Consider the following 55759-nt stretch of genomic DNA (forward strand, 5'->3'; position numbering starts at 1 on the left):
CCTCGTTCATCATGTGGAACATGTAGGTCAGGCCGCGGTGCTCCTCGCCGACGAGGTAGCCGACCGCGCCGGTGCCGCCGGTGACCGGATGGGTGCCGTCGCCGAAGTTCAGCAGCGTGTTGCTGGTGCCGCGGTTGCCCATCTTGTGGTTGAGGCCGACGAGGGCGACGTCGTTGCGGGTCCCGTCGGGCAGGAGTTTCGGCACGATGAACAGCGAGATTCCCTTGACACCGGGACCGCCGCCGGGAGTCTTCGCGAGGACGAGGTGGACGATGTTGTCGGTGAGTTCGTGCTCGCCGCCGGAGATCCACATCTTGGTGCCGCTGATCCGGTAGGTGCCGTCGCCGACGGGCAGCGCCTTGGTGGTGATGTCGGCCAGCGAGGAACCGGCTTGTGGCTCAGACAGGCACATCGTGCCGGAGAAGTCCCCGCGCAGCATGGGGCGGACCCAGGTGTCGATTTGCTCCGGCGATCCGTGCGCGGCGAGCAGGTTGGCATTGGCGGTGGTGAGTAAGGCGTACGACGAGGTGCCCGGGTTCGCGGCCTGGAACCATGCCATCGATGCGCGGCTGATCGTCGTCGGCAGGTCGAGACCACCGAGGCTCTCGGGGAATGCGGCCGCGATGAGGTCGGCCGCCGCGTAGGCGTCGAGCGCGGTCTTGACGTCGTCGATCAGTTCGACGCGGCCGTCGTCGCCAAGGCGGGGCGGGCTTTGGTCGCCGGCCTTGTTGTGCGGCGCGAAGAGCTTGCCGGCCATCTCCGAAGATAGGTCGAGGACGCCGTCGAATGTGTCGCGGGAGTGTGCGGAGAACCTGTCACGGTCGGTCAGCGACGTGATGTCGAGCCACTCGTAGAGCAGGAAGTCAAGGTCCCGACGGGACAGCAGATGTGCCACCCAATCACTCTAACGCCGTGCTCGGCCGCAGTCCGCAGTCGCGTAGTTCGACGGCCGCCAGCGAACGGATTACCGGTGTATTGCGGTCGCGCCAATCGCCGGCTGGGTCGTCGGAGATGGCGCTGAGGACGTTGAGCGGCTGCGTCGCGATGGCCCGCAGGGCGAGCAGGTCGATGCCCGCCTCGGTGTTCCGCAGGCGCACGTGCGTGCTGGCCCGGCGCAGGAAACGCAGGCGCAGCGGAAGGTACATCGACCCCATCATGACGATCGGAACGATCGCCACCGCGACCGCCAACCACCACGCGAAGGTATGCACCGCCTCGGCCTGCGAACGCCCGGCGTCGGCGATCGCGTCGGCGGCGCCGCCGGCACCGCCGAACGGCTTGGCGAGCTTGTCGCCGATCATCGGCACGTTATCGGCGCTCGTGCCGGCATCGCGCAGCTTCTCGCCCATGGTCGTGGCCGCGCTCTCGATCTTGTGCCCTGGCACCGCGAGCGCCATGGTCACGTCATAGACCTTGGTGGCCAACCAGATTGAGAAGGCCGTCCAGGCCAACAGCCACAGGTCGCCGAGGACCTGGCGTGAGCGGCGGATCGGGGTGTCCGCGTAGAGCTTCATGCGGTCATGATGCCCCGCCCTGCCGGGCGGCGGCGATGAAGTCGTGGATCGCCCGGTGGTCTTTGACGCCGGGGGCGGATTCGACGCCCGAAGAGACGTCCACGCCCCACGGGTGGGCGGCGTTGATCGCATCGGCGACGTTGTCGGGGGTCAGCCCGCCAGCCAGAATCCATCGCCCGCCGGGGCGCGTCGCCAACTCGGCGGTGTCCCACCGCTGACCCGATCCCGGGCGGGCGGCGTCCAGAAGCAGCGCCTCCTCGCCGTAGGCGCCCACCGTCAACTCCGGGTCGTCGGCGAGCGAGGTGGCGCGCCACAGTCGGGCGATCCGCGACTGTGCGGCGGTGAAGTCGTCAGCGGTGTAGCGGCCGTGGAGTTGCAGCACGTCGACGCCGAGGTCGGCGGCGAGGTCGGCGGCTGCCTTCGCCGGCTTGTCGTTGACGACGAGCACGGTGTCCGCCCCGCCGTCGACGGCAGCGAGGATCGCCCGGGCGACACGCATATCGATGGCTCGTGGAGAGGTGCGATTCATCACGATGCCGATCGCGTCGGTGCCGGCGGTGACCGCGACGAGCGCCGCCTCGACTGTCGTCAACCCGCAAACCTTCACATACACGAGACATAAGCGTAATCGTGTTGCCCTGACACAAGGATCGGACGCAGGCGATAATCGGCGAATGGCAGATCGTGGATCGCGCGGTGATGGCTCGCGCACCGGCCGCGAGCGTTTGCGCAAGCTCACCCAGGCGGCGTTGAACGCGGACGAGACCGTCGACCAGGTCGAGGGGATCCTCGGCGACATGGGAGAGGTGCTGGTCGGCCTCGGTGGAACGATCGGGACGCTGGAGGGAACCTTCACCACCTTCGACGCATCACTGGTCAACCTGTCGACCACGATGACTCGGGTCGACGGCATGGCCGACCAGGTCGAGGACTTGATGTCTCGCCTGGAGGCCATCGTGGCGCGGGTCGAGCGCATCGTCGGGATCGTGGACACTGCGCTGGCGCCGGTGAGCGCTGTCGAATCGGTCGGCCGCGGTGTCGCCAGCATGCTCGGGCTCGGCCGTCGCGCGTGAGGCGGATGCGGGTAGCGCTGGCCGTCGGATGCTCGGCGCTGGCCGTCGCCGGCTGTGGCGGCGAGCCGGTCGGCTCCGCCACGTCACACGCCTCGCCCGGCTCGTCGAGCCTGCTGCCGTGCGCGCCGCGCGTTGTTGCCCTCGACCCCGGTCACAACCCGGTCCGGATCGGGTCGTTCGACGCGACGACCGGCGTCGCCCAGATCGACTACCCCAACGGCGCCGAGGACGGCAACGTGTTCGCCGTCGCGCAGCAGGTGGCCGCGACGCTGCGCGGACGCGGCTACCGGGTCGTACTGCTCAAGCGCTCCCCGCGGGAAAGCGTCAGCTACCGCGAGCGGGTCAGCCGCGCCGAGCAGGCCGGTGCGGCGATCGCCGTCAGCATCCACACCAGCCCGGGGGTCAACGCGGTCTTCCCGCAGCGGGTCGGCCTGTATCGCACCGGAATGGGCGCCGACGGCCAGCCGCGCCGGGTGGTATTCACCAATCCGGCGACGGCCGCGTCGAGTCAGCGCTACGCGGCGGCCATGGCGCAGGCGCGTTCGAAGGCTGAGGGCCATCGCGTGGTGGTGCGCGACAACGACTTCGGGGGCCGCGCCCCGCTGTGGGCGGGCAACATCCCCGTCGTCTCGCTGCTCGCGGTGAACACGCCGTGGGTGTACAACGAATTCGGCCCCGCCGGCGGATCCGGCGGTTCGACCCCGGTGCCGGCCGCAGCCCTCAGCGCGTACGCGCGGGGGATCAGCGACGGCGTCGCCACGGCGTTGCCGCGCAACTGCTCGTAACTGCGGGTCCGGGCAGGTCAGGGGCAATTGTGCCCGCCCCGCCTCACGCGTGCAGAACCTTTGTGAATCGGACAGCCCCGGTTTGTGTGCCGTTCACCTCCAGTCCCCGGATCGTCCATCCCCGACCCATAGCGTCCGATCTCGACGAGCCCCAACAGTGGGCCGCCCAAGACCGGAGGACGATTCGTGAATATCCAGCGCAAGGGTGTCCGCGCGAGCGCGGCAGTGGCAGGAGTGGCAGCCGTCATGGCGGTGTCGGCATGCGGTGGTTCGGGTTCGACCACCATCACCGGCGAGGGATCGACCGCACAGCAGAAGGCGATGGAGCACTTCAGCAAGGTCCTCACCGACAAGGGGGGTGCGGTCCTGGACTACACCGGCAGCGGGTCGGGCGACGGGATCAAGAAGTTCCTCGCCGGCGACGTTGACTTCGCCGGATCGGATTCGCCACTCAAGGACGAAGAGGTCACCAAGGCCAAGGCGCGCTGTGGTGGCAACGACGCCTGGCACCTGCCGCTGGTCGCCGGGCCGGTCGCGCTCGCCTACAACCTCGAGGGCGTCGACGACCTGAAGTTGTCGCCCACGGTCATCGCGAAGATCTTCGATTCGAAGATCACCATGTGGAACGACAAGGACATTGCCGCACTGAACCCCGGAGCCAAGCTCCCCGCGGCGAAGATCGTCCCGGTGCACCGCAGCGACAGCTCCGGTACCACCGACAACTTCCAGAAGTTCCTGCAGAACGCGGCGCCGCAGGCGTGGCCCCACCAGCACTCCAAGGAGTTCAAGGGCGCCGGCGGTTCGGCCGCGTCGAAGTCGACCGGTGTCGGTGACACGGTGAAGAAGACTGCTGGCGCGGTCACCTACGTCGAGTGGGGCTTCGCCACCGAGAACAACCTCGGCGTTGCCGCCGTCGACTTCGGCGCCGGTGCGGTCAAGCTGACCGCCGATTCGGCTGCCAAAGCCCTCGACGGCATCGAGTTCAAGACCCCGGGCTCCAAGGACCTCGTCGTCGACGCCGACGCGCTGTTCAAGTCGAAGGCGCCCGGCGCCTACCCGCTGATCCTCACGCCGTACTCGGTCGTGTGTAGCGCCGGCTACTCCAGCGCGAAGACCGCGCCGGCGATGCGTGAGGCATTCACGACCATCCTCAACGACGGTCAGACCGGCCTCGGCGAGCTGGGCTACGTGCCGCTGCCCGCCGGATACCAGGCCAAGATCAAGCCGACGATCGACGCGCTGAAGTAGCGACGTGACTTCGCAACAAGACATGGCGACCTCCTCACCAGGGCGGCCGGCCGTAACCGATGACGCCGACGGGACTCCGTCGGCGTCATCGGGCGGGCAGCCCCCCTCGAAGCTCACCGGATCGGCGGTCAGCCGCCTGGGCGATGTGGTCTTCCGGCGACTCGCAACCGGGTCCGGAATCCTCGTCACGCTGGTCATCGCGCTGATCGCGGCGTTCCTGATCATTCAGGCCGCGCCGTCACTCATCGACAACAAGGCAAATTTCTTCACCTATCAGGGCCGCTGGATCGTCGACGGCGGTGACCTGCAGTTCGGCATTCCGAAGCTCATCTATGCGACGCTGTTCGTCTCGGTCATCGCCCTCGTGATCGCCATGCCCATCGCGCTGGGCATCTCGATCTTCCTAACCGAGTACGCACCCAAGCGCGTCGTCAGCCCGGTCACCTACCTGGTCGACCTACTGGCCGCGGTGCCCTCGATCGTCTACGGTCTCTGGGGCATTCTGATCCTCGGACCGGCAATGGTGCCGGTGAATAACTGGCTGGTCAACAACCTGGGCTTTCTGCCGTTCTTCCAGGAACCGAAGAGCAACGTGACCAACATGTCGACCGGTGGCACCCTGCTCACCGCCGGCATCGTGCTCGCCGTCATGATCCTGCCGATCATCACCGCGGTGACCCGCGAGGTGTTCACGCAGACGCCGGTCGCGCACCGCGAGGCAGCACTCGCCCTTGGTGCCACCAAGTGGGAGGTCGTGCGAACCGCGGTCATGCCGTTCGGGTTCTCCGGCTACATCAGCGGCTCGATGCTCGGGCTGGGCCGGGCCCTCGGCGAGACGATGGCGCTGTACCTGATCATCTCGAACACCGGCCCGATCGATTTCAACCTGATGGAAAGCGGCGAGACCTTCGCGACGAAGATCGCGAACAATGCCGCCGAGTTCGACACCCCCGCGAAGACCGGCGCGTTCATCTCTGCCGGTCTGGCGCTGTTCGTGCTCACGTTCCTCGTCAACGCGTCGGCGCGAGCCATCGTCGGAAGAAGGCAGGCCTGACATGACGACAGTCGAAACCACCGAGCTCGGCGACTCGGTCAAACCTCCCGGGTCCAGCTTCAAGCCGCTCAGCGGTCGCCGCAAGGTTGTGAACTCGACGGCCGAGGTTGCCGTGGTGGTGGCGGTGGTCATCGCCCTCATCCCGTTGGTGTGGCTGCTGGTCACCCTGGTCGCCAAGGGCATCGGCCCGATCCTCGACCCGGACTGGTGGGTACAGTCGGCGCGCTACGGCGGCGCGGCAAACGCGATCGTAGGCACCGTGGTGCAGACGCTGCTGGCGACGGTGATCTCGGTGCCGCTGGGCATCATGGTCGCGATCTACCTCGTCGAGTACAGCGACGGCACCTCGTTCCTGGCACGGGCCACGACCTTCATGGTCGACATCCTCTCCGGGGTGCCGTCGATCGTCGCCGCGCTCTTCGTGTACGCGGTGTGGCGCACGACGCTGGGACTGCCGCGAATGGGCTTCCTCGTCGCCGTCGCACTGGTGCTGCTGATGATGCCGCTCGTGGTCCGCGCGACCGAGGAGATGCTGAAGATCGTGCCGCAGGACCTGCGCGAGGCGTCGTATGCGCTGGGTGTGCCGAAATGGAAGACGATCGTGCGGATCGTGCTTCCGACCGCACTCTCGGGCATCGTCACCGGCGTGATGCTGGCTATCGCGCGCGTCATGGGAGAGTCCGCGCCGGTGCTGATCCTCGTCGGATCGACGAGGGCGATGAACTGGAATCCGTTTGCCGGCAACCAGGAATCGCTGCCGTTGATGATGGTGCAGCAATACGGCCAGGGACCGAGTGCCTTCGACAAGGTGTGGGGCGCCGCGCTCACGCTGGTGATCCTGGTGGCGATCGCCTATGTCGGCGCCAAGGTTGTGTCCAAGGCTTTCGCGCCGAAGAAATCCTGATCCCCGAACTTCCCTTTTCTCTAAGGACTGAAACACCATGGCCAAGCGCCTCGATATCTCCGATCTGAACGTCTACTACGGCAAGTTTCTGGCTGTGAAGGATGTTGCGCTCAAGGTTCCGCCGCGCAGCGTCACCGCCTTCATCGGCCCCTCGGGCTGCGGCAAGTCAACGGTGCTGCGCACCCTCAACCGCATGCACGAGGTGACCCCCGGCGCGTACGCGACCGGGCATGTCCTGCTCGACGGCGAGGACATCTACGGCAAGGCCATCGACCCGGTGGCCGTCCGCTCGACCATCGGCATGGTTTTCCAGCGGCCCAACCCGTTCCCGACGATGTCGATCCGCGACAACGTCGTCGCCGGCCTCAAGCTCCAGGGTGAGCGCAGCGGCAAGAAGCTCGACGAGATCGCCGAGCGCAGCCTGCGCGGGGCGAACCTCTGGGAAGAGGTCAAGGACCGTCTCGACAAGCCCGGTGGCGGCTTGTCGGGTGGTCAGCAGCAACGCCTGTGCATCGCCCGTGCGATCGCGGTGGAGCCCGACGTGCTGCTGATGGACGAGCCTTGCTCGGCCCTCGACCCGATCTCCACCCTGGCTATCGAGGATCTGATTGGTGAGCTGAAAAAGGAATTCACCATCGTTATCGTCACGCACAACATGCAGCAGGCCGCTCGCGTGAGTGACAAGACCGCCTTCTTCAACCTGGAGGGCGTCGGCCAGCCGGGACAGCTGGTGGAGTTCAACGACACCGAGGCCGTGTTCTCCAATCCGGACAAGAAGGAAACCGAGGACTACATCTCGGGCCGGTTCGGTTAGTCGCTTCCACCCACCACACCCACTTCAGGAAAGCAGGACTTATCCGATGCGTACCGTTTACCACGAGCAATTGGCCGATTTGAACAGGACTCTCGGCGACATGTGCGAGCTGACCGGCGCCACGATGGAGCACGCCACCCAGGCGTTGCTGCAGGCCGACCTCGGCGTCGCCGAGCAGTTGCTCGCCGACCGTGAGCGCATGTCGGTGTTTGCCGCCGAGGCCGAGGACAAGGCCTTCAAGCTGCTGGCGCTGCAGGCGCCGGTGGCCGGCGAGCTCCGTGAGGTCGTCAGCGGTTTCCAGATCGCCGCCGACATCGACCGCATGTACGAGCTCGCTCTGCACGTCGCGAAAGTCGCGCGCCTGCGCCACCCCGAGCCGGCACTGCCGGAAGAGGTTCGCGGCTACTTCGCGGAGATGGGCCGGCTTGCGGTGCGGCTGGCGCACGGCGCCCACGGCGTCCTCGACACGCTTGACGCTGAGGCGGCGCTCGCTCTGGGCGCCGACGACGACGCCATGGACGACTTGCACCGCCACCTGTTCAGCGTGTTGATGGACCGTGAGTGGCCGCACGGTGTCGCCGCCGCCGTCGATGTCACGCTGCTGGGCCGCTACTACGAGCGCTTCGCCGACCACGCGGTGGCCGTCGGTCGGCGCGTGGTGTTCCAGGCGACGGGCAAGACACCCGAGCAGCTCCTGCAGGCAGCGGACTAGCTGCCGCTCCACACACCGCCGTTTCGTCAGTGCCGCACCGATCGGTGCAGCACTGACGAAACGGCGCTGTGTGGGTTCGAGTGGGTGGGTGGTCGAGCTCAGGTGATCGAGTCGGCGACGACGATTCCGCCGCGGCCGGGGATCATTGTGACGTTGCGATGCAGGGGTTTCTCCGGCGGTGCGCTGGTGGTGCGCAACTCGACGCGGCGCAGGATCGCGCCGACGACGGTCCGCAGCTCGGCCATCGCCAGCGGTGCGCCCAGACAGCGCCGGATCCCGCCGCCGAACGGCATCAACTCATAGGGGTTGATGCGGACGCCGAGGAACCTTGTCGGCTCGAACGCGAACGGCTGTGGGTAGAGGTCGTCGCGGTGGTGCAGCAGCAGGATGCTTATCAGAGCCACGACGTCCGGCCCGACGCGCGTGTCGCCCAGGTCGAACGGGGCCTTGAGTTCACGGGCGACGATGGGCACCACCGGTCGTGAGCGCATCGATTCGTTGATGAGCGCCTCAAGGTAGTCCTCGTCGTCGTGCCGGGCAGCGCGGCGGGCCAGGCGGTAGACACCCGGTGCGCGGGTCAGGCGCTCGAAGGTCCACGCAACGGCGTTGGCCGTCGTTTCATGGCCGGCGAGGAGCAGGGTTATCAATTCATCCCGGATCTCGGTGTCCGACAACGGTTTTCCGTCGGTGTCGCGGGCGGTGAGGAGTAGCGACATGATGTCGTCACGGGTGTCGGCATCACCGTCGGTGCGCCGCTGCGCCAACACCCGGTACACAGTGCGGTCGACGGCGGTCATCACGAGTTTGAGAAGGCCGATGGGTTCGGTGCGGCGCGCGTTGGCCAGCTGTGACACGGTCGCTATCGGCGTCGTCGACAACCGGAGGAATCGAAGGATCGCGGTCCGCATGTCCCGCTCGGCTGCGGTGGTGTCGTGTGGATCGGGGAGACCGAAGATGGCCGACATGATGACGTCGAGGGTGATCCGCTGCGCGACTTCGGCCAGCGCAACGGGCTTCCCGACGGGCCATGCCGCCAGGCCGGCGTCGGTGGCCCGATCGATGCTGTCCTGATACCGTGCGACCGCCTTCCCGTGAAACCGGGGGAGCAGGAGCGCCCGCTGTTGGCGGTGGCGGTCACCAACAGAGGTGAGGACTGATTCGCTTCCCACGATGGGCGCCAGTGGCGACTGGCGGGTCGCCGACGGGGCGATGGACTCGTCGGCGGTCATGATCGTCTTGATGTGGGCCGGGTCGAACACCACGACGACCGGCCCGGGACCGCCGGCGACGCGGTAGTGCAGGACGCCGCCGCCCGGCCGGCCGGCCGCGCGGGCGGCGTCGCGCAGCAGTAGATCGCCTTGACGGGTCACCAACTCCACCGATGTCGAGTACCCGCGCAGGGGGTGGAATCGCTTGGGGGCGACAAGGGCGACCGGGGCCGCGGTATCGGCGGGTGCGCCGATACCCGACCGAGCTCCTGGCGGTGCGAGATACCAGTGGCTGGTACCGATGGTGGGCGATGCGTTGATCGTGCTGGTCATGGGAGCCTCCCGTGGATTCGACACTATTACGCGGCGCGCTGCTGCGGTGCCGCATCGAGGGCGGGCCGGCGCCCGAGCGTTCTGCTAGAACGCTCGATAGTCCCGGACCGACATGCGCGGACCCCGTCGGGGCGGTCGGGTCCCGTGGCGCTCGCACAGCCGGACGACGCGGCCACGCTGGCCCGCGAATGGGGCAAGCAGTTCGAGCATGCCAGCGTCGTCGACGGCTTCGCCGATCAACGTGTGGCCTACGACCGCCGACAGGTGGTAGTCGCCGACGGGTACCGCATCGGGGTCGCCGAGGGCACGTCGGCGAACCTCCGCCGCGGTCCACGGGCCGATGCCGCGCAGCGTCTGTAGGTGATCGGCGCCCCGCTCGACGTCCATCTTCGACGCGCGCACGATGGTGCGCATGCGGACCGCTTCGGCGCCGCTGCGGTGCCACTCCCAGTCGGGGATGGTGGCCCAGTCGCGTCGTGGTGGCGGTACGCGCAGGGCATCGGCCGGCCCCGGGGCGGGTTCGCCGTACTGGCGCAACAGGTAGCGCCACGCGCGCCACGCTTCGGTCCCCACGACCTTTTGCTCCAGTACGGCCGGCACGAGGGCTTCCCACACGCGCTCGGATCTGCCGATGCGCAACCCGGTGGCCTGCTGCTGCAGGCGGGTGACCGCTGGGTGGTCGGTGGTCAGGGCCTCAGGCTGGTCTGCGGCGCCCAGGTAGTCGGGGAACTGGTCGAGCAACCAGGCGGCCCCCGGGCCCCACGCGCGCGCCTCGATACTGCCTGAGTCGGCCCGAAGGCGCAGCGTGCCGGGTCCGTCGGGGGTGTGCGTTGCGCGCCAGACTGTGCCGTCAGCGCCGATGCGCAGTGCCGGATCCCCGCTGCCGCGGCGGTGGACGGCGACGGTCGCGATGAGATCGAGGGTGAACGGTGGCGTCCAGGTTCGGGTGAGCATCACTCAACGAAGTTGTGGTGCGGCTTCTTCGGCGAAGAGGTCGAGGTGATCGAGGTCGGCGAGGTCGAGCACCTGCAGGTAGACCCGGGTCGCGCCGGTGTCGCGATACTTCGCGATGGCGGCCACAGTCTCGCTCACGGTGCCCGCGGCACCGTTGGCCCGCAACTCATCGGCGTCGCGACCGATGGCGGCGGCCCGGCGGCGGAACTCGTTGTCGTCGCGGCCGCAGCACAGCACCAGGCCGACGGATCGGGTGATGCTCGCCGGATCGCGGTCGATCTCCAGGCAGGCTCGATCGACGCGGCCGTATTGTCGTTTGACGACGTCGCGCGGTTGGAAGGCGACGTTGAACTCGGTGGCGAACCGCGCCGCAAGGGCCGGCGTGCGGGTCTTTCCCTGCCCGCCGATGATGATCGGTGGCGGTGACTGGACTGGTTTGGGCAGTCCAGGGGAATTGCTCAGGCGGTAGTGGTCGCCGTCGAAGGAGAATGTCTTCCCGGTGGGAGTCGTCCAGATCCCGGTGATGATCGCGAGTTGTTCCTCGAGACGGTCGAACCGCTCGCCGACGGATGGGAAGGGAATGCCGTAGGCGAGGTGTTCGGCGTCGAACCATCCGGCGCCTAAGCCGAGTTCGACTCGCCCACCGCTCATGTGGTCGACCTGGGCCACCGAGATCGCTAGTGGTCCGGGCAGCCGGAAGGTGGCCGACGTGACGAGAGTGCCGAGCCTTACCCGAGAGGTGTCGCGGGCGAGTGCGGCAAGGGTGAGCCAGGCGTCTGTCGGGCCGGGCAATCCGGTGGCATCGCCCATCTTCAGGTAGTGGTCGGAGCGGAAGAAGCCGTCGAAGCCGAGTCGCTCGGTCCGTTGTGCGACGGCCAGGAGGTCGTCGTAGCTGGCGCCTTGCTGGGGTTCGGTGAAGATGCGGAAGTCCACGTCGTCCACGGTAGCCATTTCAGGGCGGCGGTGCGTGTGGGTTATGCCGCGCGGTACATGGGCCAGATGGCCGGGCCGTTCAGGGGCAGGACGACCTCGTCGACGATGGTGAATCCGTAGCGTTCGTAGAGGGGGATGTTGGTCCGGTTCGAGCTCTCCAGGTAGGCGGCGCCGCTGATCTGAGACAGCCGGTGCTCGAGCAGGGCGCTGCCGATTCCGCGGCCCTGTTCGATTGCGCCGATCGTGGAGAGATACCAGTGCGGTTCCTTGGGGCGCAGTTTGGGAAACAACTCTTCGACGATGGCTCCGCGCCGGATTCGGGTGCGGAAGATGGAGAGCGCTTTCGTGGTGTCTTTCCACCTGTTGACCGTGGGCCGGTAGCCCGGCGGATCCCACATGGCGGCGCCGAGCGGCCGCCCGGCCTCGTCGACGTAGAAGTCCGAACTCGTTGGCGCGCGGTGGTAGTTGCCCACGAATCGAAATAGCGCGTCGTCACGCCGGCGATTCTCGCCCATGAGCCAGCGGATCATCGGGTCATCACGAAACGCGTGTGACAACAACTGGCAGGCGGCGTCGTGATTGGCGTCATCGACGGGCACGATCGGCATGCCCCCACGCTAGTTGGCGTTGCCGTCCCCGCGCGGGGACTACCAGGTGGTCACCGTTGGATTGGGTTATTTGGGTCACGTAGGTCATTGCCTCATCACAGCCTGACCACACCGCGCAAGGTGTCGACCGTCATCGACGGCCGGCCCCGATTGGCGTCGGCAACGGAATGCCGATAGATGTGGGATATGAGCGATTCCGCAAAATCCTCGTCGAAGCCAACTGGGTCGAAGCCAACTGGGTCGAAGTCAACTGGGTCGAAGTCAACTGGGTCGAAGTCAGCTGGGCCGAGACCGGATGGGTGGACACCGGATGGCCAGACGTCGCGCAAGCGGCTCATCGTCATTGTGCTGGTCGTGGTTGCAGTGTTCGCCGCGTTGGTGCTTGTCGCACAGATGACGTCGAGGCGCGCGCCGGAAGGCTCGACTTCGGCGCCGACGAACGCGACTGCGCAGGCGTCGGCGGCGCCACTGGGCCCGCGGCCCGACGAACTGCAGATGGTACGCCGCGACCCGAAGGATCCGATGGCGATGGGTGACATCAACGCCCCGGTCGTGTTGGTGCAGTGGACCGACCTTCGGTGCCCGTTCTGTGCGGTCTTCAATCGTGAACTGCTGCCGGTGATCGACAAGGAGTACATCCAGACCGGGAAGGTGCGATTGGAGGTCACCGACATTGCATTCTTCGGGGCGCAGTCGGAGAAGGCAGGTGCGGCCGCCCTGGCCGCCGCCCAGCAGGGCAAGTACTTCGAGTTCATCAAAGTCGTGTATGCCGCCGCGCCGGAGAAGGGGCACCCCGATCTGCCGCGCGAAAAGCTGATCGACTTCGCCAGAAAGGCCGGGGTGCCCGATATTGCGCGCTTCGAGAGGGCCCTCGACGATGACGCCCTGGTCACGTCGGTGCAGGCCGCCACCGCGACGGCGCAGCAGTTGACGGTGTCGAGCGTGCCGTTCTTCGTCGCCGGGCGGTCGGCGCTGGCCGGTGCACAGCCGATCGAGACCTTCCGCAAGTATCTCGACGACGCAGTCAAGCAGGCCGGCTGACGGTGGAACTCGGCCTTCTCGGTGCCTTCCTCGGCGGCATCCTCACCTTGCTCAGTCCGTGCTCGGTCATGCTGCTCCCGGCGTTCTTCTCCTATGCCTTCACCAGTCCGGGCGCACTTCTCGCGCGAACTGGAGTCTTCTACCTCGGCCTCATCACGACGCTGGTCCCGCTCGGCATCCTCGCCGGCACGCTGGGATCGTTCGTGAACGAGCACCGCGCGACGTTCGTCGCCGTTGCCGCGTGGGCCGTTATCGCACTCGGCGTCGTGATGCTCGCCGGTATTGCCATCCCGATGCCCACGACGACTATCCCCTCCGCCGGCACGGCGACGGCAGCGGTCTATGCCCTCGGCACGGTGTACGGACTGGCCGGCGTCTGCGCCGGCCCGCTGCTCGGCGCGGCGCTGACCTACGCGGCACTCGGCGGCAATGCGGCTCTCGGCGGCATCACCCTGTTGGTCTTCGCCGCGGGCATGGTGGTGCCGCTGCTCATCCTGGCCTTCGCGTGGGACCGGTTCCCGCTGGTGCGGCGGCTCGTACGCCCGCGCGAGGTAGCGATCGGACGCTGGCGCAACACGTGGACGATGATCGTTGGCGGGGTGCTGACCATTGCCGTCGGCGTCGTGCTGTTGCTCACCGACGGCACCGCCTCGCTCGGTGGAATCGTCGGCGCGACCGACCAGTTCCGGCTGGAGTCATGGATTATGCGGACGACCTCGAGCGTGTCCAACGCGGCGGTAGTCACGATTACCGTGCTCGTTCTCGTCGGCGGGTGGGTGGCGGCGCGGTTTCGGCGCCGCGGATAGTGCCCGCCAGCGCTGTCCGGGGCCAGCCTGCGCGACGACGATTGCGCCCGGCCGCAATGGCGGACCCGGCCGGAAGACTCTGACAGAAGACCCGATTAGGACGAGCGGAGCGGCCCGGCGGCGAGGTCGGGCGCGGCGGGGTTCCCGTCGAGTAGCCGGCTCGTCCGTCGGGTCACCCGCCAGCCGTCCGTGGTGCGGGCCAGGGCCCAATGGTTCGCGGTGGCGCGAGCGAGGTGGTGGCGATTGTCGCGATGCGCGACGAGCAGGGAATAGCCCACCGCAACTGCGACGTCGCCGTCCACGCGCACGTGCACCGGCCCCTGAAAGTGCGCGCAGCCGCCGGCGATGAGGTGCTGATGGGGACCGGAGCGGACCATTTCGGCCACCGCCGCCGCGCCATTCATCAGGTAGGCATCGACCTCGTAGACGCCGTCGTCGGTCCACAGACCCGCGACGTCGTCAGCGGCCCCGGCATCTACGAGCGGGCCGTAGGAGGCGATAAGGCCGACGATCTCCCGTTCATCCTCCAGCAGTCGCAGGCGCGCCTCCAGGGCGGCGAGCCGGTCGTCGAACCCGGCCATCAGGGCCGTCCAACAGCCGGCCCGGCGAGGCCGGCCAAGGTGTGCAGTTGCTGGACGTATTCCTCGACGGACCCGGCCCGCAGTGCGACGTTGACGACCGTGGCGCCGGCGTCGGCCAGGGAAGCCAGCGTTCGCACCACCGCGTCGGGATCGGCGGCGGGGTCGAGGGGCGGGGCGGGCAGGACGACGTCGAAGCCGGTCGGGAGTTTCACCGAGTCCAGCAGCTCCCGCAGTTGGTGGCGGGCAAGGCCAAATGGTGCCCAGCCGTCACCGAGTTCCACCGCGCGTCGCAGGGAACGACGGGTCCGGCCCCCGATCCACAGTGGTACGCGTTGTTGCGACGGCTGCGGATCGACCACCAGTGCGTCGAAGCGGTAGTACTCGCCGTCGTAGTGGGGGATCGCCGTACCCCAGGCGGCGCGCAACGCCCGCAGCGCGTCGTCGGCCCGGGCGCCGCGCTCGTCGAACGGCGCGTCGAGCAGGTCGAATTCCTCCCGTAGGGAGCCGACGCCCAGACCCAGTGTGAGGCGCCCATTGCTGATCCGGTCGAGCGTGCCGTAGCGCTTCGCGATCTCCAGCGGATGGTGGTAGCCGAGTACGAGGACATGGGTGAGGAAACGGATCCGGTCGGTTTGACCGGCGAGAAACCCGAAGGTGGACAACGGGTCCCAGTAGGTGCCGCCGCGCGCCGCAGCCATGTCGACGGGAATCGCGATGTGTTCGCTGCACGTCAGATGCTCGTAGCCGAGTTTGTCGGCGGCCATTGCGACCCGTACCAGTTCCGCGGGTCCGGCCGCTGCTTCCCACGGCGAGTGGGCGCGCGGGACGCGCGTGACGATCGGCGTGACGAGACCGAGGCGCATGTCAGTCTTCCGTGGGGCGGGGGGCCGGCGGCCGGTCGCGGTAGACGAACTTCGCCACCTGCAGATAAGAGACCCGCTCGGCGAGCGTGGTGCTGAAGCGCCGAAGGAAGTCGTAGAGGTGGGCGTCCTTGCCGATCACGACGCGCCCGCGGCCCTTGAGTGTCGCCTCGATTATCAGGTGCGCCGCCTTATCGGCCGGCATGGCGAAGGCCTTTGCGACGGCTTCGGGGGTCCCGAGGGTTCTGGCGCTCTCGCGGACCAGTTCGGTCCAGATGGTTCCGGGTAACACCGTGGTGGCGGTGACCTTCGATTTGGCATTCCGCAGATCTTGGGCCAGGCCGTAGCCGAACTGTGCGACGGCCGCCTTCGACGCACCGTAGGTCGCGGCACCGGGGACCGGCACGAGCGCGGCCAGACTGGAGGTGATCAGGATGACCCCGCCGTCGGGGCGCTCCTCGAGCACCGGCAGAAAGGCCCGGATGAGCGAGACTGTCCCGTAGAAGTTCACGTCGAGGATCTGGTGGAGCCGAGCGTCGGGGATGGAGTCGGTGGTCTCGAAGTTCTGCGCGATGCCGGCAATGCTGAACAGTCCGTCGACCTGGCCGTGAGCGGCGGCAACGGCAGCGGGGAAGGCGCGGCACGCGTCCTCGTCGCCGACGTTCAGCACGTGGGTGGAGAGCCGGTCACCGGCCGCCGCTTCGGCGGCCAGGCCGGCTAGGCCGTCGGCGTTGAGGTCGGCTGCGGCGACCTCCCCGCCACGCGCGAGGAGTTCGAGTGCGACACACCTGCCGATGCCGCTACCGGCGCCGGTGACCGCGAAGACTTTTCCCGTGACCCGCATTGTTGCTCCGAATGATGTGGTGCCGATGATGATTGGAGTGCTAACCCGGACTGTAGCCGACCCGGTGGCGACACTCGGGGCGAGTAGTTCGGTACGGCACCGCCTTGGCGACGGATTCCACTGCGGTAAACGAACTGTCGAGCTGCGACGATGCGCCGATGTGAGACACATCTCGTCCCAGGTCTCAGATAACCCGGTTGTCACTACCATTGATCACGTGAGGATCCGACGACCGAACCGCCCCAAAAGTTGGCACCGAAGTGCTGGGCTGCCGATCCGGGTCTGGATGCTTCTGCTGATCCTCGTCGGCTTCGCGCATTGGGCGATTCCCGACTCACGCTGGTTGTTGGTGCACATGTTCACCATCGGACTGGTGGCCAACTCGATCCTGCTGTGGTCGCAGACGCTGGGGGAGCGCTTCCTGGGCTACCACCTGCCCGAGACCCGGCATCGCTTGCAACTGGTGCGGATCTACACCCTCAACGCTGGACTGGTCGTCACCATCGGCGGCGTGCAGCTGGCCCGCTGGCCGGTCACACTGGTTGGTGCGGTGCTCATCGGCGCGGTCGTCGCGTGGCATGCGGTGGCGATGGCGCTGTTGATTGTCGAGGCGCAGCGGCACCGGGTGGCTGCTGGTGAGGGTCGCGCAGAGCATGCGGCCAGCGTGTGGTTCTTCGTCGCCTCGGCGGTGTTTCTGCCCGTCGGCGCCGGTTTTGGTGTGGCCCTGGCTTATGGGTTCGCCGATCCGACCCAGGCCGGATTCCTTGTCGCCCACCAGGCGGTCAACATTCTCGGCTTCCTCGGGCTGGCCGCGGCGGGCGTCCTGACCGTGATGTTCCCGCGGCTGCTCGGCGACGATCAGGCGACCGCCCGGCGCCGGCCGGCCGCCCTCGCTGTGCTGATCGGCGGGATCACGGTGATTTGCGGCGGCGCGTTGAGCGACCGTCCGGCGATTGCGGCAGTCGGGGTGGCGGTGTACGCCATCGGCTGGATCGTCGTCGCCGCACCGTTCGTCAAGGCGATCGCACGACGTCTGCCGGACACGTACGCGTCGGCGTCGATCGTTGCGGCACTGCTGTGGTTGTTCGTCTCCCTGGCCCTGTACGGCGACACGCTGATCAGCGGCCCGTTCGTGGTCGAGCGGATCACGTTGCTGACCGTGCCTTTCCTGGCGGGATTCGCCGGGCAATTGCTGATCGGGGTGATGAGTCATCTGCTGCCGACGATGATGGGCGGCGGCCAGATCACTGCGGCGGGGTCCGCTCAGATGAACCGCTGGTGGCTGTGGCGCGTGCTGGTGATCAATGGCGGGTTGATGCTGTGGCTGCTGCCCGACCTCGACAGTTGGGTCAAGGTCGCGTTGTCGTCGCTGGTGATGCTCGCCTACATCATGTTCTTCCCCATCATGATGAGTGCCGGCATCAGTGCGGTGAGGGTTCGCCGCGCACTAGCCGCGGATCCGCCGACGGTGGCGCAGCGTGCCGGGCAGACGGTTCCGGGTCGCCCGCAACTGGCCCTGCAGGGTGTTGCGGCGGCCAGTGCGATCGCCTTGGTCGTGGCCGTCGGCACCGCGATGGGCGGCGGGATGACCGGGGCGGTCGAGGACGCGTCCGCCGGCGCGACACCGACCGGGCAGACGACCACGGTCAACATCGACGCGGTACACATGCGATTCACCCCGGACACGGCTACGGTTCCGGCAGGAAACCGGCTGGTCATCCGAGTTACCAATCGGGACACCATGATTCACGATCTCGTACTGGCCACGGGGAAGTCGACCGGGCGGATAGTTCCGGGAGCCGTCGGCGTGATCGACGCTGGGATCATCGGCAAGCCGGTCGAGGGATGGTGCTCGATCGTCGGACATCGCCAGCAGGGCATGGTGTTTCACGTGCAGGTGCCCGGTGGTCCGAACCACCATGACATGGGTGAGATGAACTCGTCGGCCAGCGGTCCCGCGGCCGTCGTCGATCTGATGAAGCATCCCGCGCCGAGTTTCGCCGCGCGCGATGCGCGGCTGGCGCCCGCGCCACCAGCGAACGTGCACCGCTACACCTTCGAGGCCACCGAGGGTCCGGGCGAGGTGGCCCCCGGGGTGCGGCAGACCGTGTGGACCTACAACGGCGCGGTGATGGGGCCGACGCTGCGCGGAAAGCTGGGCGACGTCTTTGAGATCACCCTGGTCAACAAGGGCACGATGGCGCATTCGGTCGATTTCCACGCGGGCATGGTGTCGCCCGATGTCAACATGCGCGACATCAATCCCGGCGAGTCGCTCGTGTACCGGTTCCGCGCCGAGCACACCGGGATCTGGCTCTACCACTGCGCGACCATGCCGATGGCGGTGCATCTGGCCGCGGGGATGTTCGGCGCGGTGATCATCGATCCACCGGGACTCGCGCCGGTCACTGCGGAATACCTGGTGACACAGTCGGAGTGGTACCTCGGCCCCGATGGTGGACCGATCGACGCGGACAAGGTCGCCAGGGGTGCACCGGATCTGGTGATGTTCAACGGCTACGCCGATCAGTACGTGTACCGCCCGCTACGCGCGAAGGTCGGCGACCGGATCCGCATGTGGGTACTCGACGCCGGGCCCAATGAACCGCTGTCCTTCCATGTGATCGGGACCCAGTTCGACACCGTCTATCAGGAGGGTGCCTATTCGCTGCGTCCCGACGATTCGCTGCGCGGCGGCGCGCAGGTACTCGGGCTGCTTCCGGCGGAGGGCGGGTTCGTCGAGCTGACCTTCCTCGAGCCGGGAACTTATACCTTCCTGAACCACCGCATGTTCGCCGGCGATCGCGGCGCGATGGGCAAGATAGTCGTCGAAAAGTAGGGTTGCGGCTAGCGCGGCCGAATTGGGACTTTGGTCCTGGTCGATTCTGGCGACCGCGTTGGGAATGTCCGCTTCCGTGCGAACGGTTGTGAAGCCACATAGGGTGGTCGGCGGAGTATCCAATTACGAGCTAAGGGAAAGCGTATGTGTACAGGAATTCGGATCAAGTCCAAGACCGGTGACTACTTCTGGGGTCGGACGATGGACTTGTCCTTCCCGATGTTCGGCGACGACACGGGAATGCCCGCGGCGATGAATAATTTGGTCGTCGTCACGACGGTGCCGGCGGGTATCGAGGTGCCCAGCGAGGCGACGCCGTGGACGAGCAAGTACACCACCATCGGGATGGGTGTGAAGAACACTCCGGTCCTGTTCGACGGCATCAACGAGAAGGGGTTGGCCGGCGACACCCAGGTCCTCATGGAGGCCGACTACGGATCGGCGGCCGACATCGCCGCCCGCAAGCAGACGGCGCTGCTGGCCGAAGAGTTCGTTACCTTCGTTTTGACCCAGTACTCGACGGTCGCCGAGATCAAGGCCGACTACGAGAAGTTCGCCCTCGTCAACGAGCCGTACAAGGCGCTCGGGCAGTCGATCTCGATGACGCTGCACTTCTCGTTCGTCGATCCGACGGGTGATGGCATCGTGCTGGAGCCGGTCAACGACGGTGCGTTCAAGATGTACGACTTCATCGGTGCGATGACCAACAGCCCCGAGTACGACTGGCACCTGATCAACGTTCGCAACTACATCCACCTGACCAACATCGACCCGAACGGTCCGGCGACCTTGCCCACCGGGTACAAGTTGGAGCCCATTGAGGGTGGTACCGGCTTCGGCATGTTCGGTCTGCCGGGCGACTACACCGCGCCGTCGCGCATGGTTCGGGCACTGAACCTGTCGAGCTACCTGCGGCCGTTCGACAGTGCCGAGGGCATCGACCAGCTCTACGCAGCCTTCCGCACGGTGATCGTTCCCCCGGGTCTGGAGCACTCCGGCGACAACAACCCGATGAGCGACTATTCGCAGTACTGGGTCGGCTACGACCTCACCAACCAAACGTTGTACATCCAGTCCGCGGTTGGCCTCGCCATCTCGTCGAAGAAGCTCGACGCGGGTGCCGCCAAGGAGATCACCTATCAGGAAGTCGACTTGACGGACAACGTCAAGGTCCTCGCCTGAGGGTTGCCACTCCTGAATGCACTGACAACGGTGCAGTTTGAGACCAGCTATTGGTCCCAAACTGCACCGTTGTTCTGACGGGAGGCCCGAACGAGCTGATTCTCTCGCCGGTGCCGGACGGACAATATCGCGCGTTGAAGAAGACCATCCCCCGTCACCGCATCAGCTGAGTTCAGCTGCTTCTCGTTGGCTGCTCGGGCCGGCCGCCGGCCGGAGACCGGCAGGGATGTCATGGTGCCCCCAGTCGGACTCGAACCGACACTGGGCGGATTTTAAGTCCGCTGCCTCTGCCAATTGGGCTATAGGGGCGCGACTGATGACAATACCGGCTGGGCGTGCATCTCCCAGAACAGCAGTTCCGTCGCGTCGACGGCGATGACCTCGGTGGCCCGGGTGCCGGAGAAGCGGGCGGCATCGCCGGCGACGAGTGCGGTGTCTGCTCCGGTCAGGGCGAGGTGGCCGGTGGGCACGTAGAGATGGCCGAACGGCGCGGCGGGCAGTTCGCATCGCCCGCCGGGAGCCAAGCGCGCGATGTGCAGCGAGGAATAGCGATTGGCCAGGGAGACGGCGCCGGCGACTCCCGGGCGCCCCGATGCCGCCAGGACTAGTCGCCCGTCTGCCAGGTCGTCGGTGAGATCGACTTCGGCGTAGCCGGGCGTCAAGCCGGGGGTGTCCGTGGCGACCCACATCTGCACCACTCGCGACGGGGTGTGCGAAGCGCGCGGCATTGCATTGCGCTCACTGTGCGCGATTCCGGTGCCCGCGGTCATCCGCTGGATCTGGCCGGGGCGCAGGACGGAGGCATTCCCGTGGGAGTCGCGGTGCTCGACGGCCCCATCGATGACCCACGTCAGGATCTCGACATCGGCGTGGCGATGGCGGTCGAGGCCTTCGCCGGGATCGATCGTGTCGTCGTTGTTGACCAGCAAGACGCCGTGGGCGTTGCCGGCCAGGTCATAGTTCCCGGTGGCGGGAAAAGACTGCCACGAGTCGAGCCACTCGTTGCTCCAGTGATGGCGGTCGGGTCCGGGGTAGACGGTAATCATTGCGTGTTCTCCGCCGTGTTCAGTCGTGCCAGAATCGCCAGCAACGCGGTCCCGTCGGCCGGTGTCAGCTTGTCGACGAAGAGCCGTTCGACGACGGCCAGGTGGTCGTCGGCGGCGTTGCGCAGTGCGCCGCGGCCGGTGTCGGTGAGGCAGGCGAAGTTCCCGCGACGATCGGTGTCGTCGCGCTCGCGGCGGACCAGTCCGGTGCGCCCGAGTTTGTCGATCTGATAGGACAGGCGCGACGAGGAGAACACCATGGCGTCGGCGATCTCGCTCATCCGCAGGCGTTGCTGCGGCGCGTGGGAGAGCAGCAGCAAGACCTGGTAGTCGGCGAGTGTGAGTCCGTGCTGCCGGCGCAGATCCTCGTCGAGCCGGGTTTGGATCTGCGCCGACGTTTCGATGAACGGCTGCCACGCCGCCCATCGGGGGTCGACCCTGCTCATCTGGCTCAGCGCACCGTGTGCGGCATGATCGCGTCCGGCGGGATCTGCCCGAGCCGCCCGGCCTGGTAGTCCTCAAGGGCGTCGATCAATTGCTGGCGGGTGTTCATCACGAACGGCCCGTAGGCGACGACAGGTTCCCGAATGGGCTGCCCGCCCAGCAGGAGCACCTCGAGGGACGGCCGGTTCGAATCCTGCCCGGCGTCGGCTGCGACGCTGATCGCGTCGCCCGCACCCAGGACGGCGAGTTGGCCCTGGTGGATCGGCCGCCGCTCGGCGCCGACCGTGCCGTGCCCGGACAGCACATAGACCAGGGCGTTGAAGTCGGGCCGCCAGGGCACGGTCACGCCCGCTCCCGGTTCGATGGTGGCGTGGGCGAAGGTGATCGGCGTATGGGTGGCGCCGGGTCCGGCATGTCCGTCGATCTCACCGGCAATCACGCGGATCAGTGCACCGCCGTCGGGGGAGGTGACCAGCGCCAGGCCCTGTCCCTCCAAGTTCTGGTACTTGGGGGTGAGGAACTTGTCGGCGGCCGGCAGGTTCACCCAGAGTTGGATGCCGTGGAACAGGCCGCCGGACTCCACGAGTTCGGCGGGCGGCGTCTCGATGTGCAGGATGCCCGAGCCGGCGGTCATCCACTGGGTGGCGCCGTTCTCGATCAGCCCGCCTCCGCCGGTGGAGTCTTGGTGCTGGAATCGGCCGTCGATCATGTAGGTGACGGTTTCAAAGCCGCGATGCGGGTGCCACGACGTGCCGCGCGGCTCACCCGGCTCGTAGTCCACCTCGCCCATCTGGTCCATGTGGATGAAGGGGTCGAGGTCGGCGGTGCTTACGCCGGCGAAGGCGCGGACGACCGGAAAGCCCTCGCCCTCGTAGCCGCGCGGACCGGTGGTGAGCGATGTGACGGTGCGTTCGACCGTTTCCAGGCCCGGTTCCCGCAGCCGGGGCAGGGTCAGGGTGTCGGCGGTGATAGCTGGCATGTCCGATCTCCTTATTTGTGTCCGAATAATAGTTCAAATTTGAGCTATCTGTTCGTGTAACCCCGGGGCGGCGCGGGATATTCCGGATTCGGACTCAGGGTCCCCTCAGCGCAGATGCGCGACGGTGGACCGCGTGGAGATTCGATACGACAAACGCAGTGCGGCCGGAGCCGCGCTACTCGGGCTGACCCTTCTCGGCGCCGTCCTGGTGGCGATCCACCCCGGCCCGTTCCAGGTGGACAGTGCGGTGCTGCACGGCTTGATCGGTACCCGCAGTCCTGCGCTCACCGGAATCGTCGACGACGTGAGCCGGTTGCTGAGTCCGGTCGCGATGGCCGGTTGGACCGCGCTGATCGTCGTGGCGCTCATCGTTCGCGACCGATCGGTGCGCCGCGCGCTACCCGTCGCCGGGGCTGTCGCCATCGCCGCCGGCCTGGACACCATGATCAAACTTGCGGTCACCCGCCCCCGGCCACCGGCGGTGCTGCAGGTCGGCTCGCCCGAGTCGACGTACTCGTATCCGTCCGGACATGTGTGCGGCACGACGGTGCTGGTGATGACGTTGCTCGCCGTCACGGTCGCGGGCCTGCCCCGGGCCCGTGCGCTGGCTGCGACGGTGCTGGCCGTCGCCGTGATCGTGCTGTGCGCCTGGACCCGCCTCTACCTGGGCGCGCACTGGCTCAGTGACGTGACGGGCGGTGCGCTACTCGGCCTCTCCGCGGCGTTGGCGGTACCGCCGCTGCTCGACGTGGTCCTGCGCCGCGTCGGCGAGCGCATCGATGTGAAGGGACTGTTATGAGCCACTCGGTAGGGCGGGACAACTCGCCCGCGGTAGCCCTGTTCAGCAAGGTTCCCGAGGTCACCGCCTTCTTCTGGATCATCAAGGTCCTCGCGACGACCGTCGGCGAGACGGCCGCTGACTACCTCAACATGAATCTCGGTCTGGGCCTGCAGATGACCACGCTGGTCACCGTCGCCGTCCTGGCGGTGGTGATGACTGTGCAGTTTCGCTCCGACCGGTACCTCCCGGTCGTGTATTGGGCCGCGGTCCTGCTGATCAGCGTCACCGGCACGCTCATCACCGACAACCTCACCGATGTGCTCCGGGTTCCGCTGGCCGTGTCGACAGCGGTCTTCGCAGTCGCCCTGGTCGCGGTCTTCACGGCCTGGTACCGAGTCGAGGGAACCCTGTCGATCCACTCCATCCGCACCCCGCGGCGCGAAATCTTCTACTGGTCGGCGATCCTGGTCACCTTTGCGCTGGGGACCGCTGCCGGCGATCTCATCGCCGAGAAGATGAACCTGGGTTACACCAGATCGCTGATCATGTTCGTCGTCGTGATCGTCGTCATCGCCGGGGCCCACCTCGGAGTCGGGCTGAATGCGGTGTCGGCCTTCTGGGCGGCCTACATCGTGACCCGGCCACTCGGCGCCTCGATGGGCGACCTGCTGACGCAGCCGGGCGACAAGGGCGGCCTCGGTATGAACGCGACGGCCGTCAACCTCGTCTTCCTCGCGGTCATCGTCGTTCTGGTCGGATACTTGACGGTCAGCCGCGCCGATCGCATCGAGAATGACAGTCGTGCACTAGCGTCGTGATCGTGCAGCGATTTCACCGCACGCGCGAGAGTGTCCGACCCGTCCGAGTGCGGCTGACGCTACTGGCGACCGCGCTGGTCACTGCCGCGCTGGCCGTTGCCGCGCTGGCGATGGTGCTTGTCTTGCACCGCATCCTGCTCGGTGCCGCGGACGCTGCGACCCAGGCCAGAGCGGATCAGATCAGGGCCGCGATCGCCTCCGAGGGGGTCGGGGGCGTCGACGGCACGCTGCTCGCCCAGGCCCACAACGTCGACGTCATCCAGATTATCGACGCCAGCGGTCGCGTTAGGTTGGTGAACAACAAGAGGTACTCGAGCCCGCTCAGCGGTCCGGTGCTGCCCGGGCGGCTTCGGCTCGTCCACGGTGCGCACGCCGGGGACCCGGATGTCGAGTACCGGACCAGTGCCATCGGGGTGGCCACGCCGGAGGGCGATCTCACCGTCGCGGTGGGTGCGGCGGAGGCTCCCATCAACCGGCTGGTGGTGACGGTCGCCATCCTGTGTTGCATCGTGTTCCCACTCATTGTGATCGGTATGGCCGTGCTGACCTACGTCTTCGTCGGACGGGCCCTGGCCCCGGTCGACGACATCCGTCGGCGCGTCGACGAGATCTCTGGTGGCGACCTGAGCCGGCGGGTTCCGGTTCCCGCGACCGGCGACGAGATCGCGACCTTGGCGACCACCATGAATCAGATGCTCGGCCGCATCGATCGGACCCGACAGCAGCAGGTCCGCTTTGTCAACGATGCGTCACATGAGCTGAACAGTCCGCTGACGACGCTGGTCGGGTTGCTCGATCTCGCCGACGCGAAAGGTCAGCCCATCGACCCGGAGACGGTGGGGTCGGTGATGCTGCCCGATGCGCTGCGGTTGCAGCAGATGGTCGCCGACCTGTTGCTGCTCGCCCGCGCCGACGAGAGTGGCATCGTGCTGCGCCGGGCCCCCGTCGACCTTGATGATGTCGTCGGCGCCGAGGTCGCCCGACTGGAGGCGCTCACCGACCTTGAGGTCGAGGCGCGAATCGTGTCGGCCCGGATTGACGCCGACCAGGAGAAGGTGACCCGCGCACTGCGCAACCTCGCCGACAACGCGGTCCGGCACGCCACCGGGCGGGTCGCCATCGACATGGTCCGCACCGGTGATGGCATGGTCGAGGTGACCGTTCTGGACGACGGGCCGGGCATTCCCGACGCAGACAAGGGCCGCGTCACCGAGCGTTTCGTCCGTCTGGATGATGCCCGCGGCCGGGCGACCGGCGGTTCGGGGCTCGGGCTGTCCATCGTCGACGAGATCATTCGTGCGCACGGCGGGGAGCTCGTCGTCGGCGATGCCCCCGGCAGGGGGGCGGCCATCGGGTTCCGGCTGCCGCTGGACGGGGCCGCTCAGCCGCCGTCGGCCGAGAGCCGGTAGCCGACGCCGCGGACGGTTTCGATGGCCTTGCGGTCAAAGGGCTGATCGATCCGGCGGCGCAGATAGCTGATGTAGACCTCGACGACGTTCTCATCGCCGTGGAAATTGATGTCCCAGACGCCATCGAGGATCTCGGTCTTCGTGACCACTTCGCCCTTGTGGCGCAGCAGGTAGGCGAGTAGGGAGAACTCGCGCGGGGTGAGCGTCAGCGCGGTATCGCCGCGTTTGGCGATGTGTGCCGCCGGATCGAGGGTCAGGTCGCCCGCGGCGAGGACGGCGGGCCGTTCCGGGGCCGTGCGCCGAGCCAGGGCGCGCAGGCGCGCGGTCAGAACGACAAAGGAGAACGGCTTCGTCAGATAGTCGTCGGCGCCGAAGTCGAAGGCGTCGGCCTGGTCGTACTCGCCGTCCTTGGCGGTGAGCATCAGGATCGGTGTCCACACTTGGGCGGCCCGGAGATCGCGCACAATCTCGTAGCCGTTGCGGCCCGGCAGCATGATGTCCAGGACAATGATGTCGAAGGTCTCGGACATACCCTTTTCCCAGCCGTCGTTGCCGGTGTGCACGACGTCGACGACCCAACCCTCGGCCACCATCATCCGCCGCACCGTCTCGGCGACGTTGTGGTCGTCCTCGACCAGAAGAATCCGCATGTCCTTCAGCGTGCCCGCCGGGTGCTGTGAAGTGCCTGAGCCCACGCCGACGCCGACGGACGTGGTGGCGTCCCCCGGCGTCGGCGGCATGGCGTGGCGATCAGTCTGGGACATCGCCGGGCTCGGGAATGTCGGGCTGCCCGGGGACGTCCGGGCGGTTGTGGTCGGGGCGGACGTGATGGGAGCCCTGATCGACGTTGTAGGCGTGCGAGGCCGGCGCCTGGTGGGAAACCACCGCGTGCGTGATGCCGAACCCGGCACCGGTGCCGAGCACCGCGGCAATACCGATGCCAGACACCAGGCGTCGGGTCCGCCGGCTGATCTTTTTGGTGACCATGATTGAGGTCCTCACTCTCTCGTTTCCTGGAACAGACCGCCGCAGCGGCGATCTGGATTCAGGTTGCGCCTGCTCTGCTGTGGGGACTCTGAACCGAACTGAAAGAGCGGCGTTAAGGTTTTCTTAAGGTTCGTCACGGCAAGATAACGGGCGTGAAACGAATCACCGTTCTGCTGATGGCGTTAGGTGTGGTCGCTGCTGTGGTTGGCGTGCCGGCCGCTTCGGCCGCGCCGACCGCGTCGGGCGTGCAGTTGAACGGCGCACTTCGCGTTGCCTATCCTGTGGCCAACGCCGATCCGGGGCAGAACTACGGCGACCTCTACCTGCCGCGGCGCGGGCTGACCGGCCCGGCTCCGCTTGTCGTCCTCTATCACGGCGGGGGCTGGGACCGCAGCGTGAGCCTGGCCGGGCTGGGGAGCATGGCGCGCGACCTGGCCGCGCGCGGGTACGCGGTGTACAACGTCGAGTATCGCCGGGTGGGGTCCGGCGGCGGGTGGCCGACTACCCTCACCGATGTCTCGGCGGCGGCGACGTTCGCCACCTCGCTGGGAAACATCTTCCCGCAGGTGGGGCGCTCGGTGATCCTCGTCGGGCACAGCTCGGGCGGTCAGCTCGCCGTATGGGCCGCCCAGCACGCGGCGGTCCGGCCGGCCGCCTCCGTCGCCATTGCGGCACCATTGGCCCTCACCACGGCGGCGCACAGCGGCGACGCCAACGTCGACGCACTGCTGGGCGGGTCGCCCGCACAGTTCCCGCAGCGCTACGCGATGGCAGATCCGGCCGCGCAGGCCTGTCCCGCCGTACCGATCGTCGCCATCCATGGGACGGCCGACCGAGTGGTGCCGATTACCAATGCCCGGGACTTTCGGGCGCGGCCGCGGTGTCCGTCGGCTCGAGTCAGCCTGGTCGAGGTACCCGGCGCGACGCATCTCTCCCTGATTCGTCCCGGCGCGGTCGGCTATGGCCAGACACTGGCGACCATTTCTGCGACTGTCGCCGGGGTGCGCTGACACGATCGACGAGGTGGAAGGTGGCAACGGTGACCACGAGGCGCGCCACCTGCGTGGAACCGTCCCACCGCCGATGGTTGGCACAGCGTCCCCGCCGGCCGCTACGGTGCCACCGCGCCCCAATCGGCGAAGCCCGACGGATCGTGACGACCGAAGCTGGCGTGCTCGAACATTCCCCAGCCCTCCTGCTGCGTCCCGTCGGCCTCGCGGCACACCGCGTGTCCGACGTGGTCGATGACGCCGAACGGGATGCGCCCGGCCACGGCCGGATCGGTCACGTCATAGGTGACGCGCTCGACGAAACCTGCCCCCTTCCACTGGCCGTGGCCCCAGTCGGGGTCGCCGCCGTAGCCGCCGCCCACGTGTAGCGCCGTCCCCAGGTGCGCGTCAACCTCGATGGTGACCGGCGACCCGTCGGCGGCGGTGGCCTCGATTGTCGCTCCGGTGGGCAGGCGGGTGCCCGGCCGATAGTGGATCCGTACGCGGGGCCAGCCGAGTTGCTCGACGCGGCCGTCGCGCCACACCCGGGTGCAGTCGTTGAGCGTGCGGAACCCCGACGGCGATTCCTGGATGATGAGCACCATTCCGAAGTCGTCGAAGGCCATCGGCATATAGAGCCACCACATGCCCTCGAAGGGCGGGTCGGCCGGCCGCCCGGGTGGCTCGGCTTCGCCGATCGGCCGAATGCCCCACGAGCGGTCGCGCGTGCCGATCCAGGTAGCCGGGTCGACGCTGATGGTCTCGCCGTCGACGATGATCCGTCCGGACCACGAGCCGACCTGCGCGAAACGCTGGGCGTCAAGGGTGACTCGCGTGCCCTGGCGCATGAGATGTCGCTGCTCTTGAACGACGTCGAACAGACCCGTCCAGGTCAGGTCCAGCGCGATCCCCTCGGTCTCGTCGAGGGTCACGCGCAAGGACTTGAGCGGTTCGGCGACCTCGATCGCCAGGGTGCCGACATGTTGGTGTAACCGGTCGCCGTCCATCGCGTCCGATAGGCGCACCGCGGTCTGTACCTCCCCTCGGCGCACCAGCACGAAGGCGTCTTTCACACCGAGGACGGGGTAGTACCCGACGCCCATGATGACGAAAACGTCACCGGTTCGGTCATGCGCGCACAGATAGGAGCGATCGTAGAAGTTGCGGTCCGACGACGCCGGCCAGGCGATCGGCAGGGGAGCCTGGTGGATGGGGAACTCGTCGGCGGGGGTGATCATCGGTTCTCTCCTACTCCATCCCAGTATGTTCCTGCGATCATTGCGGCGAGGGTGGCCTGGTTGAGGATCTTGTCGTCGGGATTGGCGGGCTCGTCCGCTTGGCCGAAGTCGATCGCGCGGGTCTGGATGCGGAACAGGATCATCGCGTAGTAGAGCGTCGCGTAGGTGAGATAGAAGTCCATGTCGTGCAGGCGCGCACCGGCGGCCTGCTCGTAGTCGCGCTCGACGTCGGCGCGCCGCCAAAAAGCGGGCAGCCCGGCGACCCCCGCCAGCTGCGCGATGTCCTGGAAGAAGCGGTGCAGCGCAATACCCCATGCGACGTCGAGTTCACGGGGGGCGCGGGTGGCCATCTCCCAGTCGAGGACGGCGGCGGGGACGAAGTCCTGGTAGATCACGTTGCCGATGCGGGCATCCCCCCAACAGAGCACCTCGTCCTGGGTGGCCGGGAGGTTCTCGTGCACCCACGCGAGGGCGCGTTCGAGCAGCGGCGAACCGGGACAGTCGCGGGTCGTCCACCGGTAGAACTCGGTGAGCCGCCGGACGTGCGCGGCGAGAGGGGATTCTCCCGCGCGGGGGGCGGGTAGCAGGTCGACGGGAATGGGCGCGGCGTGGATGGCGGCCAGCGTGTGCACCGTCTGGTGCTGCAGCCGCCGGCGATCCTGCTCGTCGGCCTCGGTCAACCATGATCCGAAGGTGTACGGCAGCACGTCGGGCGGGATGTCGCCGTCGACGCGGCCCATCACGATGAATGGCGCACCGATGATGTCGGTGCCGGGCTCGCTCCAATACAGCGGCGGCACGGGCGCGGTCGTCCGCTGCCCGACGTACGCCATGAGCCGGAACTGGTTGTCCAGATCGTAGGAAGCAAAGAGGGGGTCGTTGTTCGGGTCGGGGGCCACCCGGGCGACCAGGGGGTGCGGCGCGCCACCCCACTGCGCGTCGACGATGACCGTTTCACTTGACATGCCGTTGCCGTCGGGCAGGTGAATCCCGGTAACGGTGACCGGTGAGCCCGCCTTGTCGGTGAGCCAGGCGGCCAGTGCGGGTGCGATGGCCTTGACGTCGAGCCGCGATGCCGAGGGTTTGGCGAGTTCGGCGGAGTTCTCCGGGACGGCGCCGTCGGGGAGGTCGGGATGCTCGGGCATTCTTTGAGTCGAACACGTTCGGCGTTCGAATCGGGGCGGAACGGACGGGTTGCCCTGAACGCGGCGCGGACCGAGGGTTGACCAAGGTTGGTTTCGCACGTTAACTTAACGCCACTAACAAATCGCTGGAGGATCACGTGGAACGCCTGACCCGCACGGTGCTCGCCGCGCCGAAAACCATTCTCATCGGCGCCTTCGTGCTGCTCGTGCTCTTCGGCGTCTACGGCGGCGGCGTCGCCGGACACCTGCTCTCCGGCGGGTTCGAGGATCCGCATTCGGAGTCCGCGCAGGCGGCGAAAATACTCGAGAACGAGTTCGAGCGGGGCGGCATCCAAGTCATCTTCAAACTCGACGCGCCCAACCGGGACGTCACCGCCGACCCCGTCGTCGCCCGCGTCGGTCAGCGACTGGTGACCGATCTCAAAGAGTTCGACTTCGTTCAGCAGCCGATCCTCTCCATCTGGTCCGATCCAGCCGCCGCGAAGAACCTCGTCAGCACGGACAAGTCGTCGACGCTGATCGTCGTCCCACTCGCCGGGGGCGAGAACGTGGCGCCCGGGCACGCCGAGGATCTGGCCGACCGATTCGCCGGTGAGACCGACGGCGTGCGGATCACCGCCACCGGGCAGGGCAAGGTATTCGCCGATACGAACAAACAGGTCTCCAAAGATCTCTTTCTCGCCGAATCGATCGCGATTCCGATCAGTTTCGTCGCGCTGGTCCTCATCTTCGGCGGCATCATCGCCGCCGCCCTGCCGCTAGCGGTGGGCATTTTCGCCATCGCGGGCACACTGGCGCTGCTACGACTGTTCGCCCTCTTCAGCGACGTGTCGATCTTCGCAATGAACTTGGCCACAGCGATGGGCCTGGCACTGGCCATCGACTACACACTGCTGATCATCACCCGCTATCGCGAGGAGGTCGCCCGCGGCGGGTCGCGTGAATCGGCCATCTACCGCGCCATGGCCACCGCTGGGCGCACCGTCACGTTCTCGGCGATCACCGTCGGCCTCTCGCTGTCGGGGCTGTTGCTGTTCCCGCAGTACTTCCTTCGCTCCTTCGCTTATGCCGGCCTGGCCGTCGTCGTGGTCGCGCTGCTCGGCTCGCTGGTGATCACCCCCGCGCTGCTCGCGGTGCTCGGCGACCGGATCGACTCCGGGGACCTGCGCAAACCGGTGCGGCGGTTGTTTGGCCGGCCCGAACACGGCTTCATACCCGTCGAACAGACCTGGTGGTACCGCTTCGTGCAGTGGGTATTGCGGCGAGCGGTGCCCATCGCGCTCATCGCCACGGCCGTGCTGATGGTCCTGGGTGCACCGTTCCTGTCGATCAAACTCGGCTTTCCCGACGACCGGATCCTGCCCACCTCCCACTCCTCGCGCGTGGCGATGGACGAGATTCGTGCGGACTACCCGCGAAAGCTTGGCGGCGAGGTCACCGTCGTCGTGAGCGGGTCGTCGGACCGGGTCGTCGACGACTACGCGGCCCGACTGTCCGCGGTGCCCGGCGTCGATGCCGTGACCAGTCCCGACGGGGTGTTCGCACAGGGCCGACCGATCGCGCCGCGCCAATCGGAGGATCGTAGCGGTGATCATCGGGTTCTCACCGTCGTCAGTAACACCGATCCGCTCGATGAGGCGGGCAAGGCGCTGCTGGCCGGCCTGCGTGCCGTGCCCAAACCCGCTGACACCGATGTCAAGTTCGCCGGGATCGCCGCATCGACCGAGGACACCGTGGCCTCGATCTACCGGCACCTGCCGTGGGTGCTGCTGTGGATCGCCGTCGCCACCTTCGTCCTGCTATTCCTGTTCACCGGCAGCGTGGTGCTGCCGGTGAAGGCGCTGGTGCTGAACATGCTGTCCCTCTCGGCGACATTCGGGGCAATCGTCTGGATCTTCCAGGAGGGCAATGCCGGTGCGCTGGGCACCACCGCGACTGGGTTCATCACCGCGACCATGCCCATTCTGATGTTCTGCGTCGCATTCGGTTTGTCGATGGACTATGAGGTTTTCCTCCTCGGCAGGATCCGCGAAGAGTGGCTCAAGTCGGGCAAGACGCGCGCCGACAGCGATCACGCGGTGGCCTTCGGCCTCGCCAGCACCGGCCGCGTCATCACTGCGGCGGCACTGTTGATGGCCATCGTCTTCGCCGCGATGATCGCCTCGCAGGTTTCGTTCATGCGCATGTTCGGCTTGGGGCTGACCATCGCGGTCCTCATGGACGCGACCCTGATCCGGATGCTGCTCGTCCCGGCATTCATGCGGCTGGCCGGGCGCGCCAATTGGTGGGCGCCGGCGCCGCTGCGCCGGCTGCACGATCGAATCGGGTTGTCCGAATCGTGAGGCGGCAGTCGTGATGGCGTGCCGCGCCCGATCCCCGCGCGGATCGGGGGAGCAGTTACGCGGCGAGATCATTGATGCCGCCGCCGTGTTACTCGAGGAGCACGACAATGTCGACGCGGTGTCGATCCGGGCGGTCGCCGACGCCGTCGGAGTGAGCCCGCCGGCGATCTATCTGCACTTCACCCACAAGAATGCGCTGCTGGACGCGGTGTGCGGACGCTACTTCGATCACCTCGACGAGGCAATGGCCGACGCGGAGGCCGGAAAGTCCCATCCGCTCGACCGGATGCTGGCACTCGGCCGGGCCTACGTCCGGTTCGCCATCGACCATCCGGCGGCCTACCGATTCGCCTTCGGCCACACCGGCGGGGAGGGCACCCCGGTGGTCGACGAAGCATTGCGCACCGCGGCATTCCGGCGACTCGCCGACGGTGTGGGCGGGCTCGTCGAGATTGGCTGGTACCCCAATCCGGCACCGGCTGCCGACTCGCATGCGCACACCCTGCGGATGGCGCTGGAGTTGTGGACGGTGGCCCACGGCGCCGCGTCGCTGATGATCGCCAAGCCCGATCTACCCTGGGGTGATGACCTTCAAGTCGCCGAGTCGGTCATGCGTGCGAGTTGTCTCGGCGGCAGCGTGATGTCGTTGATCGGCGATAATGCTCCAGGTGCCGACGTCGAGCGGTTCGTCGCGGGCCTGCCTCCGACGCCGCAATAGTCAAGAAAAGGTAAAGTTGGAACCGATCGGCGTCGCCGAGCGTTACAAGCAATGATAGAGCCACCAAAGTCCTCCCCAACCATGAAGGAGCATGCTGTGCGAGAGTCCAGCAATCCCGTGATGCGCGGCGTCGTCCGCGATAACGAGAAGTCGGCGCCATACGCCGGCTTCGGGCAGATGGTGCCCGGCGCACAGAGCGTCATCCTCGACTCGGCCGGCCAGCCGCAGTACGCGCCGGCCCAGGCCGGACGCACCATGACCATTGACGATGTCGTCGCCAAGACCGGTATCACCCTGGCCGTGCTGGCCGGTTTCGCTGTCGCCGCATACGCGGCCATCCAGGCGAACACCGGTTTGGCGATGCCGCTGTGGGGCATCGGCATGGTCGGCGGCCTCGTCCTCGTCCTCGTCGCGTCCTTCGGCCGCAAGCAGGACAACCCGGCCATTGTGTTGGGATACGCCGCCTTCGAGGGCCTCTTCGTCGGCGCCATCTCGCACATCTTCGCCAACTGGAACATCGGCGGCGGTGTTGCCGAGGGCGGCACCAACGCGGGTGCGCTCATCGGCCAGGCCGTACTGGCCACCTTCGGCGTGTTTTTCGGGATGCTCGTCGTGTACAAGACCGGCGCCATCCGGGTGACACCGCGGTTCACCCGCATGCTCGTCGCCGGCATGATCGGCGTCGTCGTCCTCATGCTCGGCAACCTGGTCATCGGCCTGTTCACCCATTCGGCCGGCATCCTGCGCGACGGCGGACCGATCGCCATCATCTTCTCCCTGGTGTGCATCGGCCTGGCGGCGTTCAGCTTCCTGATCGACTTCGACCAGGCTGACCGCCTTATCCACGCCGGCGCTCCGGCGAAGGCGGCCTGGGGCGTGGCCCTCGGCCTGACCGTCACCCTGGTCTGGCTGTACATCGAGATCCTGCGCCTGCTGAGCTACTTCCAGCGCAACTGACGCGCACCAACAGCAGCGGCCCCGAGGATTGCCTCGGGGCCGCTGCTTGTTGTCCGATCAGCTCAAGCGCTCGAGCACCATCGCCATGCCCTGCCCGCCGCCGACGCACATCGTCTCGATGCCGAAGGTGCCGTCGTGGGTCTGCAGGTTGTTCAGCAGGGTGGTGGTGATGCGGGCACCGGTCATGCCGAACGGGTGGCCCAGTGCGATCGCACCACCGGAGACGTTGAGCTTGTCGTGGTCGATGCCCAGTTGGTCGGCCGAGCCGAGAACCTGCACGGCAAACGCCTCGTTGATCTCGACAAGATCGATGTCGGCGATCGTCTTACCCGCGATCCGCAGGACTTTGCGGACCGCTTCGATCGGGCCCAGGCCCATGATCTCGGGCGAGAGGCCGGTGGCCGCGGTGGCGACGATGCGCGCCAGCGGCGTCAGGCCCAGCTCTTTGGCCTTGGTGTCGCTCATGATGACCAGTGCGGCGGCGCCGTCGTTGAGCGGGCAGGCATTGCCGGCGGTCACGGTGCCGTCCGGCCGGAATACCGGCTTCAGCCCGCTGAGCTTCTCGTAGGTGGTGCCGGCGCGCGGCCCGTCGTCGGCGGTCACCGTGGTGCCGTCGGCAAGGGTGACCGGGTCGATCTCGCGGGCGTAGAAGCCGCTGGCGATCGCAGCCTCGGTGCGGTTCTGACTGAGCACTGCCCACCGGTCCTGGTCCTCGCGCGAGATGCCGGTGAACGCGGCGACATTCTCGGCGGTCTGGCCCATCGGGATGTACACGTCGGGCAGGAAAGCATCGTTGCGGGGATCGTGCCAGGTCCCGGCACCGCCCAGCGCGGCCTTCTCCGTGCGGGCCTGTGCCTCGTCGAACTCGGGGTTCTTCGAGTTCGGCAGGCCGTCAGCGGCCCCGGAGATGCCGAATGACGAGACGCTCTCGACCCCGCCGGAGATGATCACGTCGGCCTCGCCGGCCTTGATGGCGTGCATGGCCATGCGGGTGGTCTGCAACGACGACGAGCAGTACCGGTTGACGGTCACGCCCGGTACGTGGTCGAGGCCGAGTTCGACCGCCACGACCCGGGCGATGTTGTAGCCGCCCTGGCCGCCCGGCTGACCGATGCCCCAGTGGATATCCTCGATGTCGGCGACGTCGAGCTGCGGGACCTTGCCGAGCGCGGCGGCCACCATCTGGCGGCTGAGTTCGTCGGGACGGACGTCTTTGAGGGACCCCTTACCGGCGCGGCCGATGGGGGAGCGGGCATGGGCGACGATGACTGCTTCAGGCATGTCGGTCACATTACCCCGAGGCGCTATCGGGCGAATGCGGACGGCAGCAACCGCCTCAACCGGTTGACCAAGCGGCGCGACTCGGCGACCTCGGACACCTCCGGCGGGTTCGGCAGCGGCCCGCCCCACTCGCCGACGGCGTCGAGGACCTCGGGCAGCAGGATGCTCGCGGCGAGTGCATAGCCCGCCGCCGAGGGGTGATAGTTGTCGGTTGAGAACATGTGCTCGGGTCGCGCGAGGAACTCTTTGGCGAGGACGTCGGCCAGGGGTACCCCGCGTCCTCCGTGGCCGCGTACCGCGGAGCGCTGAGCGGTGGCCAGCCGCAGGCTGTACTGGCGGATCACCCAGCGCAACGGCTGCGGGATGGCGGTGATGACGCCGAGGTCGGGGCAGGTGCCGACGACGACTTTGGCGCCGGCGTCGACGAGGAGCTGTACCGCCTGGCCCAGCCGGCGGGCCGATGCCCGCACCCGGTTCACCGCGGTGACGTCGTTGGCGCCGATCAAGATCACCGCGACGTCGGGGCGGGACTTCGCGATCAGCGACGCATCGATTTGCGCGGCCAGGCCTTTCGAAGTGGCCCCGACGATCGCCTTGTTGCTGTAACGGACCGTCTTACCGGTCTCGCGGACCAGGTTGCGGACGAGCTGCACGCCCGGTGTCTCTTCGGCGGTATCCACCCCCAGGCCCGCAGCGGTCGAATCCCCGTACACCCCGAGATGGAGGTCGACGTCCATGCCGCGGGTGTAGGGAATCGGCCCCTGACCGTCGGGGAGGTAGACGCCGTCGCCGTTGGGCGCGTTGTCGGTGCGGTGCGGGATGATCTGACGGGCGTGCGCCGCCTGCGAGTTCAGATAGCTGTAGGCGGCATACGACGCGGCGGCGCTAGCACCGGCGGCCACGACCGTCGCACCGACGTCGCGGAGGAGCCGGTCGGCCTTCTCATCGGAATCAGCTGACGGCACGGGTTGAACACTACTGTGTTCGGCCCGTGCGGACCGGGAACCACGGGGCCGGTGTGCCCAGTGGCCAATCGGGTGCGACGATAGAAGTATGCGCATCGCCAATCATGTGATCGACCTGGTCGGCAACACGCCGCTGGTCAAGCTCAACTCGGTGGTCGAACCGGGGTCGGGAACCGTCGCCGCCAAGATCGAGTACCTCAACCCCGGCGGCAGTTCCAAAGACCGCATCGCGGTCAAGATGGTCGACGCCGCCGAAGAGGCGGGACTGCTCAAGCCAGGCGGGACCATCGTCGAACCGACGTCGGGCAATACCGGCATCGGTCTTGCCCTGGTGGCCCAGCAGCGCGGATACAAGTGCGTGTTCGTGTGCCCGGACAAGGTCGGCGAGGACAAGCGCAACGTGCTGCGTGCCTACGGCGCCGAGGTCGTCGTGTGCCCCACCGCGGTCCCGCCGGAACACCCGGACAGCTACTACAACGTTTCCGACCGCCTCGCCCGCGAGATCCCGGGGGCGTGGAAGCCGAACCAGTACGTCAACCCGGCCGGCCCGGCGAGCCACTATGAGACGACCGGACCGGAGATCTGGCGCGACACCGACGGAAAGATCACCCACTTCGTGGCCGGCGTCGGCACGGGCGGCACGATCACCGGTACCGGCCGCTACCTCAAAGAGGTGTCCGGCGGCGCGGTCAAGGTGGTCGGCGTCGACCCCGAGGGATCGGTGTACTCGGGTGGATCCGGACGGCCCTACCTCGTGGAAGGGGTGGGCGAGGACTTTTGGCCGCAGGCCTACGACCCGAGCGTCCCCGACGAGATTATCGCGGTCTCCGACGCCGACTCCTTCGAGATGACCCGGCGCCTGGCCCGTGAAGAGGGCCTGCTCGTCGGTGGCTCCTGCGGGATGGCGGTCGTGGCAGCGCTGCAGGTCGCCAAGCGCGAGGGACCCGACGCGCTGGTCGTCGTGCTGTTGCCCGACGGTGGTCGCGGCTACCTGGGGAAGATCTTCAACGATGAGTGGATGAGTAGTTACGGGTTCCTCCGTTCGACCCTCGACGGCCGCGATGCTGCCGAGCCGACCGTCGGTGACGTGCTGCGCGACAAGTCCGGGGCCCTGCCCGACCTCGTGCACACGCACCCGTCGGAGACGTTGCGCGATGCCATCGAGATCTTGCGCGAGTATGGCGTCTCGCAGATGCCCGTCGTCGGTGCCGAACCGCCGATCATGGCCGGCGAGATCGCCGGTGCCGTGACCGAGCGCGACCTGCTCTCGGCGGTGTTCTCCGGTGCGGCCAGCCTCGCCGATCCGGTCTCGAAGTTCATGGGGGAGTCGTTCCCGCTGATCGGCTCCGGCGAACCGGTTTCCGCCGCGACCAACGAGCTCGGCAAGTCCGATGCGCTGATGGTCGTCGAGGACGGCAAGCCGATCGGTGTGATCACCCGCCACGACCTGCTGGCCTTTGTGACCAAGCACCCCATCGCCGGAGGAAGCCATGACTGATCGAGACATTGCGGGACAGGGTTTCTCGACCCGCGCGATCCACGCCGGGTACGAGCCGGACCCGCAGACCGGTGCGGTCAACGTGCCGATCTACGCCAGTTCGACGTTCGCCCAGGACGGCGTCGGCGGTATGCGCGACGGCTTTGAGTATGCGCGCACCGGCAACCCGACGCGCCGTGCGCTGGAAGCCAACATGGCGGCGCTCGAGGGCGGACGGTACGGGCGCGCCTTCGCATCGGGGATGGCCGCGACCGATGCGACGCTGCGCGCGATGCTGCGCCCCGGGGATCATCTGGTCATCCCCAACGATGCCTACGGCGGAACGTTCCGGCTCATCGACAAGGTGTTCGGCCAGTGGGGGATCACCTACTCGGTGGCCGCCGTCAACGACGTCGACGCGGTGCGCGCCGCGATCACCCCGCAGACCAAGCTGGTGTGGGTCGAAACGCCGACCAATCCGCTGCTCAACATCGGCGACATCGAGGCAATTGCTGCGGTGGCCCATGACGGTGGCGCAAAGCTGGTGGTGGACAACACATTTGCGTCGTCCTACCTGCAGCAGCCGCTGAGTCTCGGCGCCGACATCGTGCTGCACTCGACGACGAAGTACCTCGGCGGCCACTCTGATGTCGTCGGCGGCATCCTGGTCACCGACTCCGCCGAGACCGACGAGGCGATCGCCTTCCTGCAGAACGGCGCGGGGGCGGTGCCCGGCCCGTTCGACGTGTACCTGACACTGCGCGGCATCAAGACGCTCGCCGTGCGGATGGACCGGCACAGCGACAACGCCGAGAAGGTTGTCGAGTTCCTCGGCACACACGCCAAGATCGAGAAGGTGCTCTACCCGGGGCTGCCCGATCATCCCGGCCACGCCTTCGCCGCCAAGCAGATGAAGCGCTACGGCGGCATGGTGTCGGTGCTGGTGGCCGGTGGCCGTGCCGCCGCCCAGGACCTGTGCGCCCGCACGACGGTGTTCACGCTGGCCGAGTCGCTCGGCGGCATCGAGTCGCTGATCGAGCATCCGGCTGCGATGACCCACGCGTCGACGGCAGGGTCGCTACTGGAGGTCCCCGACAATCTGGTCCGACTGTCGGTGGGCATCGAGGATGCCGACGACCTCATCGGCGACCTGGACCGCGCGTTGTCCTAAGCCCGGCGGCCTCGCCGACTGTGCCCGGATTCTCGCCGGCTGTGCCCGGTGCGGCTAGCCGCCGAAGTGGCGGACGGTATCCCTCTTGACGGATCCGAAGGCCAGCGCAGCAACCCTCGACGAGATGGGGGCGGGCAGGGCGACTCCGCCCATCTGCAGCGCGAACTTCCACACGATGCGGGTGCCACCGCCGTCGGCGGGGGTCACTGCCGTGTATTCGCCGAAGTGCTTCAGACCGGGCACCGTGGCGTCCCTGCCGTAGAAGGCGTGCCGGTAGCGGTGCGCGGCGGGGTCTTCATCCCAGATGAAGAACTGCTCGTGCACGGTGACTCCGCCGAGCAGCACCGCGGTACGCGTGGTCATCGCGCCGTGCGGCTCGGGACTGGTGTAGGTCACCCTGGTGAGTGCCCGGCACCAGTCCAGCGTGTTCTGCCGGGCGAACTCCGACCAGACGTGGTCGGGCGCTGCCGGGACGGTGACGTCGATGACGTATCGCGTCGGGGCGTCGTCGAAGAAGGACTCGGTGATCGGGGCCAATGCGAACGGCATGGATCCGAGTGTATTGCCGTCGACCGTCGTGGTTCGGCGTAGGGTGCAGCGATCGTCGCATCACGTTTCTGGAGGCAGGCATGCTGACGCGCGCTCGGGTTCTGGGAATGCTCTTTGCGGCAACACTTCTCGGTGTCGTTGCCGGATGTGGCTCGGAGACCGGCCCGAGCGGGCACGATGCGGCATCGACCGTCTACCTGGGCACGATTCTGACTGTCGACGCCAAGAACTCGGTCGCGCAGGCAGTCTCGGTCAACGACGCCGGACACATCGTGAAGATCGGAACTGAACGCCATGTCCGGGCAGGCCTGCCCGCAGACGTCACGACGGTGCGGCTCGATCCCGGTCAGGTGCTGATGCCGGGATTCGTCGAGCCGCACATGCACCTGGGGGCGACCATCCTTCAGGACCTCATGGGCACGCACAACATCGCACCCTGCCTGCCGCCGCCATTCGAGACCCGCGATGGCGTCGAGTGTGGAAAGCTCGCCGACGTCGCGTCGGCTTTGCAGTCGATGGCCATCGCCCCGGCCGCGGGGAATGCGCCCGAGTTCATCTTCGGGATGAACCTGGACCCCTCGCGCCAGCAGTTCATCCCCGGTCGATGCGGCACCAGCGGACCGGCGACGTTCACGCAGCGGCCGAAGGGCTTCCTCGATGCCTGTGTGAGCAAGGACCGTCCGGTCCTCATTCTCGACCAGTCGGGCCACCTCGCCTACGCCAACGACAAGGCGTTTGCCGCGGTTTGCGGCGGCCAACCGAAATGTGCGGTTCCCGGCGCGGTTACCCAGAACGGCGGCGGATGGGTGACTGACGCCAGTGGCGAATTCACCGGTGAGCTGCAGGAAGCCGCCGGGTACGCCCCGTTTCTGGCGGCCATGGCGAAGAGCAATATTGCGGGGGCAAGCGCCTCAGATCCGGCGAAGCTGTTCACCGAGAACCGGCCCGAGGTGATGAAGTCGATCGAGAAGTTGCGCGCCGCCGGACTCACCACGATCACCGACGGTGGTGTTCAGGGCCGAAACCAGCTCACCGCCGACCAGTTGCTGGCCGATAGCAAGGACTTCCCGTTGCGCGTCACCGGAGCGGTCACCTTTGACACCGCGGCACGGGACGGGATCCAGTCGACCGGACCCGGCTGCGACCCGACCGTCGACCGCGGGTGCGTGCTGCCGCACTGGCTGGGCGCCGGCGGCATCAAGCTGTGGATCGACGGTTCCACCCAGGGGTGCACGGGCAAGCTGGCCCCGCCCGTCGCCTACCGGAGCGGCGGCCACTGTGACACCGGCGGCGAAGGTCGTGCCGACGTCGCGGGTCCCGACGCGATCGTCGCAGACCTCAAACAGTATTGGCTGGCCGGCAACTGGCGGATTCAGCTGCACGCCAACGGCAACGGGGCCAACAGGTGGGCGCTGGAAGCGCTCGCCAGGTTGCAGTTGCAGAAGAAGGCGACCGAACCGGTCCTGCTGATCCACCACACCGTCGGCGACGAGTCGGTGTCGGCGGATCTGGCCAAACTGCGCCGCGGCGACTACGAGGTCGGCGGAAAGAAGGTGCCCGCGCTCGACGTGCGCGTCACCCACCTCATCGGACATGTCGCGTACTGGGGAGATGCTTTCCAGGCGATGTTGAGTTCTGGCGCCGCGCAGAACATCGATCCGATCGGCTACGACCGTGAGTACGGCATACCGTGGTCGTTGCACAGCGACTCGATGGTTACGCCCGCTCGCCCGCTCTGGTATATCCAGCAGGCCGTGACCCGGCAGACCTGGGCATACCCGGACTTCACGATGAGCTACGTGCTGGGCCCCCAGCATCGGGCGACCATCGCCGAAGCCCTGCGTGCGGTGACGATCGAGCCGGCCACCCAGCACGGACTGCAGAAATGGGTCGGGTCACTCGAGCCGGGCAAGGTCGCCGACTTCGTGGTCCTGGGCGCCAATCCCTTGGCGACCGCGCCGGAGAAGGTGGGGGCCATTCCCGTGGTCAACACCTACCTGGGTGGCTCACCCACCAAGAAGTAGTCACGACCAGTCAGTTCAGCGGGAGGCCGCGCTCGAGGAGGTCGAGTGCGGCCAACAGCCGGGGCAACGCGTCGTCGGTTTCGATCCGTTCGCCGGAGGTGGCGATGTGGAACATGACGCCGCTGACCGCGGCGACGAATACTCGAAGGCGGAGATCGTCGATCGGCACACCCGCGTAGTCCGCGATGAACTGGGTGGCCTCGGTGATCACCCGCTCGGTCTCGAGTTGGTGGGCGAACCGAAGTTCCGGGTCGCCGTTGATGACGGCCATCCGGTCGTAGTTCGACGCCCATTCATCAGCGACTCCGATGGCGAAGAGATCGGCGATCATGTGGCGCACAAGGTCGAAATGGTTGAGTCCGGGCGGGATGAGGCGCAGGGAGGCCTCGCGCTGCTCCTGGAGATCGTCGCCGATGATGACCTGTTCTTTCGACTGGAAATAGCGAAAGAACGTCGTGTGCGACACCCCCGCGGCCTGGGCGATTTGCTCCACCGTCGTCGACGAATAGCCTTGTCGCGCAAACAGTTCCATGGCTGCCGTGCGAATGGCGGTGCGGGTGCGGGCCTTTTTCAGGGCCCGCACCCCGCCGGTGCCGGTCACGTTCGGGCCGAGTCCGCGCCCGTCGGTATGCGTGGACATGACTAGGCCGGTGCGGGCTCGAGCCCCCGGTTGCGAACCGCTTCGCCCTCGATGTCGAAGTTGAAGACGAGCTTGTCCAGCCAGCTGGGCAACCCCCAGGCGCGGTCGCCGAGGAGCGCGATCGCGGCAGGTACCACTGTCATGCGGATGATGAACGCGTCAAAGAAGATGGCGATCGCCATGGCGAAGCCCATCATCTTGGCCATGGTGTCCGGTGCCAGCATGAACGCGGAGAAGACGCTGATCATGATGATCGCCGCCGACGTCACCACCCGCGCGCCGTGTCGGTAGCCGGCGATGATCGCGTCCTTGGCGCTCATGCCGTGGATGTACTCTTCGCGCATTCGGGTCACGAGGAACACCTGATAGTCCATGGCCAGGCCGAAGACGACGCCGATCAGGAAGATCGGCAAGAACGACAGGATCGGCTTGGTGTGGTCGATGAGGCCCAGTGCGCCCTCCTGGAAGAACAACACGGTGGCACCGAAGGTTGCCAGCACCGAGAAGATGAACCCGAGCGTCCCGATCAGCGGCACCCACACGGACCGGAAGACGCCGATCATGATCAGGAACGCGAGCCCGACCACCACGAGCAAGTAGGGGATCAAGGCCCTGTCGAGCTTGGCGGTCAGGTCCGACATGATCGCGGTCTGTCCGCCGACGTGAATTTCGGCGTTCTGCTTGGCGATGTCGGGGCTGGTGGCACGGATGCGTTCCACGAGGTCGTGGGTCTGTGGAGACGACGCGGAACTGGTCGGGGTGACCAGGATGAGTGCGGTGTTCGCACCCTCGTTGGGGTTGGGTCCCGTGCCGTTGCCGATCCACCTGACAGTGGTCGGGGCGGCGACGTCGGCCAAGCCCTGGATCTGCTTGACGGCGGCGTCCGCGGCAGCAGTCACCGAGCCGTTGCCGGCATGGACGACGACGAAGAGGTCGGCGCCGGTACCTTCACCGAAACCTTGTTTGAGCAGCGTCTGTGCGGCGACCTCGTCGTCGGAGACGGTGTCCATGCCCAGTTCCATCCGGCTCATCGGGATCGCGGCGAGCGACAGGATCAACAGTCCGCCGACGATGAACGGGATGGGGCGCTTGACGATGGTCCGCCCATACCGCACGCCGAGGGTGTCGGCGGTGGCCGATTCCTCGGCATGGCGGATCCACGGGATCTTGGGGGTGAAGGCGAATCGGCCGACGGCGCCCAGGAGAGCCGGGATCAGCGTAAGGCCGGCGAGCACGGCGACGGCGACGGCGATGGCGGCGCCCAGGCCCATCTGGGTGATCAACGGAATACCGATGACCATCAGCGCAGCGACAGCCACGATGACGGTGAGGCCGGCGAAGACCACGGCTGAGCCCGCAGTGCCGACGGCGCGTCCGGCCGCATCCGCAGGATCGCCCCCTCTGCTGCGCTCGGTCCGGTAGCGCGAGACGATGAACAGGGCGTAGTCGATGGAAACCGCGATGCCGAGCATCGTCACGATGGCGGTCGCGGTCTGGTTCACGCTGACGAACTTGGCCGACACCATGAGCAGCATCATGGTGAGACCGACACCGACCATGCCGGTGATCAGCGGGATGAACGCGGCGACGATGGCGCCGAAGGCGATGATCATCACGACGAAGGCGATGGCGAAGCCCATCATCTCGGCCTTGCCCGGCTGTTCTTGGGCTTGCATCACGCCCATCGTCGCTTCCACCTGTAGGCCGTGGCCTCGATGTTTGGCGAGGATGTCGGTGAGCGCCTGCTTGTTCTCGGGTTTGAGGTCCATGATGCTGGTCGACTGGTGAACCGAGATCAGTCCGACGCGTCCATGGTCGCCCAACACCTTGGGTGCGATCGCGGGTATGGCCTGCGCGGCGATGACCGGGTTGACGATCGCCTTCTTGTCGGCGACGTCAGGCAGGTTCTGCAGGTCGGCCACCAGAGCGTTGATCGCGTCGGTGTGGTTGGCCAGCGTGTCGTCGGGGCCGTTCTTCTTGTCCGTGCCGATGACGACCAGGGTGTTGGCCTCGGTCTGCGACTTGGTCAGATCGGGGAAATACTCCTGCATCTGGGACATGGCGACACCGCCGTCGGTGCCGGGTAGATCGAAGTCCTTGGAGAACTTCGGCTGCAGGCCGCTGATGAGACCGGCGAGAATGGCCAGCGCCGCGACCCAGGCGCCGATCACCCACCATTTGTGGCGGAACGAGAAGCGTCCGAGGCTGAACAAGTATGACGACATGTCTTAAGTGTTACTGACTAACACTTTTTCGTGCAACCGGTGCGAGCCGGTGGGTGGTGAGCATCACGCCGATCGTGCCCAGATTTCCGCCGACGGTGCCCGCACATCTTGGTGTGCTGACAATGTGATGTGGCTAAACAAGATTTGAACGCGTGCCCAGACGAGTCCGCGGAGCCCTCGATTGGGGGTCCTACGCGAACTCGTTCGCCTTTCGGCTGGTACAGGTCAGACGGCAACGAGGTCTCTCACAGGAGACCTTGGCGCATGAAGCCGGCCTGCATCGCAACCAGGTCTCCAATTTGGAACGGGCGCGCAGCAATCGCGAGCCGTTCATCTCCGATCCACAGTTGTCGACGGTCTATCGGCTCGCCGCCGCGCTGGGCGTCCCGCCCGCCGTATTGCTGCCCGACGTCGAATCGATGCTGCCCGAGCAGTCGCCGGAGCTCACCGACGGATCGCGGGTCGAGGCGGAGCTGGGCGAGCGGCTCGCGGGCAAACCCGGCGATGACGAGGTCTAGCGACTCCGTCCACACCCGCCCACCACTGTTTCGTCGATCCGCCACCGATCGGGGTGGGCTCGACGAAACGGCGAGGGAACGAGGCCGGTCAGACGGGGTCGGTCAGCCGTGGTAAGGCTCTGCCTTGACCAGCGTCACCTTCACCTGGGCGCCGGAGGGCACCGAGTACTTGCAGGTATCGCCGACCTTGGCGTTGATCAGGGCCGCGCCGAGCGGGGAACTGGGCGAGTAGATCTCCAGCCCATCGGCGCCACTGTCCTCTCGGGTGGCGATCAGGAATGTTTCGGTGTCGGACTCGTCGCCGTCGTAGTACACGGTCACGACCGAGCCGGGGAGTGCGACACCTGATTGCGTCGGCGCCTCACCGACCTTCGCGTTGTTCAACAATTCCTGCAGCTGGCGGATGCGCGCCTCCTGCTGGCCCTGCTCCTCACGCGCGGCGTGGTAGCCGCCGTTCTCCTTGAGGTCGCCCTCTTCCCGGCGCTCGTTGATCTCGGCGGCGATGACCGGACGGTTGGCGATCAGGGTGTCCAACTCGACCTTGAGGCGGTCGTGCGACTCCTGCGTCAGCCAGGTGGTGTCGGTCATGGGTACTCCTTCTTCTGGTCCGAATTCCGCGCAGCCCGCCTCATTGATGTGGGTCCGCGGAGTGGACTCTGTCCTAAATGCAACTGAACACGGCCCCGCGTGTTGGGGCCGTGCTGCTCATCGAGCCTACCAGTCGTTGTGTTGTGAGGCACAACCGTTATCTGTTCGTTGCCGACAGTTCGGTTGGGCCGTACGTCGGCTCCTTGCGCTTGAGCCATCCGCACACCGCATACGTGACCGGCATGACGACAACCTCGACGAGAACCTTCCAGACGAATCCGACGACCGTGTATGACGCGAACGACGAAAAGGTGGTGAAGCCCAGGGCGGGGGCGGCGATCGCGCAGAACACAATGGTGTCGGCAGCCTCGCCGACCACCGTCGAACCGAGCAGGCGCGCCCATAACCGGTGCTCACCGGAGCGTTCCTTCATCCGCACCAGGACATAGGAGTTCAGGAATTCGCCGACGAGATAGCCGGCCAGACCGGCGAGAAGGATCTGTGGGATCACGCCGGAGACGGTGTGGAAGGCAGTCTGCAGTTCGTGGGTCTGGGCCTCGGTCACCGGGTCCGACATCGGCAAGTGGTCGGCCAGCCAAAGGCTCGCCGACGCGACCAGCAGGATCGCGAAGCCAAGGGCGATGACGCGTCGCATCGCGCGGAACCCGTACACCTCGCTGATGACGTCGCCGAGTACGTAGGCCAATGGGAACAGGAAGAATGCTCCATCGGTCGGCAGGCCGTTGACGTGCAGTGGGCCCACATCGAAGGTGAGCCACGACCCGAAGAACACGGCTGGGCGCGACGCCGTGACATTGCTGATCAGCATCACGCCGACGAACAGGCCGACGAGCACGGGGAAATAACGGCTCCCGGTCGCGGCGAAGTAGGCGCGGTGGGGCCGGGCGGCGGTCTCGGTCACCTGTCGTCGTCTCGCGAGGTGAGGTAAGGCGGCACCGTCGGCCCGCAGCCGAAGACCTCGCCGGTCACCGGGCGAGCCGAGGTGTGCACGGTGGCGCGGACGCCGACTCGGGGCGCGGTTCCCGCCTCGACCAGGACTTCGCGCCGGCCGACCTCACTGCCGTCTTTGGCTCGGGCCCGGATCACGCAGGACACCGGTAGCGCCGGATCCGACCGGCTGACGGTGAATTGGACGTCGACTGTGTTGGGGCCGGTGATGAAGTAGCCCGTGCCCTCGCCGGAGACGTCCGGACTTCCGAACTTCTGGAAGCCGAGGACGGCCAGCGCCACACCCGCTGCCACGACCACCCCCGTCAGCACCAGGAACCATTGGCGCCGCGATACCGACGATCGCTGGGCCGGGTAGGTGGCGCGGGGTCCGTATGCGCCCCCGTCGGATGCGTTCACCCGTCAATACCTACCATGAACGCATGGCCAGACTGATGGCGGTTCACGCGCATCCCGATGATGAATCCAGCAAGGGCGCGGCGACGATCGCGCGCTACGCGGCCGAAGGCCACGACGTCCTCGTCGTCACATTGACCGGTGGCGAGCGCGGCGACATCTTGAATCCGGCGATGGATCGGCCGGGAATCTTGGAGAATCTTCCACAGGTGCGTCGCGACGAGATGGCCGAGGCGGCCGCAGCACTCGGCGTCTCGCAAACCTGGCTCGGCTTTGTCGACTCCGGACTTCCCCAGGGTGATCCGCTGCCGCCGGTGCCGGAAGGATCGTTCGCAACGGTGCCGCTGGAGGAGTCGACCGAGGCGCTGGTGCGCGTGGTCCGCGACTTTCGGCCGCACGTGATGGTCACCTACGACGAGCACGGCGGCTATCCCCATCCCGACCACATCCGATGCCACGAGGTTTCGGTGGCCGCCTACGAGGAGGCTGGGGATCCCGGCGCCTTCCCCGGCACCGGCGATCCGTGGACCATTAGCAAGCTGTACTACACCCACGGATTCATCCGCGACCGAATCTTGCGCTTCTCCGAAGAGTTCGACCGCCACGGGCGGGACAGTCCGTTCAAGGAGTGGCTGGAGAAATGGGATCGCAATGGTGGCGACATGATGGGCCGGGTCACCTCCCAGATCGTTTGTGCGGACTATTTCGGGCAGCGCGACGACGCATTGCGGGCGCACGCCACGCAGATAGATCCGAATGGGTTTTTCTTCGCAGTACCCTTGGAGTGGCAGCAGCGCTTGTGGCCGACCGAAGAGTTCGAGTTGGCGCAGACACGGGTGACGACGTCGATCCCTGAGACCGACCTGTTCACCGGGATCGAGGAGTGATGAGTCCGACGATCGCGATCGTTGCATCGAATCTGACGGAGTTGCTCGCCGTGCCGGTGGACACCACCAAGGGCCCCGAGTTCGGCAAGGCCTCCCCGTTGGGGCTATTGGTGATCCTTGTCCTGCTGGCGGGAACGGCCTTGCTGATCCGTTCGATGAATTCGCAACTCCGCAAGCTCCCCGAGTCGTTCGACGCCGACCACCCCGGGCCCGACCAGGCCTTCGACGAGGGCACCGACGACGTCGGTGCCACTCATGACGGTGCCACTGATGACGGCGCCGGCGGCGTCGATGCGACCGGCGGCCCGACACATTCCCCGTCGTCGGAGAAGTAGTCGGCCGCGATGGTCAACCGACTCGTCGATGCGACGAGCCCCTACCTGCGTCAGCACGCGGACAATCCCGTCGACTGGTGGGAGTGGTGCCCCCAGGCCTTCGTCGAGGCGGCGCGCCGGGACGTGCCGGTCCTGCTATCGGTCGGGTATGCGGCCTGCCACTGGTGCCATGTGATGGCCCATGAGACGTTCGACAATCCTGTGCTGGCCGCACAGATGAACGATGGGTTCGTGTGCATCAAGGTCGACCGCGAGGAGCGCCCCGACATCGACGCGGTCTACCTGGGCGCGACGATCGCGATGACCGGTCAGGGCGGCTGGCCGATGACGTGCTTCCTGACCGCAGCGGCCGAGCCCTTTTACTGCGGCACCTACTTTCCACCGCGGCCACGGCACGGGCAGCCCGGTTTCGGTGAGTTGTTGACCGCGATTTCGCAGACGTGGAATGAGCGCCCTGACGAGGTCGGCAGGGTGGCCGAGCAGGTGCGCGGCCAGCTGACCCAGGCGGCTGCCGGATTGCCCGCCGCGACGACCTCCGTCGACGCCGGTTTGGCCAGGGTTGCGGTCGCCGCATTGATCGCCGACGAGGATCGCGTCCACGGCGGGCTCGGGCGCGCCCCGAAGTTTCCGCCGTCGTCGACGATGCTCGCGCTGCTGCGCCACGACGAACGGGTGGGATCGCCGGCGGCGGTCGACGTCGTCGTGCGGGCCGCGGAGGCGATGGCGCGCGGGGGGATCTACGACCAACTGGCCGGCGGGTTCGCGCGCTACGCCGTCGACGAGGCGTGGGTGGTGCCGCATTTCGAGAAGATGCTGTACGACAACGCGCTGCTGCTGCGCTGTTACGCGCAACTCGCGCGGCGCGATAGCCAGGGCCTGGCCGGACGGGTGTGTGAGCAGACCGTCGCGTTTCTCGACGAGGCGCTGGGCACGCCCGGTGGCGGGTTCGCGTCATCCCTGGATGCGGATGCCGGCGGCGTGGAGGGTGCGACCTATGTGTGGACCCCGGCGCAGCTGATCGACATTCTCGGCCCCGTCGACGGCGCTTGGGCGGCGGCGGTGTTCGGGGTGACGACGATCGGGACCTTCGAGGCGGGGGAGTCCACCCTGCAGCTTGCGCATGATCCCGACGACCCCGAGAGATTCGGCCGGGTGGTCGCCGCGCTGCGCACCGCGCGCGACCGCCGGCCGCAGCCGGCCCGCGATGACAAGGTCGTCACGGTGTGGAATGCGCTCGCGATCACCGCGCTGGTCGAGGCTGGGGTCGGACTGAACCGGCCCGAGTGGGTGGTGCGGGCCGCTCGCTGTGCCGACGTGCTGCTGGACGGGCACCTCGTCGGCGGGGAGGTGCGCCGGGTGTCGCTGAACGGCACCGTCGGCACGCCGGCCGGTATGCTCGACGACCACGCGGCCCTCGTCGTCGCGCTGCTCTCCCTGTTTTGTGCGACTGGTGAAGATCGCTGGTGTGTAGCGGCAATCGGCGTGCTGGACCGAGCCATCGACAGCTTCGCCGATGTCGCCGAACCCGGCTCGTGGTTCGATGCACCCGCCGGCGGCGGGCTCATCGTGCGCCCGCGCGACCCGGCTGACGGCGCCACGCCGGCGGGCGCGTCGCTGATGGCCGAGGCCCTGCTGATGGCGTCGATGCTGTCCGGTCCCGACACCGCCGGTGGGTACGCGGAGTTGGGCGCCCAGACACTGGCGCGCGCGGCGGTGCTGTTGGCGAAGGCGCCGCGTGCCGCCGGACATTGGCTCGCGGTGGTCGAGGCCCAGCTGGCCGGACCGATGCATGTGACCGCGTCGTCGGCGGCGAAGCTCGCCCTTGCCCGTCGGCTCGCCCCGGGCTGCGCCGTCGTGACCGCGGCCGCCGCAGTCGGCCTCGCTGCCGATGAGCTTGCCGATCAGCCCGCCGACACCGTTCTCGTCTGCCGGGGAACGACCTGCTCGCTGCCGTTGGCCGATCCCGACGAGATCCGGCGTGAGTTCGGCAATTTTCGTCCGTCCTAGGGGTCGGTGTGGCCACGATGTCCTCAGTTACCCCGACCGGAGATGATTTTGGTACGGTGAGCGACGTGAACAACACCGTGCGCGCCTATTGGCGCTTTACCGTGGCTCTGGGTGAGCCCGCGGTGAAGCGCTAGTTTCGCACGCACGTCCACATCCGGAGCCCCAAGCAGCGACCATTTTGGTTGCTGCTTCCTTGTTTTCAGGGCTCCGACGCGGGGCCCGAACCGGTACCCACGCGAGAGGCAATCAAGTGACCACCACCCCCGACCTGCATGCGCACCCGTCGACGTCGGATCGGCGCATCCGGGCATTCCGATCGATCCCGACGCCGGACGCGCTGCGCAGCGAACTGCCGTTGACGGCACGCCGGGCCATTGCCGTCTCCCGTGACCGGGAGGAGATCGCCGACATTCTGGCCGGGCGCGACGACCGACTGCTCGTCGTCGTCGGGCCGTGCTCAATCCACGATCCGCTTGCCGCGATCGACTACGCGCGGCAGCTCGCGCCGCTGGCCGATGGGTACGCCGATCGTCTCAAAATCGTCATGCGGGTGTACTTCGAGAAGCCGCGCACCACCATCGGGTGGAAAGGGCTGATCAACGATCCGGGCATGGACGGCACCTTCGACGTCGAGCGCGGCCTGCGGACCGCCCGGGCACTGCTGCTCGACATCATCGACCTCGGATTGCCCGTCGGTTGCGAGTTCCTCGAGCCGAACAGCCCCCAGTACATCGCCGACGCGGTGGCCTGGGGTGCCATCGGTGCCCGGACCACCGAGTCGCAGGTGCATCGGCAGCTGGCCTCGGGTTTGTCGATGCCGATCGGGTTCAAGAACGGTACCGACGGCAACGTCCAGGTCGCCGTCGACGGGGTGAAGGCGGCCGCATCGGAGCACGTGTTCTTCGGACTCGATGATTTCGGCAACGGCGTCGTCGTGGAGACGGCGGGCAACAACGACTGCCACGTCATCCTGCGCGGCGGGACCGGCGGGCCGAACTACGACGCCGGCTCCGTCGCCGGCGCGGCGGGCGTGCTGGGCAAGGCGGGACTGCCGGCGCGGGTGATGATCGACGCCTCGCATGCGAACTCGGGGAAAGACCACCTGCGGCAAGCGGTGGTGGCCACGGAGATCGCCGACCTGGTGTCGGCCGGTGCGCCGGTCAGCGGGGTCATGCTGGAGAGCTTCCTCGTCGGCGGAGCGCAGTCGCCGGACGCACAAGACCTCGTGTACGGCCAGTCGGTCACCGACAAGTGCATGGCCTGGGATGCGACCGAGGAGGTGCTGCACACGCTCGCGGCGGCGGGCACCCACCGCTGACGGGGACTGCGGCGCAGCATCAACCAGCCGGCGGCGGCTGGGTGGTGAAGTACTTGGCCAGGTGGTTAGCGCGCAGTTCCGGGGGGAGCGGGGCCGTCGTCTCGCAATAGGTGACCGCGGGTTCGGTCAGGACCAGTCCGGTTGCGGGGGAGCAGCGGCGGATATCGCTGGTGCCGACGATCTTCCCGGTCACCAGCCAGGTGCGAAAGCCGCAGTCGCGCGCCGCGGCCACCGATCCGCCGCGGTCGCCGCCCACCGGATAGCAGCGGCCGGGGTGCAGGACGGGCGCCGCACACATGACTCCCCACGCGGACATGTGCTGGAAGCCGCGGCCGTTGCTCGACGTCGCCCGGATCCGGCCGGGCATCCTCAGATCCTTGGTGCCATCCGCGCAGGTCACCTCATCGAGGGTTGGCGTGTCCAGGTGGTGCGAGATCACCGTGTAATTGGCCCGTGGGTCGTCGCACGGGACGGTCGGTGTTCGGGGCGCCGGGGTCCCTCGGCCGGACATCAACTGGTGCAACGGGCCGTAGGCCATCCGCTCGACGCAGGTGCCGATGGCGGCGTCGTCCCAGAACGTGCCACTGCGGTGGTGCACGTACCAGAGGCGTCCCCCGACGATCAGCGCCGCGACCAGCAGCACCGCGCCCAAGCGCTGCCATCGCGGATCCATGCGCTCAGCCTACGTCTGCACGACAACCGACTCCTGCTGCGGTTCGGGGGTGCTGCGCCGGCCGATCATCGTGTCGAGAGCGAGAAACACCAGCAGCGGAAGGCCGAGCAGCGGGACGAACCAGCCGACGAGTAGCACGCCGGCGAGCAGTGCCGCGTACGCGATCCGGGTGGCCGGCGTTGCGCTCGCGGCGATACTGCGCCAGGTACTGCGGCTCGGTGCGTCACCCGGCTGCGTGCCGGGACCGCGCCGCCACCACATGAGATAGCCGCGGACGATGACGGTCAGGAGCAGGATCGCGAGGGCGAACAATGCGAGGGCACTGGCCAGGCCGAACAGGATGCCCATGTGCAGCTGGATCGCCCAGTCGGTCAGCTTGGCCGGGAGCGACCAGTCGGAGAACGGCAGCCGCGCCGTCACCGCCATGGTGTTCGGGTCGACGGCGATGGCGTCGACCGAGAACCGCCAGGGCTGTCGGGTCTGCGTGATCGTGACCGCACCGTCGGGTCCGGTGGGCAACGCCACCTCCACCCGGCCGTCGAGTCCCTGCTCGCGGGCCACGACCAGCAGGTCGTCGAGCCGGGAATCGAGGGCCAGTGGCGAGATTGCTGCGCTGCCACCCGATTCATGGTGGTGTGCGGTCGGCAGCGTGGTCGGCAGGGTGGGCCGCTCCCAGTCCAATGCAGTGCGCAGCTCGGCGATGTTGGCCCCGGCATAGCGCGACCAGGTGAGTCCGGTCGCGGACAGGAAGACCAAGCCGACGACGAGCCACACGCCGACCGCGCCGTGCCAGCTCAGCGTCCGGCTGCGCTTGGTGCCGCTGCGCTCTACGGCGGCGACCCGCCACCACGATGTACCGCCGGCGCGACGGCGGGTGCGGAACCGGTCGACCCACAACGCCAAGCCGCCCAGCGCGACCACCCAGAGCCACGATGCGGCGAGTTCGCTGTAGAGGCGGCCGGGTTCGCCGAGGTGCAGGGTGCGGTGCAGCTGGGAGAGCCAGGCGCGCAGCGGCAGCGCGCCGTTGCTGCCGTAGGTGACGGTTTCGCCGAGGACCGCGGCCGACACCGGGTCGACGAACAGGGTGCGGCGCTCGGATTCGCCGAGGCTGGTGTCGGTGACATACACCCGGGTCGTCTCACCCGGTGCGGCAGCGGGTTCGATCGCCGTCACCGCGGCACCGGGGTGCTGCCCGCGCGCGCTGGCGACTTGCTGGGCGACACTGCGTGCCGGTCCGTCGGAGTCGGTGTGCAGCAGGTGGCGGTAGACGACGCGTTCCGCGGTGGGGGCCACCGCGTAGAGGCCACCGGTGATGGTGGCGATGATCAGGAAAGGTGCGACCAGGATGCCGGCATAGAAGTGCAGGCGACGGATCATGGGCAGGAGTGGACGGACCACGGTGACGACTCGATTCGGTAAGGGGCGCACACCGGCCGGGCCGCCACGATGGTGGTCGGCGAGATTGTGGTGCGCTGGATTCAGGGGTGGACGGCTGCGGCGTGCACCGGGGGACCGCGCCTGATGTGTTGTCCGGCGGCGTCCCGGTTGCTGATGCGTGGGGCGTCGGACAGGACCAGTGCCCACAGGCGGGCCCCGGGGCGTACGAGTCGTGTTCGGGTGCGCAGAAGTCGGTGCAGCAGGGCCAGGGCGCGCCGGGCGGCCCGATCGGCGGCGTCGACCACGGCGACCCCCAGCACAAGGGCGACGAGATGCCCGGCGATCATCGTCGATGTCGGCGCTGGTATCGGATGCGCTGAGCCGATGGACAGGGTCAGGTGGCCCACTGCCTGCGATGCGGCGAGGATGGCCGTCAGCCGGCACAGCGTGGGCCGGCGCGAGGTGCTGGCCACCGCGCCGAGGACACCACAAATAGCGGTGACGAAGACCAGGCTGCCGATGCTGGGAATGTCGGCCGGCATGGCAACGGTGTGGCCCGCGATCGCGGCGGACGCCGCGAACGCTCCGACGGCCACGCCGCGCACGGTTCCCCGGACGCGATCGGTCCCCGGGGCTGCGACGGCCAGCATGCGATGAGTCTAAAGCGGCGCCGACGGGCATTGCCCGGCAGGCTCACGGCCCGGCCGGGGTCAGCGCAGGAGCAGCAGCCAGATCGCCGTGTAGTGCGCCAGCGCCGCGATCACCGTGCACGCGTGGAACACTTCGTGATGGCCGAAGGTCTGCGGCCACGGGTTCGGCCAGCGAACCGCGTAGAGGATTCCCCCGACGCTGTACAGCAGGCCGCCGACGGCCAGCAGCGAGATGATCAGCCATCCCGAGTATTCGATCAGGCTGGTCGCCTTGATGATGATGACCCAGCCGAGGCCGATGTAGAGGGCGACGCCGAGCCAGCGCGGTGCATCGGGCCAGGCGACCTTCAGTGCCATGCCGGTCAGCGCCCCACCCCACACGATGCCTAGCACCCACCAGCGCGTGGGCGCGGGCAGGGCGAGGTAGGAGAACGGCGTGTAGGAGCCGGCGATGAACAGGAAGATCATCGAATGGTCGGCCCGCTTCATCAGCCGTTCGGCACGCGGTGACTTCCATTTGTGGCGGTGATAGGTCGCGCTGACCGTGAAGAGGCCGAAGGCGGTGAATCCGTAGACCAGACACGCCAGGGCGGCTCCGATGCCCTTGAGGTGCGTGGCGCCGGCGACGAGGGTGATGACGGCAAGGGTCGACACCCAGGCCGAGTATTGGTGGATCACGCCGCGCAGCCGCGGCTTGAACTCCAGCTGCATCGGTGCGGGGATCTCGGGGATCATGAACCTACGGTAGCGTAGGTTGTCTCGCGCTCCGCGTCTTTCGTGTTGGGTATCACTGGCGGCGCGTACGCTGAACAACGATGAAAATCATTCCGGACACCCTGCGTACTCCGATGTACGCGGTCTATGAACGACGGCTCACGCAGCTGTTGGACCGGAGTCGGCTGCCCAGACATGTGGCGATCATTTGCGATGGCAACCGGCGCTGGGCTCGCGAGGCGGGGTTCGAGGATGTCAGCCACGGTCACCGGGTGGGTGCGGCGCGCATCGCGGACATGCTGTCCTGGTGCGACGAGCTCGGCATCGGCACCGTCACCATCTACCTGCTCTCGACGGAGAACCTCGCTCGCCCCTCCGAGGAACTCGACGCGCTGATGGAGATCGTGCCGGATATCGTCGACGAGATCTCGGCGCCAGAGCGCGGCTGGCGGGTGCGTCTCGTGGGCAACATCGACCAGTTGCCCGCTGTCGCGGCGCAGCGGCTGAAGACGGCGGCCGACCGGACCGTCCGCCACGATGACCGGCTCAACGTGAACGTCGCGGTCGGCTATGGCGGGCGTCAGGAGATTGTCGACGCGGTGCGCGATCTCCTCGCCGAGCACATCGCCAAGGGCGAGTCCGACGACGACCTGGTTGAGGCCGTCACCGTCGATGCGATCGACCGCAACCTCTACACGAAGGGGCAGCCGGATCCCGATTTGGTCATTCGCACCTCGGGCGAACAGCGGTTGTCGGGCTTCCTGCTGTGGCAGAGCGCCTATTCGGAGATCTGGTTCACCGACGCGTACTGGCCGGAGTTCCGCCGGGTCGACTTCCTGCGGGCCTTGCGCG

Annotated in this window: 57 protein-coding genes and 1 tRNA gene (1 of these 58 cut by a window edge); 27 read left to right on the plus strand and 31 right to left on the minus strand. The window is 67.3% G+C overall.

Annotated elements, in window-relative coordinates:
- The 3 genes from B4M62_RS00210 to B4M62_RS00220 form a co-directional block, all read right to left on the minus strand.
- Window positions 1-895, minus strand: an 895-nt coding sequence (locus B4M62_RS00210) for an acyl-CoA dehydrogenase family protein (RefSeq protein WP_290703475.1), incomplete at its 3' end; no start/stop codon positions are given.
- Window positions 896-899: 4 nt separating this feature from the next.
- Window positions 900-1514: a hypothetical protein gene (locus B4M62_RS00215; RefSeq protein ID WP_290703477.1), complete on the minus strand. Its 615-nt coding sequence runs from the start codon at window positions 1512-1514 to the stop codon at window positions 900-902.
- 4 nt (window positions 1515-1518) lie between these two features.
- Entirely contained in the window at window positions 1519-2127 is a 609-nt protein-coding gene (locus B4M62_RS00220; RefSeq protein WP_290703479.1) for a phosphoribosylanthranilate isomerase, read from the minus strand.
- A gap of 61 nt (window positions 2128-2188) precedes the next feature.
- Between B4M62_RS00220 and B4M62_RS00225 the strand changes: the two genes are divergently transcribed.
- The 7 genes from B4M62_RS00225 to phoU all read left to right on the plus strand — a co-directional run bounded on the left by B4M62_RS00225 (window position 2189) and on the right by phoU (window position 8104).
- Window positions 2189-2587 (plus strand): hypothetical protein, encoded by a 399-nt coding sequence (locus B4M62_RS00225; protein ID WP_290703481.1) that lies wholly within the window; start codon window positions 2189-2191, stop codon window positions 2585-2587.
- A gap of 5 nt (window positions 2588-2592) precedes the next feature.
- On the plus strand, window positions 2593-3372 hold the full coding sequence (locus B4M62_RS00230; RefSeq protein WP_290703483.1) for an N-acetylmuramoyl-L-alanine amidase: 780 nt from the start codon (window positions 2593-2595) through the stop codon (window positions 3370-3372).
- 186 nt (window positions 3373-3558) lie between these two features.
- Window positions 3559-4620: a phosphate ABC transporter substrate-binding protein PstS gene (gene pstS / locus B4M62_RS00235; RefSeq protein ID WP_290703485.1), complete on the plus strand. Its 1062-nt coding sequence runs from the start codon at window positions 3559-3561 to the stop codon at window positions 4618-4620.
- 22 nt (window positions 4621-4642) lie between these two features.
- Entirely contained in the window at window positions 4643-5674 is a 1032-nt protein-coding gene (gene pstC / locus B4M62_RS00240; RefSeq protein ID WP_290703619.1) for a phosphate ABC transporter permease subunit PstC, read from the plus strand.
- Between the two features lies 1 nt (window position 5675).
- A complete protein-coding gene (gene pstA, locus B4M62_RS00245; RefSeq protein ID WP_290703487.1) occupies window positions 5676-6578 on the plus strand; it encodes a phosphate ABC transporter permease PstA in 903 nt (300 codons plus the stop codon).
- A 37-nt stretch (window positions 6579-6615) separates the two neighbouring features.
- Entirely contained in the window at window positions 6616-7392 is a 777-nt protein-coding gene (gene pstB, locus B4M62_RS00250) for a phosphate ABC transporter ATP-binding protein PstB (RefSeq protein WP_290703489.1), read from the plus strand.
- A 46-nt stretch (window positions 7393-7438) separates the two neighbouring features.
- Window positions 7439-8104, plus strand: coding sequence for a phosphate signaling complex protein PhoU (phoU, locus tag B4M62_RS00255; RefSeq protein ID WP_290703491.1), 666 nt, complete (start codon window positions 7439-7441; stop codon window positions 8102-8104).
- 98 nt (window positions 8105-8202) lie between these two features.
- Here the strand turns inward: phoU and B4M62_RS00260 are convergent, their stop codons facing one another.
- From B4M62_RS00260 to B4M62_RS00280, 5 genes are all read right to left on the minus strand, one after another.
- On the minus strand, window positions 8203-9645 hold the full coding sequence (locus B4M62_RS00260) for a cytochrome P450 (RefSeq protein WP_290703493.1): 1443 nt from the start codon (window positions 9643-9645) through the stop codon (window positions 8203-8205).
- Between the two features lie 84 nt (window positions 9646-9729).
- Window positions 9730-10599 (minus strand): DNA-3-methyladenine glycosylase family protein, encoded by an 870-nt coding sequence (locus tag B4M62_RS00265; RefSeq protein ID WP_290703621.1) that lies wholly within the window; start codon window positions 10597-10599, stop codon window positions 9730-9732.
- 3 nt (window positions 10600-10602) lie between these two features.
- Window positions 10603-11532: an LLM class F420-dependent oxidoreductase gene (locus B4M62_RS00270; RefSeq protein ID WP_290703495.1), complete on the minus strand. Its 930-nt coding sequence runs from the start codon at window positions 11530-11532 to the stop codon at window positions 10603-10605.
- Window positions 11533-11573: 41 nt separating this feature from the next.
- A complete protein-coding gene (locus B4M62_RS00275) occupies window positions 11574-12140 on the minus strand; it encodes a GNAT family N-acetyltransferase (RefSeq protein ID WP_290703497.1) in 567 nt (188 codons plus the stop codon).
- A gap of 95 nt (window positions 12141-12235) precedes the next feature.
- On the minus strand, window positions 12236-12478 hold the full coding sequence (locus tag B4M62_RS00280) for a hypothetical protein (RefSeq protein ID WP_290703499.1): 243 nt from the start codon (window positions 12476-12478) through the stop codon (window positions 12236-12238).
- Window positions 12479-12494: 16 nt separating this feature from the next.
- On the opposite strand from B4M62_RS00280, the gene B4M62_RS00285 reads away from it, so the two are divergent.
- On the plus strand, window positions 12495-13181 hold the full coding sequence (locus tag B4M62_RS00285) for a DsbA family protein (RefSeq protein WP_290703501.1): 687 nt from the start codon (window positions 12495-12497) through the stop codon (window positions 13179-13181).
- Between the two features lie 2 nt (window positions 13182-13183).
- Complete coding sequence (locus B4M62_RS00290) at window positions 13184-13987, plus strand: cytochrome c biogenesis CcdA family protein (RefSeq protein WP_290703503.1); 804 nt, start codon at window positions 13184-13186, stop codon at window positions 13985-13987.
- A 95-nt stretch (window positions 13988-14082) separates the two neighbouring features.
- Here the strand turns inward: B4M62_RS00290 and B4M62_RS00295 are convergent, their stop codons facing one another.
- The 3 genes from B4M62_RS00295 to B4M62_RS00305 are packed head-to-tail and all read right to left on the minus strand — an operon-like array spanning window position 14083 to window position 16272.
- A complete protein-coding gene (locus B4M62_RS00295) occupies window positions 14083-14568 on the minus strand; it encodes a nuclear transport factor 2 family protein (protein ID WP_290703504.1) in 486 nt (161 codons plus the stop codon).
- Window positions 14568-15431 carry an LLM class F420-dependent oxidoreductase gene (locus B4M62_RS00300; RefSeq protein ID WP_290703507.1) on the minus strand — a complete coding sequence of 288 codons (864 nt, stop codon included), beginning with the start codon at window positions 15429-15431 and terminating at the stop codon, window positions 14568-14570. Before B4M62_RS00300 ends, B4M62_RS00295 begins: the two co-directional genes overlap by 1 nt.
- Before the next feature lies 1 nt (window position 15432).
- Complete coding sequence (locus B4M62_RS00305) at window positions 15433-16272, minus strand: SDR family NAD(P)-dependent oxidoreductase (RefSeq protein ID WP_290703508.1); 840 nt, start codon at window positions 16270-16272, stop codon at window positions 15433-15435.
- A gap of 217 nt (window positions 16273-16489) precedes the next feature.
- Here B4M62_RS00305 and B4M62_RS00310 point away from each other — a divergent pair, with 217 nt between their 5' ends.
- Both B4M62_RS00310 and B4M62_RS00315 read left to right on the plus strand, forming a co-directional pair.
- A complete protein-coding gene (locus B4M62_RS00310; RefSeq protein WP_290703510.1) occupies window positions 16490-19111 on the plus strand; it encodes a multicopper oxidase domain-containing protein in 2622 nt (873 codons plus the stop codon).
- 144 nt (window positions 19112-19255) lie between these two features.
- Complete coding sequence (locus B4M62_RS00315; protein WP_290703513.1) at window positions 19256-20293, plus strand: linear amide C-N hydrolase; 1038 nt, start codon at window positions 19256-19258, stop codon at window positions 20291-20293.
- 232 nt (window positions 20294-20525) lie between these two features.
- Here B4M62_RS00315 and B4M62_RS00320 read toward each other — a convergent pair.
- From B4M62_RS00320 to B4M62_RS00335, 4 genes are all read right to left on the minus strand, one after another.
- Window positions 20526-20602 (minus strand) — tRNA-Leu (locus B4M62_RS00320).
- Window positions 20593-21339 (minus strand): pirin family protein, encoded by a 747-nt coding sequence (locus B4M62_RS00325; RefSeq protein WP_290703515.1) that lies wholly within the window; start codon window positions 21337-21339, stop codon window positions 20593-20595. Before B4M62_RS00325 ends, B4M62_RS00320 begins: the two co-directional genes overlap by 10 nt.
- Window positions 21336-21782 carry a MarR family winged helix-turn-helix transcriptional regulator gene (locus tag B4M62_RS00330; protein WP_290703517.1) on the minus strand — a complete coding sequence of 149 codons (447 nt, stop codon included), beginning with the start codon at window positions 21780-21782 and terminating at the stop codon, window positions 21336-21338. The genes B4M62_RS00325 and B4M62_RS00330 overlap by 4 nt, the downstream gene beginning before the upstream one ends.
- Before the next feature lie 5 nt (window positions 21783-21787).
- Window positions 21788-22759 (minus strand): pirin family protein, encoded by a 972-nt coding sequence (locus B4M62_RS00335; protein ID WP_290703519.1) that lies wholly within the window; start codon window positions 22757-22759, stop codon window positions 21788-21790.
- 133 nt (window positions 22760-22892) lie between these two features.
- On the opposite strand from B4M62_RS00335, the gene B4M62_RS00340 reads away from it, so the two are divergent.
- The 3 genes from B4M62_RS00340 to B4M62_RS00350 are packed head-to-tail and all read left to right on the plus strand — an operon-like array spanning window position 22893 to window position 25767.
- A complete protein-coding gene (locus B4M62_RS00340; RefSeq protein WP_290703521.1) occupies window positions 22893-23558 on the plus strand; it encodes a phosphatase PAP2 family protein in 666 nt (221 codons plus the stop codon).
- Window positions 23555-24358 (plus strand): hypothetical protein, encoded by an 804-nt coding sequence (locus tag B4M62_RS00345; protein WP_290703523.1) that lies wholly within the window; start codon window positions 23555-23557, stop codon window positions 24356-24358. The genes B4M62_RS00340 and B4M62_RS00345 overlap by 4 nt, the downstream gene beginning before the upstream one ends.
- Window positions 24359-24360: 2 nt before the next feature.
- Window positions 24361-25767: a sensor histidine kinase gene (locus B4M62_RS00350; protein ID WP_290703525.1), complete on the plus strand. Its 1407-nt coding sequence runs from the start codon at window positions 24361-24363 to the stop codon at window positions 25765-25767.
- Here the strand turns inward: B4M62_RS00350 and B4M62_RS00355 are convergent.
- Both B4M62_RS00355 and B4M62_RS00360 read right to left on the minus strand, forming a co-directional pair.
- Entirely contained in the window at window positions 25740-26417 is a 678-nt protein-coding gene (locus B4M62_RS00355; protein WP_290703526.1) for a response regulator transcription factor, read from the minus strand. The two genes, B4M62_RS00350 and B4M62_RS00355, sit on opposite strands and share 28 nt — an antisense overlap.
- 100 nt (window positions 26418-26517) lie before the next feature.
- Window positions 26518-26754, minus strand: a complete 237-nt coding sequence (locus B4M62_RS00360; RefSeq protein ID WP_290703528.1) for a hypothetical protein — start codon at window positions 26752-26754, stop codon at window positions 26518-26520.
- A 152-nt stretch (window positions 26755-26906) separates the two neighbouring features.
- Between B4M62_RS00360 and B4M62_RS00365 the strand changes: the two genes are divergently transcribed.
- Window positions 26907-27764 (plus strand): alpha/beta hydrolase family protein, encoded by an 858-nt coding sequence (locus tag B4M62_RS00365; protein WP_290703530.1) that lies wholly within the window; start codon window positions 26907-26909, stop codon window positions 27762-27764.
- A gap of 101 nt (window positions 27765-27865) precedes the next feature.
- Here B4M62_RS00365 and B4M62_RS00370 read toward each other — a convergent pair whose 3' ends face one another.
- A complete protein-coding gene (locus tag B4M62_RS00370; protein ID WP_290703532.1) occupies window positions 27866-28981 on the minus strand; it encodes a hypothetical protein in 1116 nt (371 codons plus the stop codon).
- Entirely contained in the window at window positions 28978-30126 is a 1149-nt protein-coding gene (locus B4M62_RS00375) for a phosphotransferase family protein (protein WP_290703535.1), read from the minus strand. Before B4M62_RS00375 ends, B4M62_RS00370 begins: the two co-directional genes overlap by 4 nt.
- Window positions 30127-30263: 137 nt before the next feature.
- Here B4M62_RS00375 and B4M62_RS00380 point away from each other — a divergent pair, with 137 nt between their 5' ends.
- The 3 genes from B4M62_RS00380 (at window position 30264) to B4M62_RS00390 (ending at window position 34143) form a co-directional block, all read left to right on the plus strand.
- On the plus strand, window positions 30264-32468 hold the full coding sequence (locus tag B4M62_RS00380) for an MMPL family transporter (RefSeq protein WP_290703537.1): 2205 nt from the start codon (window positions 30264-30266) through the stop codon (window positions 32466-32468).
- A gap of 13 nt (window positions 32469-32481) precedes the next feature.
- Entirely contained in the window at window positions 32482-33186 is a 705-nt protein-coding gene (locus B4M62_RS00385) for a TetR/AcrR family transcriptional regulator (protein WP_290703623.1), read from the plus strand.
- Window positions 33187-33282: 96 nt separating this feature from the next.
- The gene (locus tag B4M62_RS00390) at window positions 33283-34143 is read left to right on the plus strand and encodes a Bax inhibitor-1/YccA family protein (protein WP_290703539.1); all 861 of its coding nucleotides are present in this window, start codon (window positions 33283-33285) and stop codon (window positions 34141-34143) included.
- Window positions 34144-34200: 57 nt separating this feature from the next.
- On the opposite strand, the gene B4M62_RS00395 is transcribed toward B4M62_RS00390, so the two are convergent.
- On the minus strand, window positions 34201-35424 hold the full coding sequence (locus B4M62_RS00395) for an acetyl-CoA C-acetyltransferase (RefSeq protein WP_290703541.1): 1224 nt from the start codon (window positions 35422-35424) through the stop codon (window positions 34201-34203).
- Window positions 35425-35447: 23 nt separating this feature from the next.
- Window positions 35448-36389, minus strand: coding sequence for an SGNH/GDSL hydrolase family protein (locus B4M62_RS00400; protein ID WP_290703543.1), 942 nt, complete (start codon window positions 36387-36389; stop codon window positions 35448-35450).
- A gap of 88 nt (window positions 36390-36477) precedes the next feature.
- Between B4M62_RS00400 and B4M62_RS00405 the strand changes: the two genes are divergently transcribed.
- A complete protein-coding gene (locus B4M62_RS00405) occupies window positions 36478-37887 on the plus strand; it encodes a cystathionine beta-synthase (protein ID WP_290703545.1) in 1410 nt (469 codons plus the stop codon).
- The gene (locus B4M62_RS00410) at window positions 37880-39037 is read left to right on the plus strand and encodes a cystathionine gamma-synthase (RefSeq protein ID WP_290703547.1); all 1158 of its coding nucleotides are present in this window, start codon (window positions 37880-37882) and stop codon (window positions 39035-39037) included. The genes B4M62_RS00405 and B4M62_RS00410 overlap by 8 nt, the downstream gene beginning before the upstream one ends.
- Window positions 39038-39091: 54 nt before the next feature.
- Here B4M62_RS00410 and B4M62_RS00415 read toward each other — a convergent pair whose 3' ends face one another.
- Entirely contained in the window at window positions 39092-39586 is a 495-nt protein-coding gene (locus tag B4M62_RS00415; protein ID WP_290703549.1) for an SRPBCC family protein, read from the minus strand.
- 80 nt (window positions 39587-39666) lie between these two features.
- Between B4M62_RS00415 and B4M62_RS00420 the strand changes: the two genes are divergently transcribed.
- The gene (locus B4M62_RS00420) at window positions 39667-41610 is read left to right on the plus strand and encodes an amidohydrolase (protein WP_290703551.1); all 1944 of its coding nucleotides are present in this window, start codon (window positions 39667-39669) and stop codon (window positions 41608-41610) included.
- A gap of 10 nt (window positions 41611-41620) precedes the next feature.
- Here the strand turns inward: B4M62_RS00420 and B4M62_RS00425 are convergent, their stop codons facing one another.
- Together B4M62_RS00425 and B4M62_RS00430 are read right to left on the minus strand one after the other, a co-directional pair.
- Window positions 41621-42250: a TetR family transcriptional regulator gene (locus B4M62_RS00425; RefSeq protein ID WP_290703553.1), complete on the minus strand. Its 630-nt coding sequence runs from the start codon at window positions 42248-42250 to the stop codon at window positions 41621-41623.
- A gap of 2 nt (window positions 42251-42252) precedes the next feature.
- A complete protein-coding gene (locus tag B4M62_RS00430) occupies window positions 42253-44475 on the minus strand; it encodes an MMPL family transporter (protein ID WP_290703556.1) in 2223 nt (740 codons plus the stop codon).
- Window positions 44476-44627: 152 nt separating this feature from the next.
- Between B4M62_RS00430 and B4M62_RS00435 the strand changes: the two genes are divergently transcribed.
- Window positions 44628-44993, plus strand: coding sequence for a helix-turn-helix domain-containing protein (locus B4M62_RS00435; RefSeq protein ID WP_290703558.1), 366 nt, complete (start codon window positions 44628-44630; stop codon window positions 44991-44993).
- Window positions 44994-45095: 102 nt separating this feature from the next.
- Here B4M62_RS00435 and greA read toward each other — a convergent pair whose 3' ends face one another.
- The 3 genes from greA to B4M62_RS00450 form a co-directional block, all read right to left on the minus strand.
- The gene (greA, locus tag B4M62_RS00440; protein WP_290703559.1) at window positions 45096-45581 is read right to left on the minus strand and encodes a transcription elongation factor GreA; all 486 of its coding nucleotides are present in this window, start codon (window positions 45579-45581) and stop codon (window positions 45096-45098) included.
- 157 nt (window positions 45582-45738) lie between these two features.
- Complete coding sequence (locus tag B4M62_RS00445) at window positions 45739-46503, minus strand: queuosine precursor transporter (RefSeq protein WP_290703561.1); 765 nt, start codon at window positions 46501-46503, stop codon at window positions 45739-45741.
- Window positions 46500-46949, minus strand: a complete 450-nt coding sequence (locus B4M62_RS00450) for a DUF4307 domain-containing protein (RefSeq protein ID WP_290703563.1) — start codon at window positions 46947-46949, stop codon at window positions 46500-46502. The genes B4M62_RS00445 and B4M62_RS00450 overlap by 4 nt, the downstream gene beginning before the upstream one ends.
- A 23-nt stretch (window positions 46950-46972) precedes the next feature.
- Here B4M62_RS00450 and mca point away from each other — a divergent pair, with 23 nt between their 5' ends.
- The 4 genes from mca to B4M62_RS00470 all read left to right on the plus strand — a co-directional run bounded on the left by mca (window position 46973) and on the right by B4M62_RS00470 (window position 51493).
- The gene (gene mca, locus B4M62_RS00455) at window positions 46973-47833 is read left to right on the plus strand and encodes a mycothiol conjugate amidase Mca (RefSeq protein ID WP_290703565.1); all 861 of its coding nucleotides are present in this window, start codon (window positions 46973-46975) and stop codon (window positions 47831-47833) included.
- The gene (locus B4M62_RS00460) at window positions 47833-48168 is read left to right on the plus strand and encodes a hypothetical protein (protein ID WP_290703567.1); all 336 of its coding nucleotides are present in this window, start codon (window positions 47833-47835) and stop codon (window positions 48166-48168) included. Before mca ends, B4M62_RS00460 begins: the two co-directional genes overlap by 1 nt.
- A 9-nt stretch (window positions 48169-48177) precedes the next feature.
- Entirely contained in the window at window positions 48178-50175 is a 1998-nt protein-coding gene (locus tag B4M62_RS00465) for a thioredoxin domain-containing protein (RefSeq protein WP_290703570.1), read from the plus strand.
- A gap of 250 nt (window positions 50176-50425) precedes the next feature.
- Complete coding sequence (locus B4M62_RS00470) at window positions 50426-51493, plus strand: 3-deoxy-7-phosphoheptulonate synthase (protein WP_290703572.1); 1068 nt, start codon at window positions 50426-50428, stop codon at window positions 51491-51493.
- Between the two features lie 19 nt (window positions 51494-51512).
- Here B4M62_RS00470 and B4M62_RS00475 read toward each other — a convergent pair whose 3' ends face one another.
- The 4 genes from B4M62_RS00475 to trhA form a co-directional block, all read right to left on the minus strand.
- Window positions 51513-52166, minus strand: coding sequence for a hypothetical protein (locus B4M62_RS00475; protein WP_290703574.1), 654 nt, complete (start codon window positions 52164-52166; stop codon window positions 51513-51515).
- 9 nt (window positions 52167-52175) lie between these two features.
- A complete protein-coding gene (locus B4M62_RS00480; protein WP_290703576.1) occupies window positions 52176-53543 on the minus strand; it encodes a PepSY-associated TM helix domain-containing protein in 1368 nt (455 codons plus the stop codon).
- A gap of 101 nt (window positions 53544-53644) precedes the next feature.
- The gene (locus B4M62_RS00485) at window positions 53645-54193 is read right to left on the minus strand and encodes a hypothetical protein (protein ID WP_290703578.1); all 549 of its coding nucleotides are present in this window, start codon (window positions 54191-54193) and stop codon (window positions 53645-53647) included.
- A 60-nt stretch (window positions 54194-54253) separates the two neighbouring features.
- Window positions 54254-54928, minus strand: coding sequence for a PAQR family membrane homeostasis protein TrhA (trhA, locus tag B4M62_RS00490; protein ID WP_290703580.1), 675 nt, complete (start codon window positions 54926-54928; stop codon window positions 54254-54256).
- 80 nt (window positions 54929-55008) lie between these two features.
- Between trhA and B4M62_RS00495 the strand changes: the two genes are divergently transcribed.
- A protein-coding gene (locus tag B4M62_RS00495; protein WP_290703582.1) for an isoprenyl transferase crosses the window boundary here: on the plus strand, window positions 55009-55759 show its 5' portion. 35 nt of this gene lie beyond the right edge of the window; the window shows 751 of its 786 coding nt (coding positions 1-751); it begins with the start codon at window positions 55009-55011; its stop codon lies beyond the right edge, outside the window.

The sequence above is a fragment of the Gordonia sp. UBA5067 genome, from assembly GCF_002414845.1.
Taxonomy (GTDB): Bacteria; Actinomycetota; Actinomycetes; order Mycobacteriales; family Mycobacteriaceae; genus Gordonia; species Gordonia defluvii.

Bases quoted from the DNA above. Each gene is read 5' to 3' on its own strand.
- B4M62_RS00215 (WP_290703477.1), bottom strand. From the start codon at position 1,514: ATGAAGCTCTACGCGGACACCCCGATCCGCCGCTCACGCCAGGTCCTC.
- B4M62_RS00225 (WP_290703481.1), top strand. From the start codon at position 2,189: ATGGCAGATCGTGGATCGCGCGGTGATGGCTCGCGCACCGGCCGCGAG.
- B4M62_RS00230 (WP_290703483.1), top strand. From the start codon at position 2,593: ATGCGGGTAGCGCTGGCCGTCGGATGCTCGGCGCTGGCCGTCGCCGGC.
- pstC (WP_290703619.1), top strand. From the start codon at position 4,643: ATGGCGACCTCCTCACCAGGGCGGCCGGCCGTAACCGATGACGCCGAC.
- pstA (WP_290703487.1), top strand. From the start codon at position 5,676: ATGACGACAGTCGAAACCACCGAGCTCGGCGACTCGGTCAAACCTCCC.
- pstB (WP_290703489.1), top strand. From the start codon at position 6,616: ATGGCCAAGCGCCTCGATATCTCCGATCTGAACGTCTACTACGGCAAG.
- phoU (WP_290703491.1), top strand. From the start codon at position 7,439: ATGCGTACCGTTTACCACGAGCAATTGGCCGATTTGAACAGGACTCTC.
- B4M62_RS00260 (WP_290703493.1), bottom strand. From the start codon at position 9,645: ATGACCAGCACGATCAACGCATCGCCCACCATCGGTACCAGCCACTGG.
- B4M62_RS00265 (WP_290703621.1), bottom strand. From the start codon at position 10,599: ATGCTCACCCGAACCTGGACGCCACCGTTCACCCTCGATCTCATCGCG.
- B4M62_RS00275 (WP_290703497.1), bottom strand. From the start codon at position 12,140: ATGCCGATCGTGCCCGTCGATGACGCCAATCACGACGCCGCCTGCCAG.
- B4M62_RS00280 (WP_290703499.1), bottom strand. From the start codon at position 12,478: ATGAGCCGCTTGCGCGACGTCTGGCCATCCGGTGTCCACCCATCCGGT.
- B4M62_RS00295 (WP_290703504.1), bottom strand. From the start codon at position 14,568: ATGGCCGGGTTCGACGACCGGCTCGCCGCCCTGGAGGCGCGCCTGCGA.
- B4M62_RS00300 (WP_290703507.1), bottom strand. From the start codon at position 15,431: ATGCGCCTCGGTCTCGTCACGCCGATCGTCACGCGCGTCCCGCGCGCC.
- B4M62_RS00305 (WP_290703508.1), bottom strand. From the start codon at position 16,272: ATGCGGGTCACGGGAAAAGTCTTCGCGGTCACCGGCGCCGGTAGCGGC.
- B4M62_RS00315 (WP_290703513.1), top strand. From the start codon at position 19,256: ATGTGTACAGGAATTCGGATCAAGTCCAAGACCGGTGACTACTTCTGG.
- B4M62_RS00325 (WP_290703515.1), bottom strand. From the start codon at position 21,339: ATGATTACCGTCTACCCCGGACCCGACCGCCATCACTGGAGCAACGAG.
- B4M62_RS00330 (WP_290703517.1), bottom strand. From the start codon at position 21,782: ATGAGCAGGGTCGACCCCCGATGGGCGGCGTGGCAGCCGTTCATCGAA.
- B4M62_RS00335 (WP_290703519.1), bottom strand. From the start codon at position 22,759: ATGCCAGCTATCACCGCCGACACCCTGACCCTGCCCCGGCTGCGGGAA.
- B4M62_RS00345 (WP_290703523.1), top strand. From the start codon at position 23,555: ATGAGCCACTCGGTAGGGCGGGACAACTCGCCCGCGGTAGCCCTGTTC.
- B4M62_RS00355 (WP_290703526.1), bottom strand. From the start codon at position 26,417: ATGCGGATTCTTCTGGTCGAGGACGACCACAACGTCGCCGAGACGGTG.
- B4M62_RS00360 (WP_290703528.1), bottom strand. From the start codon at position 26,754: ATGGTCACCAAAAAGATCAGCCGGCGGACCCGACGCCTGGTGTCTGGC.
- B4M62_RS00370 (WP_290703532.1), bottom strand. From the start codon at position 28,981: ATGATCACCCCCGCCGACGAGTTCCCCATCCACCAGGCTCCCCTGCCG.
- B4M62_RS00375 (WP_290703535.1), bottom strand. From the start codon at position 30,126: ATGCCCGAGCATCCCGACCTCCCCGACGGCGCCGTCCCGGAGAACTCC.
- B4M62_RS00385 (WP_290703623.1), top strand. From the start codon at position 32,482: ATGGCGTGCCGCGCCCGATCCCCGCGCGGATCGGGGGAGCAGTTACGC.
- B4M62_RS00395 (WP_290703541.1), bottom strand. From the start codon at position 35,424: ATGCCTGAAGCAGTCATCGTCGCCCATGCCCGCTCCCCCATCGGCCGC.
- B4M62_RS00405 (WP_290703545.1), top strand. From the start codon at position 36,478: ATGCGCATCGCCAATCATGTGATCGACCTGGTCGGCAACACGCCGCTG.
- B4M62_RS00410 (WP_290703547.1), top strand. From the start codon at position 37,880: ATGACTGATCGAGACATTGCGGGACAGGGTTTCTCGACCCGCGCGATC.
- B4M62_RS00415 (WP_290703549.1), bottom strand. From the start codon at position 39,586: ATGCCGTTCGCATTGGCCCCGATCACCGAGTCCTTCTTCGACGACGCC.
- B4M62_RS00420 (WP_290703551.1), top strand. From the start codon at position 39,667: ATGCTGACGCGCGCTCGGGTTCTGGGAATGCTCTTTGCGGCAACACTT.
- B4M62_RS00425 (WP_290703553.1), bottom strand. From the start codon at position 42,250: ATGTCCACGCATACCGACGGGCGCGGACTCGGCCCGAACGTGACCGGC.
- B4M62_RS00430 (WP_290703556.1), bottom strand. From the start codon at position 44,475: ATGTCGTCATACTTGTTCAGCCTCGGACGCTTCTCGTTCCGCCACAAA.
- greA (WP_290703559.1), bottom strand. From the start codon at position 45,581: ATGACCGACACCACCTGGCTGACGCAGGAGTCGCACGACCGCCTCAAG.
- mca (WP_290703565.1), top strand. From the start codon at position 46,973: ATGGCCAGACTGATGGCGGTTCACGCGCATCCCGATGATGAATCCAGC.
- B4M62_RS00460 (WP_290703567.1), top strand. From the start codon at position 47,833: ATGAGTCCGACGATCGCGATCGTTGCATCGAATCTGACGGAGTTGCTC.
- B4M62_RS00465 (WP_290703570.1), top strand. From the start codon at position 48,178: ATGGTCAACCGACTCGTCGATGCGACGAGCCCCTACCTGCGTCAGCAC.
- B4M62_RS00475 (WP_290703574.1), bottom strand. From the start codon at position 52,166: ATGGATCCGCGATGGCAGCGCTTGGGCGCGGTGCTGCTGGTCGCGGCG.
- B4M62_RS00480 (WP_290703576.1), bottom strand. From the start codon at position 53,543: ATGATCCGTCGCCTGCACTTCTATGCCGGCATCCTGGTCGCACCTTTC.
- B4M62_RS00485 (WP_290703578.1), bottom strand. From the start codon at position 54,193: ATGCTGGCCGTCGCAGCCCCGGGGACCGATCGCGTCCGGGGAACCGTG.
- trhA (WP_290703580.1), bottom strand. From the start codon at position 54,928: ATGATCCCCGAGATCCCCGCACCGATGCAGCTGGAGTTCAAGCCGCGG.